Source organism: Trabulsiella odontotermitis (assembly GCF_001297775.1).
Classification (GTDB): Bacteria; Pseudomonadota; Gammaproteobacteria; order Enterobacterales; family Enterobacteriaceae; genus Trabulsiella; species Trabulsiella odontotermitis.
The window spans coordinates 1-57,671 of record NZ_LIFX01000006.1 but is presented as its reverse complement, the minus strand read 5'-3'; the positions used below and the strand labels follow the sequence as shown (position 1 = coordinate 57,671).

Below are 57,671 nucleotides of genomic sequence, written 5' to 3'. Positions count from 1 at the left end.
GCTACGCGCTCTATTTCTCCCGCGCCACCATTCCGTGGGATCGCGACCGGTTTGCGAAAAGCCGTGACGCTATTGGCGACACACTGCTGCGCCATATCGGCATTTACGGTTATCGCGCCGGTTTTATTCGCCGCTATGTCAGCTGGGTGCCGAGTCCGCTTGAGCAGATAGAGATGCTGGAACAGTTGCGCGTGCTCTGGTACGGCGAAAAAATCCATGTTGCCGTGGCGAAACAGGTGCCTGGCACTGGCGTGGATACCCCTGAAGATCTCGAACGCGTACGTGCCGAACTGCGCTAACTACTGTTGCCCCGAATCCCCCGGGGCAACCGATACCGCCTCGTTTTCCCTCACTTTTCTGCGTTGCTTTTGATCTTATCAGGGTGACATATTCCCTTGTGGCGCTCATTATAAAAGCAGTAGTCAATGTGAGGGTAATCAGATATGGAACAACTGCGCGCCGAACTGAGCCATCTGCTGGGTGAAAGATTAAGCCGGGTAGAATGCGTTAGCGAGAAACCAGACTCGGCACTGTGGTCGCTCTATGATTCTCAGGGAAATCCCTTACCACTGCTGGCAAGAAGTTTCTCCACTCCCGGTCTGGCGCGTCAGCTGGCGTATAAGGTGTCGATGCTGTCGCGCGGCGGCACGGTGCGCATGCCAGTGGTGTATGGCGTCCTGACGCACGAAGAGCATCCCGGTCCCGATGTCCTGCTGATCGAGCGTCTGCGCGGCGTGTCGGTTGAAGCGCCTGCCAGAACCCCGGAACGCTGGGAACAACTGAAAGACCAGATCGTCGAAGCGCTGCTCTCCTGGCATCGCCATGACAGCGGCGGGCGCGTCGGCCAGGTCGACAGTACCCAGGAAAACATCTGGCCGCACTGGTACCGCCAGCGGGTTGAGGTGTTATGGGGAACGCTGAACCTGTATCAGAACACCGGCCTCACCATGCAGGATAAGCGTATTCTGTTCCGCACCCGGGAATGCCTGCCAGCACTGTTCGACGGTTTTAATGACAATTGCGTGCTGATCCACGGTAATTTTACGCTGCGCAGTATGCTAAAAGATGCCCGCAGCGATCAGCTACTGGCGATGGTTGGCCCGGGGATCATGCTCTGGGCACCCCGGGAATATGAACTGTTCCGTCTCGCTGACAGCGATCTGGCGGAAGGGTTGCTGTGGCACTATCTGCAGCGCGCGCCGGTGGCCGAAGCGTTTATCTGGCGGCGCTGGCTCTACATGCTGTGGGATGAAGTTTCACTGCTGGTCAATACCGGGCGATTTAACCGCGCCAATTTTGACCTGGCCGCAAAATCACTCCTCCCCTGGCTCTCCTGACACACCTTTCAGCCACTGCCACGCACGACCGAGCGTTTCATAACCCACGCGATCGCTGTGCATCAGCCAGATCGGCGACGGAATGACCCGTTCCCATGGCTGCAACGGCGATGTAATGGCCAATTGATTCGCGGGAGCGGGAAGCGGGTTAAGCCCAATTTGCTGGAAGAAAATCATCGCGCGCGGCAGATGCGAGGCGGACGTCACCAGCAGGAAAGGGGCTGTGCCCACGGTCGCTTTGACCGCAGTGGCTTCTTCTTCGGTGTCTTTGGGGCTGTCCAGCACGATAATTTCACTGCGCGGCACCCCGAGGCTTTCGGCAACGCGGGCGCCTGCTTCCCCGGTGCTGACCGGGTTGGTTTGCGCGGCGGCGCCGGTGAAAACCAGTTTCGCGCCGGGGTTGGCCTGCCACAAACGGATGCCCTCCGCCAGACGCGGGAGGCTGTTGTTGATAAGGTTTGAACTCGGCGCCCATTCCGGGTTCCAGGTATAGCCTCCACCCAATACCACTACGTACTCTACGCGCTCGCTGCCGCGCCAGGTCGGGTATTTATCTTCAATGGGTTTGAGAAGTCCGTCGGCGACAGGTTGCAGGCTCAGCAGCAACAGGGCGAGCCAGCCGACAGCGATGAAACACTTACCGGTTTTCTGAAAACGGCTGAAAATGATCAGCAACAGTCCGAAGCCAATGAACAGCAGCAACAGCGGCAGGGGTAACATCATGCCGCCGATAAACTTTTTCAGCGTAAAAAGCATGCGGAATGGGTCCTTTTTTAACCATTTGACGGGTGGAATGCCGTGATATTACACCAGATGGCTCCATTCTCGTCGCGTCTGTGACAAAATACGCCTTTTGCCTGGATCGCGGAGTGGGCCATGCGGGATCGCAATTTTGATGACATAGCAGAGAAGTTTGCGCGCAACATCTACGGAACGACCAAAGGCCAGTTGCGTCAGGCGATCCTGTGGCAGGATCTCGACCGTCTTCTGGAATCTTTTGGCTCAACGCCGTTGCGCGTTCTGGATGCCGGTGGCGGAGAGGGTCAGACCGCGATTAAAATGGCGCAGCGCGGGCATCACGTCACTTTATGCGATATTTCTGGTGAGATGATTAGCCGGGCGACGCAAGTGGCAACAGAGAAAGGTGTGAGCGGCAACATGCATTTTGAACAATGCGCCGTTCAGGACATTACGCAGCATTTGGAAAGCCCGGTTGATCTGATATTGTTTCATGCTGTGCTGGAGTGGGTCGCTTCTCCGCAAGAGGTGTTACAGGCGCTGTGGTCGGTGTTGCGCCCCGGTGGGGCATTGTCGTTAATGTTCTACAATGCTAACGGCCTGTTGATGCATAACATGGTCGCCGGGAACTTTGATTACGTACAGGCAGGTATGCCGAAGAAGAAAAAGCGTACACTTTCGCCGGATTACCCGCGCGAACCGCAACAGGTTTATGGCTGGCTGGAAGAGACCGGCTGGCAAATCACCGGGAAAACCGGTGTGCGTGTGTTTCATGATTATCTGCGTGAAAAGCATCAGCAGCGCGATTGTTTCGATGCGTTGCTGGAACTGGAAACGCGTTATTGCCGCCAGGAGCCTTACATCAGCCTGGGCCGCTATATTCATGTCACCGCGATGAAGCCGCTGGTAGATACAAGGAAAAATGATGAGTGAATTTTCCCAGACAGTCCCCGAACTGGTTGCCTGGGCCAGAAAAAATGATTTCGCCATTTCGCTGCCGGTCGACAGACTCTCGTTTTTGCTGGCCGTCGCCACGCTAAACGGCGAGCGGCTGGAAGGGGAGATGACGGAAGGCGAACTGGTCGATGCGTTTCGTCATGTCAGTGATGCGTTTGAGCAAACCAGTGAAACCATCAGCGTTCGCGCCAACAACGCGATCAACGACATGGTCCGACAACGTCTGCTGAACCGCTTTACCAGCGAACTGACGGAAGGGAACGCGATTTATCGTCTGACGCCCCTTGGCATCGGCATTACCGACTATTACATTCGTCAGCGCGAATTTTCGACGCTGCGTCTGTCGATGCAGTTGTCTATCGTTGCGGGCGAACTCAAGCGCGCCGCCGATGCCGCAGACGAAAACGGTGACGAATTCCACTGGCACCGTAACGTCTATGCGCCGTTGAAATATTCCGTGGCGGAGATTTTCGACAGTATCGATCTCACCCAGCGTGTGATGGATGAACAGCAGCAGCAGGTGAAAGATGATATCGCTCAGTTGCTGAACAAAGACTGGCGGGCGGCGATCTCCAGCTGCGAAGTGTTGCTGTCCGAAACCTCCGGCACGCTGCGCGAACTGCAGGATACGCTGGATGCGGCGGGTGATAAGCTGCAGGCGAACCTGCTGCGCATTCAGGATGCCACCCTGGCCCATGACGATCTGCACTTTGTCGACCGGCTGGTGTTTGATCTGCAAAGCAAGCTTGACCGCATCGTCAGTTGGGGCCAACAGGCGATTGACCTGTGGATTGGCTACGACCGCCATGTGCACAAATTTATTCGTACCGCTATCGACATGGATAAAAACCGCGTGTTTGCCCAGCGTCTGCGCCAGTCGGTACAAAGCTACTTCGATGCGCCGTGGGCGTTGACCTACGCCAACGCCGATCGTCTGCTGGATATGCGTGATGAAGAGATGGCGCTGCGCGACGAAGAGGTCACCGGGGAACTTCCGCCGGATTTAGAGTACGAAGAGTTCAACGAGATCCGAGAACAGCTTGCGGCGATGATCGAACAACAACTGGTCATCTATAAAGATAAGTCGCTACCGCTGGATCTCGGTCTGGTGGTGCGCGAATACCTCGTACAATATCCGCGTGCGCGTCATTTCGACGTGGCGCGAATTGTCGTTGACCAGGCCGTGCGCCTGGGTGTTGCACAAGCAGATTTCACCGGATTGCCACCGAAGTGGCAGCCGATTAATGATTACGGAGCCAAGGTACAGGCGCATGTCATCGACAAATATTGAACAAGTGATGCCAGTTAAACTGGCGCAGGCGCTGGCCAACCCGTTATTTCCTGCCCTCGACAGCGCCCTGCGCGCGGGGCGTCATATAGGGCTTGATGAGCTGGATAATCACGCCTATCTGATGGACTTTCAGGAATATCTGGAAGAGTTTTATGCCCGCTACAACGTTGAGCTGATCCGCGCGCCGGAAGGGTTTTTCTACCTGCGTCCGCGCTCAACCACCATCATTCCGCGCTCGGTGCTTTCTGAGCTGGATATGATGGTCGGCAAAATTCTGTGCTACCTGTACCTCAGCCCGGAACGTCTGGCGAATGAAGGCATTTTCACGCAGCAGGAACTTTACGATGAACTGCTGACGCTAGCCGATGAACCCAAACTGCTGAAGCTGGTTAACAACCGTTCGACAGGCTCCGATCTCGATCGGCAAAAACTGCAGGAAAAAGTGCGCTCGTCGCTGAACCGTCTGCGCCGTCTCGGCATGGTGTGGTTTATGGGGCACGACAGCAGCAAATTCCGCATTACCGAATCGGTCTTCCGCTTCGGCGCTGACGTTCGCTCAGGTGATGATCCGCGTGAAGCGCAACTGCGTATGATCCGCGACGGCGAGGCGATGTCGATTGAAAACCATCTGCAACTCAATGATGAGACGGAAGAAGATAATCAGCCGGATAGCGGGGAGGAAGAGTAATGATTGAACGTGGTAAGTTTCGGTCGCTAACGCTGATTAACTGGAACGGCTTTTTTGCTCGTACCTTCGATCTCGATGAGCTGGTGACGACGCTGTCGGGCGGTAACGGGGCCGGTAAATCCACCACCATGGCGGCGTTCGTTACGGCGCTTATCCCTGACTTAACGCTGCTGCACTTCCGTAACACCACGGAAGCCGGGGCGACCAGCGGTTCGCGTGATAAAGGCCTGCACGGTAAACTGAGAGCGGGCGTCTGTTACTCGGTGCTGGATGTGATGAACTCCCGCCATCAGCGTGTGGTGGTCGGCGTGCGTCTGCAACAGATCGCCGGTCGCGACCGCAAAGTGGATATCAAACCGTTCGCCATCCAGGGGCTGCCGATGTCGGTGCAGCCGACGCAACTGCTGACCGAAACGCTTAACGAACGTCAGGCGCGCGTGCTCTCGCTTCAGGAGCTGAAAGACAAACTTGAAGCGATGGAAGGGGTACAGTTCAAACAGTTTAACTCCATCACCGACTATCACTCGCTGATGTTTGATCTCGGCATCGTCGCGCGTCGTCTGCGCTCGGCGTCGGATCGTAGTAAATTCTACCGTCTGATTGAAGCCTCGCTGTACGGCGGTATCTCCAGTGCCATCACCCGCTCGCTGCGCGATTACCTGCTGCCGGAAAACAGCGGCGTGCGTAAGGCCTTCCAGGACATGGAAGCCGCGCTGCGTGAGAACCGCATGACGCTGGAAGCTATCCGCGTTACCCAGTCTGACCGTGACCTGTTCAAACACCTGATTTCCGAAGCGACCGACTACGTGGCCGCTGACTATATGCGCCACGCCAACGAGCGCCGTATCCATCTTGATAAGGCTCTTGAATACCGCCGTGAACTGTTCACCTCCCGCCAGCAACTGGCGTCTGAGCAGTATAAACACGTGGACATGGCGCGTGAGTTGCAGGAGCACAGCGGTGCAGAAGGCGATCTGGAAGCCGATTACCAGGCCGCGAGCGATCACCTGAACCTGGTGCAAACCGCGCTGCGTCAGCAGGAAAAAATTGAACGCTATGAAGCTGACCTCGAAGAGTTGCAAATCCGTCTGGAAGAGCAGAACGAAGTGGTGGCGGAAGCGACGGAACAGCAGGAAGACAACGAAGCCCGCGCCGAAGCCGCCGAACTGGAAGTGGATGAGCTGAAAAACCAGCTTGCCGACTACCAGCAAGCGCTGGACGTCCAGCAGACCCGCGCGATTCAGTATACCCAGGCGTTGCAGGCGCTGACCCGCGCCAAAGAGTTATGCCATCTGCCGGACTTAACCCCGGACAGCGCGGACGAGTGGCTGGAAACCTTCCAGGCGAAAGAGCAGGAAGCCACAGAAAAACTGCTGTCGCTTGATCAGAAAATGAGCGTGGCGCAAACGGCGCACAGCCAGTTTGAACAGGCTTACCAGCTGGTGACGGCGATTAACGGCCCGGTCGCCCGCGACGAAGCGTGGGATGTGGCCCGCGAACTGTTACGCGACGGCGTCAACCAGCGCCATCTGGCGGAGCAGGCGAATGCCCTGCGCGGTCGTCTGAACGAACTGGAGCAGCGTCTGCGCGAACAGCAGGACGCTGAGCGCTTGCTGGCGGAATTCTGCAAGCGTCAGGGCAAACAGTATGATGCGGACGAACTGGAAACGCTGCATCAGGAACTGGAAGAGCGCATTGAATCGCTTTCCGAAAGCGTTTCAAACGCCAGCGAAAAACGCATGGAACTGCGTCAGGAGCTGGAACAGATTCAGGGGCGCGTTCAGGTACTGATGCAGCGTGCGCCGGTCTGGTTGCAGGCGCAAAGCAGCCTGGCGCAACTGTGCGAGCAGAGCGGCGAGCAGTTCGAATCCAGCCAGGACGTGACCGAATATTTGCAACAGTTGCTGGAGCGTGAACGCGAAGCGATTGTTGAACGTGATGAAGTCGGCGCGCGCAAGCGGGCGGTCGATGAAGAAATCGAACGTTTAAGCCAGCCTGGCGGTTCTGAAGATCAGCGTCTTAACGCGCTGGCCGAACGTTTTGGCGGCGTGTTGTTGTCAGAAATCTACGATGACGTCAGCCTCGACGATGCGCCGTACTTCTCTGCGCTGTATGGCCCGTCGCGTCACGCCATCGTGGTGCCTGATCTGTCGCAGATCGCCGAACAGCTGGAAGGTCTGGAAGACTGCCCGGAAGATCTCTATCTCATCGAGGGCGACCCGCAGTCCTTTGATGACAGCGTGTTCAGCGTTGATGAACTGGAAAAAGCGGTGGTGGTGAAAATCGCCGATCGCCAGTGGCGTTATTCCCGCTTCCCGTCGGTGCCGCTGTTTGGCCGCGCCGCGCGTGAGAACCGCATTGAAGCCTTGCATTCCGAGCGCGAAGATCTCTCTGAGCGTTTTGCGACGCTGTCCTTCGATGTGCAGAAAACGCAGCGTTTGCATCAGGCTTTCAGCCGCTTTATCGGCAGCCATCTGGCCGTCGCGTTTGATGATGACCCGGAAGCGGAAATCCGCAAGCTGAACAGCCGTCGCGGCGAGCTGGAACGCGCACTCAGCACGCATGAAAACGATAACCAGCAGAGCCGGACGCAGTTCGAACAGGCGAAAGAGGGCGTGACCCAACTGAACCGCCTGTTGCCGCGCCTGAACCTGCTGGCGGATGACACGCTGGCCGACCGTGTCGCTGAGATCCAGGAGCGTCTGGATGAAGCGCAGGAGGCCGCACGCTTTATTCAGCAGTTCGGCAATCAACTGGCGAAACTGGAGCCGATCGCGTCGGTACTGCAGAGCGACCCGGAACAGTTCGAACAACTGCGTGAAGATTACACTTACTCGCAACAGATGCAGCGCGAAGCGCGCCAGCAGGCATTCGCACTGACCGAAGTGGTGCAGCGTCACGCCCACTTCAGCTATTCAGATTCCGCCGAAATGCTGAGCGGCAACAGCGATCTCAACGAAAAACTGCGCCAGCGTCTGGAACAGGCCGAAGCGGAACGTACCCGCGCCCGTGAGGCGATGCGTACACACGCCGCACAGCTCAGCCAGTACAGTCAGGTGATGGCGTCGCTGAAGAGTTCGTACGACACCAAGAAAGAGCTGCTGAGTGATCTGCATCGCGAGCTGCAGGATATTGGCGTTCGTGCTGACAGCGGCGCAGAAGAGCGCGCCCGTCAGCGTCGTGATGAACTGCATACTCAGCTCAGCAACAACCGTGCGCGTCGTAATCAGCTGGAAAAAGCGCTGACTTTCTGTGAAGCGGAAATGGATAACCTGACCCGCAAACTGCGGAGTCTGGAGCGTAACTATCTCGAAATGCGCGAGCAGGTGGTGAGCGCGAAAGCGGGCTGGTGTGCGGTAATGCGTCTGGTGAAAGACAACAATGTCGAGCGCCGTCTGCATCGTCGCGAGCTGGCCTATCTCTCCGGCGATGAACTGCGTTCGATGTCGGATAAGGCGCTCGGTGCGTTGCGTCTGGCGGTGGCGGATAACGAACACCTGCGTGACGTGCTGCGCCTGTCGGAAGATCCGAAACGTCCGGAACGTAAAATTCAGTTCTTCGTCGCCGTTTATCAGCATCTGCGCGAACGTATTCGTCAGGATATTATCCGTACCGATGATCCGGTGGAAGCCATTGAACAAATGGAGATCGAACTGGGTCGTCTGACGGAAGAGCTGACGTCGCGCGAACAGAAGCTGGCAATCAGCTCCCGCAGCGTGTCGAACATCATTCGCAAAACCATCCAGCGCGAGCAGAACCGTATTCGGATGCTCAACCAGGGGTTGCAGAACGTCTCCTTCGGCCAGGTAAACAGCGTGCGTCTCAATGTGAACGTGCGTGAAACCCATGCCACGCTGCTGGAGGTGCTGTCTGAACAGCACGAACAGCATCAGGATCTGTTTAACAGCACCCGCCTGACCTTCTCTGAAGCGCTGGCGAAACTCTACCAGCGCCTGAACCCGCAAATCGACATGGGGCAGCGTACGCCGCAGACCATCGGTGAAGAGCTGCTGGATTACCGCAGCTATCTCGAAATGGAAGTGGAAGTTAACCGTGGCTCCGACGGCTGGTTGCGTGCAGAGTCCGGTGCGCTGTCGACCGGGGAAGCGATCGGTACCGGTATGTCTATCCTGGTGATGGTGGTACAGAGCTGGGAAGATGAAGCGCGTCGTCTGCGCGGTAAGGATATTTCACCGTGCCGCCTGCTGTTCCTCGATGAAGCCGCGCGTCTGGATGCCCGCTCGATCGCCACATTGTTCGAGCTGTGCGAGCGTCTGGAAATGCAGCTGATCATCGCGGCGCCGGAAAACATCAGTCCGGAAAAAGGCACCACTTATAAGCTGGTGCGTAAGGTCTTCCAGAACCACGAGCACGTGCATGTGGTTGGTCTGCGCGGCTTCGCGGCGCAGTTGCCGGAGACCCTGCCGGGAACGGCAGACGCTTCTTAGAAAGAGATTCTGAAAATGCAAGGGCGACACTCGTGTCGCCCTTTTTGTTATCGGGTTTGACTAAAGAATATAGTATTATCTTTAAACTTCTTTACGTTTGGTCAGGCAAAAGAATTTTTGTCTTTATATACTGAGAGTAAGGTCCGTTTGAGAGGCCTGCAATGCCAACAGGGGGCAAGGGATGTTGCTTAAGAATGCCGTATATCGTCGATTGTCAGCATTGAGTGTGTGTCTGGCTTTCGCATTTGCTCCACTGTTCAGCGTACAGGCTGATGAGCCTGAGCTGGTGCCGACGGACAGCTCGGCCACGATGGGCGAAAACGCCACGGCACAGGTGCAGCCGGCAACGGAATCTGACACGGTGGCGATGATGGCGGGGCTCAAACCGCTACCGGAAGGTGCAGCGGAAAAAGCGCGTAGCCAGATCCAGTCGCTACTGCCTGCGGACTACAAACCGGTCTATATGAACGCACTGACGGCGATGTATGCCGCGCGCGACATGAAACCGATGTGGGAGAATCGCGAGGCAGTGCAGGCCTTCCAGCAACAGCTGGCGGAAGTCGCTATTGCCGGGTTTCAGCCGCAATTTACGACCTGGGTTGGACTGCTGACCGATCCTGCCGTGAGCGGTGATGCGCGCGATATCGTGCTGTCAGATGCGATGATGGGCTACCTGCATTTCATCAGCAACATTCCTCTGCAGGGCAACCGCTGGTTATACAGTTCGAAACCGTACACGCTGGCGACACCGCCGTTGTCGGTCATCAATCAATGGCAGGTGGCGCTGGACAACGGCGCATTGCCGCAATTCCTGGCTGAACTCGCTCCGCAACACCCGCAATATGCCGCGATGCATCAGACGCTGCTGGCGCTGGTGGCAGATTCAGGTCCGTGGCCGGAACTGACTTCTACCGCCAAACTGAGCCCTGGTCAGCGGAGCAAAGATGTGCCTGCGCTGCGTGAAATCCTGCGCCGCACTGGCATGCTTGAAACCACGCCGGACATCGCACTGCCTGGCGATAACGCAGTGGTAAGCCCGTCAGCGCAACCCGCAGGCAAAGCCAAAACCGAATCTCAGGTTTACGATCGGGCGCTGGTCGATGCCGTGAAGCGCTTTCAGACCTGGCAGGGGCTGGGCGCTGATGGCGTGATCGGCCAGGCCACGCGTAGCTGGCTGAATGTCACGTCAGCGCAACGGGCAGGGGTGCTGGCGCTGAATATCCAGCGCTTACGCTTGCTGCCAGGTAAACTTTCTACCGGCATTATGGTGAACATTCCGGCGTTCTCGCTGGTGTATTACCAGAATGGTGATCAGGTGCTGGCGTCGCGCGTGATTGTCGGTCGCCCGGACCGCAAAACGCCGTTGATGAGCAGCGCGCTGAATAACGTTGTGGTGAACCCGCCGTGGAACGTGCCGCCGACACTGGCGCGCAAAGATATCTTGCCGAAGGTATGGAACGATCCAGGCTATCTTGAGCGTCACAACTATACCGTGCTGCGCGGCTGGAACAGCAAAGAAGCTATTGATCCGTGGATGGTGGACTGGTCGACGATCACGCCATCGAATCTGCCGTTCCGTTTCCAGCAGGCGCCGGGCGCAAGCAATTCACTGGGGCGCTATAAGTTTAATATGCCAAGCTCTGACGCCATTTATCTTCACGACACGCCTAACCACAACCTGTTCCAGAAAGACGTGCGTGCGTTGAGCTCAGGCTGTGTACGCGTGAATAAAGCCTCTGAGCTGGCGAACATGCTGCTGCAGGATGCAGGCTGGAACGACACGCGGATTTCAGATGCGCTGAAACAAGGCGATACGCGCTACGTCAACATCCGCGAGAATATCCCGGTCAATCTCTACTATCTGACCGCCTTTGTTGGTGCCGACGGGCGCACGCAATATCGTACAGATATTTACAATTATGACCTCACGGCGCGATCTGGCGCACAAATTCTGTCAAAAGCAGAACAATTAATCAGGTGAATGAAGTAGTTCAGGCTATTTCGGTGTCGTATAAAACAGGGAAAGCGGGCCAGGAAGTTAAAAAAGGGCCGTTTTTCCTGGGATAGGGTGCCTTGACGGCAGTGGTATTGCCAGGTAAGGTTCCCCTACGTGCGCCAGAAGTGCATAAATAACGATCACTTTACCTGTAGACCTGATTATCATGGACAAATTTGACGCTAATCGCCGCAAATTGCTGGCGTTAGGTGGCGTTGCCTTAGGCGCGGCGGCCATCTTACCCACACCCGCATTTGCGACCCTCTCGACACCCAGACCGCGAATTTTGACGCTGAGTAACCTGAATACCGGCGAGTCTATCAAAGCGGAGTTTTTCGATGGCAGAGGCTATATTCAGGAAGAATTAGCAAAACTTAATCATTTTTTCCGTGACTATCGCGCGAACAAAATGAGATCCATCGATCCTGCTCTCTTTGATCAACTCTACCGTCTCCAGGGCCTGCTGGGTACCCGTAAACCTGTTCAGCTGATTTCGGGTTACCGTTCACTGGATACCAACAACGAAATGCGTGCCCACAGCCGTGGTGTAGCGAAACAGAGCTATCACACCAAAGGCCAGGCCATGGATTTCCATATTGAAGGCACCTCTTTAAGCAATATTCGCAAAGCGGCGTTATCTCTGCGCGCAGGTGGTGTAGGATATTACCCACGAAGCAATTTTGTGCATATTGATACCGGTCCGGTTCGGCACTGGTAATAAAGCAGGAGCATCATGAACTATCGAATTATTCCGGTTACGGCGTTCTCCCAGAACTGTTCATTGATCTGGTGTGAACAAACGAAACTGGCCGCGCTGGTTGATCCCGGTGGCGATGCAGAACGAATCAAACAGGAAGTGGCTGCGGCAGGGGTGACGCTGATGCAAATTCTGCTGACGCACGGGCATCTCGATCACGTTGGCGCTGCGGGAGAACTGGCTCAGCATTACGGCATCCCGGTGATCGGTCCGGAAAAAGAAGATGAGTTCTGGCTTCAGGGCTTACCTGCCCAGAGCAAAATGTTCGGGCTGGGCGACTGCCCGGCGTTAACCCCTGATCGCTGGTTGAACGAGGGGGACACGGTCAGCGTTGGCAACGTCTCGCTGCAGGTGCTGCATTGTCCTGGTCATACGCCAGGGCATATTGTCTTCTTCGATGACGCTTCTCGTCTGTTAATTTCCGGCGATGTGCTTTTCAAAGGCGGTGTTGGTCGCAGTGATTTCCCGCGTGGCGATCACGGCCAGCTTATCGACGCGATCAAACGCAAATTATTGCCGCTGGGCGATGATGTGACGTTTATTCCCGGGCATGGCCCGCTGTCGACGCTTGGCGAGGAACGCCTGCACAACCCGTTCCTGCAGGATGAAATGCCTGTCTGGTAAAAAGCAAAAAGGCCGCAAAAGCGGCCTTTTTCATCATGGTGCGCTTACAGCACCGCGACAATCGCTTCACACAGCGGCGCCATGTTATCCGGCGTCATCCCGGCGACGTTAACACGCCCGGACGCAACCGCATACACGCCAAACTCTTCACGCAGACGCAGCACCTGCTCTTTGGTCAGGCCGCTGAAAGAGAACATGCCGTTCTGCTTAGTGATAAAACTGAAGTCACGGTCAGCGCCTTTTTCCTGCAGCGTATTCACGAACAGCAGACGCATGCGCTGAATGCGCTGGCGCATGTCTGTCAGTTCCTGTTCCCAGATGGCGCGCAGGGCGTCGTTGCTGAGAATGGTCGCGACCACCGAAGCCCCGTGAGCCGGTGGGTTGGAATAGTTGGCACGAATCACGGATTTCATCTGGCTGAAGGCGCGATCAACGGATTCGCTGTCGGCGGCGACAATCGTACAGGCACCCACACGCTCATTATACAGGCCAAAGTTTTTCGAGAAGGAGCTGGCCACAATCAGCTCTTTGTGCAGCGCAGCGAACGCGCGCAGGCCTTCGGCGTCTTCTTCCAGGCCACGGGCAAAGCCCTGATAGGCAAAGTCGAACAGCGGCAGCCAGCCTTTCTCTACAGACAGGGTTGCCAGCTGTTGCCACTGCGCCAGCGTCGGATCGATACCGGTTGGGTTATGGCAGCAGCCGTGGAACAGCACAATGTCACCCGCCTGGGCTTCGCTCAGACTGGAAAGCAGGCCGTCGAAATCAAGCGCATGGTTTGCCGCATCGTAGTAAGCGTATTCACGCACTTCCAGACCGGCGGCATTAAACACGCCTTTATGGTTTGGCCAGCTCGGATTGCTCACCCACACGCGTCTGGCGCTGGTGTTTTTCGCAATGAAATCTGCCGCAATACGCAGCGCACCGGTACCGCCCGGCGTCTGCGCTGTGCGCGCACGTTTGTCGCTAATCAGCGCGCTGCCTTTGCCGAACAGCAGTTCCTGGGTGCAGCGCCCGAATTCCGGAATACCGTCGATGCCGAGGTAGTTTTTGGTGGTTTCATTTTCCAGCAGATACTGTTCTGCTTTTTTTACGCTGGTAAGAACCGGGGTTTTTCCTGTTTCATCTTTATACACACCGATCCCAAGGTTAATTTTGGTCGGGCGGTCATCGGCACGAAACAAATCGGCCAGCCCCAGAATAGGGTCGGCAGGCGCAGCGGTAATGTTCTCAAACATGACGAGGTTCCATTGTGGTTACAGAAGGGAATTCCGATATCAGGTTAACGGGAGATTTCTAAATTGCCAACCGTTTGCGACGAAAAGCGAGCGACTTCGCAAAACTCGCCATTTTTTACTGCCGGACACAAAAAAACAGGGCCGAAGCCCTGTTTTTTAAGCATATAACAAAGTGGCGTACTGATTAGAACTGGTATGCAACACCCAGGACAACCTGGTCGTCTACACCAACCAGCGCTGTCGGAGCATCGTCTTCGTCCAGCAGGTTGATACGGTAGTCAGCATACACGTTGAAGTTCTTGTTGAAGTAGTAGTAAGAACCCACGGTGATGTATTTAGCCAGGTCGCGGTCGTAGTAAGAACCGTCATCAGCAACCAGGTCTTTACCTTTAGTCTGTACGTAAGATACGGACGGACGCAGACCGAAGTCGAACTGATACTGAGCTACAACTTCAAAGTTCTGGGTTTTGTTAGCGATATCGTAAGCGTCTGCGCCAGTAGCAGTCTGGTTACGGGTTTCAGAGTAGATCGCTGCCAGGTAGATGTTGTTCGCGTCGTATTTAGTACCGAACGCCCATGCTTCAGCTTTGTCGCCACGACCGTCAGCTTTCTGACCGCCATTTTCAGCAGTGGTACGGTTAGCATTGCTGTAAGCAGCAATCACGCCGAAGCCTTCGCCGAAGTCATAGCCCAGAGAGTAACCTACGCCGTCACCGTTTGACTGTTTCAGGTTCTCACGGTCGTTTTTGCCCTGATACTGAATACCGAAGTTCAGACCATCAACCAGACCGAAGAAATCGCTGTTACGATAGGTCAGCAGGCCAGTAGAACGGTTGTTCATGTAGTTGTCAGTGCTGCCCGCCCAGGTTTCGCCAGAGAAGGACGGCGCTACGTCGGTGAGCGCTTCTACGTCGTACACGATGCCGTAGTTACGGCCGTAGTCGATAGAACCGAAGTCAGCAATTTTCAGACCAGCGAAAGCCAGACGAGTTTTGTTAACCTGGGAACCTTCGGCTTCGTCAGCCAGCATACGATATTCGAACTGGCCGTAACCGGTCAGTTGATCGTTGATCTGGGTTTCGCCTTTAACACCGATCTGAGCGTAAGACTGGTCACCGTTAGTGGTGTTGTCACCAGAGGTAACAAAGCCGTGCTCACCTACTACTTTGCCGTACAGATCCAGCTTGTTGGCATTTTTGTTATAGATTTCTGCTGCGTTGGACGCACCAGCTACTAACAAGGCAGGGATAACCACTGCCAGGATATTGCGCTTCATCATTATTTATTACCCTCATTAGGTTTTTTTTATCAACACTCGCCACTGCCGCCAATAAATTCCGTCAATGAAAATTTACGGAACTATTGATGAGAGTTTGGTGTCTTTGTGTATCTAGGACGAATATTTCCATTCATGACAACGTTTCGCTAGCCTGAAAGTGCTACAAATCTCCTAAATAAGTTACAAAAAGAAATAATGTGTAAGAATTTGTGTAAATGAGGGAACTTTGTGAACCACCTCAAAGTTCCGGGAAGTGAGTTGTAAAGTTCTCCGACTCCTTATCTATCTATCTGAAAAACTTATATTAAAATCAGGAATCGCATTTAATAGTGCGAAAAAGATACGATTCCTGATTTTTCTTTTTCCGGCAAACAGCCATCTATACCGCTTTGGGTTTGGTTAAAATTTGTGCTATGGGATGCGTATAGTCTGATCGGCAAGTCAAAAAATGGTTATTTTTTGTTCGTAGATGTTACGCGACTTAACAGGTGGCGTTGAGAAGAGAAAAGGAGTGGGACAGAGGGACAAAAAAGCCAGCTTTGCAGCTGGCTTTCGGTTTGATGAACTCAGAAGCTCGCGTTACGCGGCGTGCGTGGGAACGGAATAACGTCACGGACGTTCTGCACACCAGTGACATAGGCAATGAGACGCTCAAAGCCCAGACCGAAACCGGAATGCGGAACGGTGCCGTAACGACGCAGATCGCGATACCACCAGTAGTCTTCTTTATTGAGCCCCATCTCGGCCATACGCGCATCCAGCACATCAAGACGTTCTTCACGCTGTGAGCCACCGATGATTTCACCGATGCCCGGTGCCAGCACGTCCATCGCGGCAACGGTTTTGTTGTCCTCGTTCAGACGCATATAGAACGCTTTGATCTCTTTCGGGTAGTTTTTCACCACCACCGGCGCTTTAAAGTGCTGCTCAGCAAGATAGCGTTCATGCTCAGACGACAGATCCACACCCCAGTAAACCGGGTTTTCGAACGACTGGCCGCAGTTTTCCAGAATGGTGACTGCATCGGTGTAATCCACCTGAGCAAAGTCAGCACTGATAAAACGTTCCAGACGTTCGATGGCGTCTTTATCCACGCGCTCAGCGAAGAACTGCATGTCGTCCATACGCTCTTCCAGCACTGCTTTGAAGACGTATTTCAGCATGGCTTCTGCGAGGCGGGCGTTGTCTTCCAGATCAGCAAACGCCACTTCCGGCTCCAGCATCCAGAATTCCGCCAGGTGGCGGCTGGTGTTGGAATTTTCAGCACGGAAGGTCGGGCCGAAGGTATACACCTTTGACAGCGCGCAGGCGTAGGTTTCGCCGTTCAACTGGCCGGAAACGGTCAGGAAGGATTCTTTGCCAAAGAAGTCTTTGTCGTAATCCACTTTGCCCTGAGCGTCGCGCGGCAGGTTTTCCAGATCCAGCGTGGACACGCGGAACATTTCACCGGCGCCTTCGGTATCAGAAGCAGTGATAAGCGGCGTAGACACCCAGAAGAAACCCTGCTCATCAAAGAAGCGATGCAGCGCCTGCGCCAGCGTATGGCGTACGCGTGCAACAGCGCCAATCAGGTTAGTGCGCGGGCGCAGGTGCGCGACTTCACGCAGATACTCGATGCTATGGCGCTTCGCCGCCATCGGGTAGGTATCCGGCTCGTCAACCCAGCCTGTGACCTCAATCTGGCTTGCCTGAATTTCAAAACTCTGGCCCTGGCCCTGAGACGCCACCACTTTGCCGGTGACGATCACCGAGCAACCGGTCGTCAGACGCAGCACTTCCTGATTGTAATTGGGCAGAGAATTATTGACGACGGCCTGTACAGGATCAAAGCAGGAACCGTCATAGACGGCAACGAAGGAGAAACCAGCTTTTGAATCTCGGCGGGTACGCACCCATCCGCGCACGGTGACTTCGCTGTCAACGGCTACGCGGCCCTGGAGTACGTCGGCAACAGGCACAACGCTCATAATAATCTCTCTGTAGTAGTCCAATAAAAATGTCATTTCTCCCCGAAAAGGGAGTTATCTATGTTACCTGTCATCCGCTATCAGACAAGTAGATTTCGCAGTTCAACAGAGAGAAAATGATAAATAAATAAAGAAGAAGGGAGCCTGCGGGCTCCCTTTTTGCCTTTAACTGGCTTTCTTCACCTGCGGCAGGTCGAAGGCTTCACGCAGCGCGCGGACAAACGCCTTATCGTGGCAGATGGTTTTCCCCGGACTGTCGGAGAGTTTCGCCACCGGCTTGCCGTTACATTCCACCAGTTTAATGACGATATTCAGCGGTTTCACCTGAGGAATATCGCAGGTCAACCGCGTACCGATACCGAAGCTCAGATTCACCCGCGAGGAGAAGTGGCGGTACAAATCGACGGCTTTGGCTAAATCGAGATTGTCAGAGAACACCAGCACCTTGCTGAGCGGATCGATGCCGAGTTTCTGGTAATGGGCGATGGCTTTTTCTCCCCATTCCACCGGGTCGCCGGAATCGTGACGCAGCCCCTGGTAACGGGTAGCGAATTCCGGCCCGAAATCGCGCAGGAAGGCATCCATGGTGATGCAGTCGGTGAGGGCGATCCCCAGTTGATTCGGGTATTCATCGAGCCAGGCGGCGAGCGCTGCACGCTGGCTGGTGGCCAGGTCAGGGCTGATTTGCTGATGTGCCTGGAACCATTCGTGCGCCTGGGTTCCCATCGGCGTAAGAGAAAGGCGGCGGGCAAGGTCATAGTTACTGGTGCCGATAAACCACGGCTCCTGTTGCAACCGCTGAACGATCGCCTGCTGAACGTCGCGGGAGAAGCGACGACGGGTGCCGAAATCCATCAGACGGAACGCGGACATATCAAGGTCCGCGGTCATGTGCGCAAAATCGACAAGTTTAGACTCAAGCGTTTCCAGCGCCTGAGAGACGCCCATTTCCGCAGAGCGATAACGGTGCACCAGCTCGCTTATCACCGCCAGCAGCGGCACTTCCCACATGATCACTTCACGCCACGGGCCGGACAGACGGATATTCAGCTTGCCGTTGTCATTGCTGACCGTCACCTGCCGCGGGTCGTAACGGAAGTCACGCAGCCAGTCCAGATAATCCTGTTTAAAGAAAGGCAGACCGGAGAGCCAGCGATATTCGTCGTCCTGCAACTTAAGCGTACGCATTGCGTCAACCTGCTCACGAATCGCATCGGCATAAATGCCCAGCAGGTCGTCACCACGGCAGCGGAATTCAGCCGCTACATGCACATCATAATAGTGGTGAAAAACAGCCTGCTGCATGTGCAGTTTGTAGGCATCTGTATCAAGCAGCGTGTGCAGAACAGGAGAAGCAAATTGTGTCATGGCGCGCAGTAGCATCCTCTCACGGGTGCGTTTCCATCAAAATCAGACAGATAAAAAACGCAGGAGTATAGCTTGTTAACCTGGCTATGTCCTGCAATGAACGCGGCATCGTCTGCGGCGGTCATGTCGGGGACATAGTTTAATATATTGAACATGGATCACACCACAAGCAGATGCTCTGGTCGAGAGCATTTCGTGCCTCAATGTTATGTGAATGTAGCAATTAGCGTGTTTAGCCCTGAAAAGATGAACATTCTGCGTAGCGAGATTGTCACAACAGGAATAGACTGGAGTCGATACTTTACAAAGATGCTAAAGGTTTTTTATGACACAACAGCCCCAAGCCAAATACCGCCACGACTACCGTGCGCCGGATTACCAGATTAGCGATATTGACTTGACCTTTGACCTGGATGCCGCCAGAACCGTGGTGACGGCAGAAAGCCAGGTATCCCGGCATGCTGCGTCTTCTGATGTGCCTCTGCGTCTTGATGGCGAAGATTTAACGCTGGTTTCCCTTCATGTGAATGACCAGCCGTGGACTGACTATAAAGAAGAGAATAACCAGCTGGTGATTTCCGGTTTGCCGGAACACTTTACGCTGCGCATCGTCAATGAAATCAGTCCGTCCGCCAATACTGCGCTGGAAGGGCTGTATCAGTCCGGCGAAGCGCTCTGCACCCAGTGTGAAGCGGAAGGTTTTCGCCATATTACCTGGTATCTTGACCGCCCCGACGTACTGGCGCGGTTCACGACCAAAGTTATCGCCGATAAGCACAAATATCCGTTCCTGCTCTCCAACGGTAACCGTATCGCGCAGGGCGATCTGGAGAATGGTCGTCACTGGGTACAGTGGCAGGATCCATTCCCGAAACCGTGCTATCTGTTTGCACTGGTCGCCGGAGATTTCGACGTACTGCGCGACACGTTCACCACCCGCTCCGGGCGTGACGTGGCGCTGGAGCTGTACGTCGACCGCGGCAACCTCGACCGCGCGTCGTGGGCGATGACCTCTCTGCAAAACTCCATGAAATGGGACGAAGAGCGTTTCGGCCTCGAATACGATCTCGACATCTATATGATTGTCGCCGTCGACTTCTTCAATATGGGGGCGATGGAAAACAAAGGGCTGAACATTTTTAACTCCAAATACGTGCTGGCCCGCACCGATACCGCCACTGACAAAGACTATCTCGATATCGAACGCGTCATCGGTCACGAATATTTCCATAACTGGACCGGTAACCGCGTCACCTGTCGCGACTGGTTCCAGCTCAGTCTGAAAGAGGGCCTGACCGTGTTCCGCGATCAGGAGTTCAGCTCTGATCTCGGTTCCCGCGCGGTCAACCGCATCAACAACGTGCGCACCATGCGCGGGATGCAGTTCGCCGAAGATGCCAGCCCGATGGCGCACCCGATTCGTCCGGACATGGTCATCGAAATGAACAACTTCTATACCCTGACGGTGTACGAAAAGGGCGCAGAAGTGATCCGCATGATGCACACCCTGCTCGGCGAAACGAATTTCCAGAAAGGCATGCAGCTCTATTTTGAGCGTCATGATGGCAGCGCCGCCACCTGTGACGATTTCGTGCAGGCGATGGAAGACGCGTCAAACGTCGATCTCTCCCATTTCCGCCGCTGGTACAGCCAGTCCGGTACGCCGGTGGTGACCGTGCATGACGACTACAACCCGGAAACCGAGCAGTACACGCTGACTGTCAAACAGCGCACGCCTGCCACGCCGGATCAACCGGAAAAACAGCCGCTGCATATTCCGTTTGATATCGAACTGTACGATAACGAAGGCAAAGTGATCCCGCTGCAGAAGGGCGGTCATCCGGTGCATCACGTATTGAATGTCACCCAGGCGGAACAGACTTTCGTGTTTGATAACGTCTATTTCCAGCCGGTGCCGTCGCTGCTGCGCGAATTCTCCGCGCCGGTGAAACTGGAATATAAATGGAGCGATCAACAACTGACGTTCCTGATGCGTCATGCGCGCAATGATTTCTCCCGCTGGGACGCGGCGCAAAGCCTGCTGGCGACTTACATTAAGCTGAATGTGGCCCGCCATCAGCAAGGGCAGCCGCTGTCGTTACCGGTGCATGTTGCTGACGCTTTCCGCGCGATCCTGCTTGACGAGAAGATCGATCCGGCGCTGGCGGCGGAAATCCTCACCCTGCCGTCAGCCAGTGAAATCGCCGAGCTGTTCGATATCATTGACCCGATTGCCATCGCGACTGTGCGTGAAGCGCTGACGAGAACGCTGGCCAACGAGCTGGCGGACGAATTCTTCGCGGTTTACTACGCCAGTGCGCTCGACGGCTATCGCGTGGAACATGCTGACATCGGTACGCGTTCACTGCGCAATACCTGCCTGCGTTATCTGGCATTTGGCGAAACGGAGCTGGCCGACAGGCTGGTGCGCGAGCAGTATCATCATGCCGATAACATGACCGATGCACTGGCGGCGCTGGCGTCAGCGGTTGCCGCGCAACTGCCGTGCCGTGATGCGCTGATGCAGGAGTACGACGACAAGTGGCATCAGGATGGTCTGGTGATGGACAAATGGTTTATTCTGCAGGCCACCAGCCCGGCCAGCAACGTGCTGGAAACCGTACGGCATCTGCTGAAGCACCGTTCGTTCAGCCTCAGCAATCCGAACCGCATTCGTTCGCTGATTGGCGCCTTTGCAGGCAGCAACCCGGCGGCGTTCCATGCGGAAGATGGCAGCGGCTATCAGTTCCTCGTGGAGATGCTTACCGATCTCAACAGCCGCAACCCGCAGGTGGCATCACGTCTGATTGAGCCGTTGATTCGCCTGAAGCGTTACGATGCGAAACGTCAGGAGAAGATGCGTGCCGCGCTGGAACAGCTGAAAGGGCTGGAGAATCTCTCCGGCGATCTGTTCGAGAAGATAACCAAGGCGCTGGCCTGATATAAAAAGCCCGGTAAGCGTAGTCGCGCCACCGGGCTTTGTTTTATCCATGTTTTCTGGCAGGCAATGCATCTGAACCGCGCTTCATTACCCGATCCAGCACTTCCGCTTCCAGCTCTGCCAGTCTGGCTACACCGACACGCCGCGGCCGTGGAATATCGACGGTCAGATCCAGACCGATCTTTCCCTCTTCAATAAGCAACACGCGATCGGCCATCGCGACCGCCTCGCTGACGTCGTGCGTCACCAGCAGCACGGTAAAACCCTGTTCCTGCCACAGCGATTCAATCAAGTCCTGCATCTCGATGCGAGTTAGCGCATCCAACGCACCGAGTGGTTCATCCAGCAACAACAGACCGGGGCGATGGATCAGCGCGCGGGCCAGCGCCACGCGCTGCTTTTGCCCGCCGGACAGCGCGGCGGGCCACTCATCAGCACGACTCGCCAGCCCGACCGAAGCCAGCGCCTGCCGCGCCGCGTCCCGCCAGTGGCCTTTCAGCCCCAGCCCCACGTTGTCGATAACGGTTTTCCACGGCAGCAGGCGGGCGTCCTGGAACATCAGCCGGGTGTCGTCCTGAATGTCGGCAAGCGGCGTATTTCCTGCCAGCAGCTCACCGCCGTTGGGGGCTTCCAGACCAGCGAGCAGACGCAACAGCGTACTTTTGCCGCCGCCACTGCGCCCGACGACAGCAACAAACTGCCCAGCGGGAATATGCAGATCGAGGGCATTAAGAATCGTATTTCCGCCGTAGCGTTTGGTCACGCCGTTCAGCAACAGCGGCGTCCCCTGATTTAAGCGAGCGGTGTTCATGCGTTTGCCTCCTTCGACGAATAGGCCGGATTCCAGCGCAGCCAGAGGCGCTCCAGCCCTTGCGCGCTGACGTCAGCAAGCTTACCCAGCAGGGCGTAAAGGATGATGGCGACCACCACCACATCGGTTTGTAAAAACTCGCGGGCGTTCATTGCCAGATAGCCGATCCCGGCATTGGCTGAAATGGTTTCCGCGACAATCAGCGTCAGCCACATCAGGCCGAGAGCAAAACGCACGCCAACCATAATCGAGGGCAGGGCGCCGGGCAGGATCACATGCCGGAACAGCGCAAAACCGGAGAGCCCGTAACTGCGCGCCATCTCCACCAGCCCGCGATCGATATTGCGGATCCCATGCCAGGTGTTGATGTAAATCGGGAACAGCGTTCCCAGCGCCACAAGGAAAATTTTGGCGCTCTCATCAATACCAAACCACAGGATCACCAGCGGGATCAGCGCCAGATGCGGGACGTTGCGCAGCATCTGGATGGAGGTGTCCAGCAGCCATTCTCCCCAGCGGGACAGCCCGCTGATGAGTCCCAGTGTCAGGCCAATCGATCCGCCAATGGAAAAACCAATCAGCGCGCGCCAGGAACTGATCGCTAGATGCTGCCACAGCTCGCCGCTGGCGGACAACGACCAGAACGCCTCCACCACGCCTTCCGGGGAAGGCAGAATGCGGGTGGAGAGCCAGCCGGTAGAAGATGCGATTTGCCAGACGATGACGATCCCGGCGGGAAGCAGCCAGGGAGCCACGCGTCGCAGCAGGGCGTGAGATGTCGTTGCCATCATGTGCTCCTCAGCTTTGCGCCACTTTGCGGGGAATAAAGGCGTTGGCGACAGCTTCACCCTGCTGTTGTAGCGTCCTGGATTGCGGCACCTCAGGGATGGCGACATCCAGATGCGGGAACAACAGCTCGCCCACCTTGTACGCCTCTTCCAGATGCGGATAGCCGGACAAAATAAAGCTGTCGATCCCTAATGCCGCATATTCGTTGATGCGTGCCGCGACCGTGGGACCATCACCCACCAGCGCGGTACCGGCGCCACCGCGCACCAGACCAACGCCAGCCCACAGGTTAGGGCTGATTTCCAGATTTTCGCGACGACCATTATGCAGCGCCGCCATGCGATGCTGACCCACCGAATCGGTCTGTGCGAAGGCGGCCTGCGCTTTCGCGATGATCTCATCGTCAAGGTGGGAGATCAGCCGGTCTGCCGCGCGCCAGGCTTCTTCATTCGTCTCCCGCACAATGACGTGCAGGCGAATGCCAAAACGAACCTGTCGCCCGTGGCGGGCTGCTTTTTCCCGCACCTGGGCAATTTTCTCTTTTACCTGCTCAGGCGGTTCACCCCACGTCAGGTAGAGATCAACCTGCTCAGCGGCCAGATCCTGCGCCACATCGGAAGAGCCGCCAAAATAGAGTGGCGGGCGCGGCTGTTGCACGGGCGGAAAGAGCAGTTTCGCGCCGCGCACGCGCTGGTATTTACCCTCGAAATCGACAGTTTCCCCTTCCAGCAGCCGACGCCAGATATGGGTAAATTCGGCAGAGGCTTCATAGCGCGCGGTATGATCGAGAAAGATACCGTCACCCGCCAGCTCCTGCGGATCACTGCCGGTGACCAGGTTAAACAGCGCACGGCCACTGGACAGACGATCCAGCGTGGCCGCCTGGCGTGCGGCGACGGTCGGGGAGATCACGCTCGGTCGCAGTGCGACGAGAAATTTCAGTCGCTGCGTCACCGGTATCATCGAGGCGGCGACCAGCCACGCGTCTTCGCAGGAGCGTCCGGTCGGGATCAGCACGCCGGTAAAGCCAATCCTGTCGGCGGCCTGCGCTATCTGTTGCAGATACGCGTGATCCACCGGGCGGGCGCCCTCGTCGCTGCCAAGATAGTGACCATCACCGTGCGTCGGTAAAAACCAGAACAGATTCAGGCTCATGATTTCGCTCCTTGTTGAGACGTGGGGTGCCAGATGCGGGTGCGGACGTCGATCTTCTTCGGCACCAGACGATTTGCGTAAAACAGATCGGCCGTTTGCTGCTGTAGCACGGCAACGGCTTCACTGACCGGGGCGATCACCGTCGGCGGGCGATGATCCAGATAGCTGGCGATCACCGGTTCAGGTAAGCCCATGGTTTTCGCCAGTAGCGTAATGCTCTGCTGACGATGGCTTTGGGTTAAGGCATCGGCCTGGCTGAAGGTTTCCAGCACGCCCTGAACAAACGCGCCATTTTTTTCGGCATACGGGCGTGCCGCGAGGTAGAAAGAGCCGGTCTGCTTGAGGGTGCTACCGTCTTTCAATACCCGAACGCCGCCCTGTAATAACGCGGCAGAATAGTAAGGATCCCAGATAGCCCAGGCATCGACGTTATTCTGCTGGAAGGCGGCGCGGGCATCGGCGGGCGTTAGGTAGACGGGCTGAATATCGGTGAACTTAAGCCCGGCCTGCTGGAGCGCGCGTAGCAGCAGGTTGTGCGAGCTGGAACCTTTCTGGAACGCCACTTTGTGACCTTTCAGATCGGCAACCGTTTTGATGGCGCTGTTTTCCGGCACCAGAATCACTTCCGCTTTTGGTTTTGCCGGTTCAACACCGACGTACACCAGATCCGCGCCCGCCGCCTGGGCGAAGATCGGCGGGATATCGCCGGTGCTGCCCAGATCGATGCTGCCGACATTCAGCGCCTCCAGCATCTGCGGTCCTGCCGGAAATTCCACCCATGAGATGCGGGTATCCGGATAGCGCTTTTCCAGAAACTGATGGCTTTTCGCCAGCACCATACTGACGCTGCCTTTTTGATAGCCAATGCGTAGCGCATCAGGCGCGGGCTCGGCGGCCTGACTCCAGGCGGAAAGGGTGAGCAGACCGGTCAGCGCCAGAGACGGTATCAGCCAGTTAAACACATTACGCATGGGCTACTCCCTGTTGTAGCGGCTGAAAAGTGGGTTCGCGGCGCTGCAGCGCCAGCCAGAACGTGTCCAGCGCGCTGTCGAGACGGTGTTGCAGATTCGGGGTAAACCGGGGCTGGTGTTGATAGTCGATAACCTGGCTGTCATCAGCAAAGACGCCGTGCAGGATCTCCTGCGCTTTCAGGGCGTTCAGCACCGGTTTCAGCGCATAATCGACCGCCAGCATATGAGCAATGGTGCCGCCAGTGGCGACAGGCAGGACGACTTTGCCTTCCAGCGCCCGTTCGGGCAGCAGATCCAGCAATGTTTTCAGCGCGCCAGAAAAAGAGGCTTTATAGACCGGCGTGGCGACGATCAATCCCTCCGCGCTGGCGAGTTGTTCGAGAAGCGTTTGCAGCGCCGGGCTGTCAAAGCGGGCGTAGAGCAAATCTTCCGGTTCAAAATTTTGCAGATGCCAGTGACAGACTTCGATGTCGGCGCGGGAGAGTTTTTCCCGCGCGTATTCCAGTAACGCACTGGAGCGTGACGGATAGCGCGGACTTCCCGCCAGCGTAATGACTCGACGCATAACCCCTCCTATATAACCAAATGTTCGCTTTTATCTAACATTGATAACATTTATCGCAGAGAGGGGAGGGATTGCTAAATGATTTATCCGGCACTGGTTTGCCGAAAAATCACTATCGAGAAAACGTTTGCGTTTTCATCGCGCTTTTTTGCCGCAGGTCAATTCCCTTTCGCCGCAGGATCGAACATAATACGCCCCCGGTTTGCACACCGGGAATCCAGGAGAGTTCATGTACTACCCTTTCGTTCGTAAAGCCCTGTTTCAGCTCGATCCTGAGCGCGCTCATGAATTAACATTCCAACAATTACGCCGTGTGACGGGAACGCCGCTGGAAGCGCTGGTGCGCCAGAAAGTGCCTGCGAAGCCGGTTACCTGTATGGGACTGACGTTTAAGAACCCGCTGGGTCTGGCCGCCGGTCTTGATAAGAATGGCGAATGCATTGATGCGCTGGGCGCTATGGGATTTGGTTCGATCGAGATTGGCACCGTGACGCCGCGTCCGCAGCCAGGCAATGACAAGCCGAGGATCTTCCGTCTGGTCGATGCCGAGGGTCTGATCAACCGGATGGGTTTTAATAATCTCGGCGTGGATAATCTGATCGAGAATGTCAAAAAAGCCCATTTCGATGGAATTCTCGGGATCAATATCGGCAAAAATAAAGATACACCGGTTGAACAAGGTAAAGATGACTATCTGATTTGCATGGAAAAAGTCTATGCCTATGCCGGATATATCGCGATTAATATCTCTTCGCCTAATACACCCGGCCTGCGTACGCTACAATATGGTGATGCCCTGGATGATCTTCTTTCTGGTATTAAAAATAAACAGAATGAACTGCAGGCGAAGCATCATAAATATGTTCCCGTCGCGGTGAAGATCGCCCCGGATCTTTCTCCTGAAGAATTGATCCAGGTGGCTGACAGTTTAGTTCGCCATAATATCGATGGTGTTATTGCGACAAACACCACGTTGGATCGATCCCTGGTCCAGGGAATGAAACATTGCGATGAAACCGGAGGCCTCAGTGGTCGTCCGTTGCAATTAAAGAGCACCGAAATTATTCGTCAGCTGTCAGCGGAATTAAATGGCCGCTTACCAATTATTGGCGTCGGTGGTATTGACTCGGTGATTGCGGCACGCGAGAAGATGGCAGCCGGAGCGACGCTGGTACAGATTTATTCGGGCTTTATTTTTAAAGGTCCGCCGCTGATTAAAGAAATCGTTACTCACATCTGATTTTTTATCCCTTTTCAGCTAATACTTTCTTCCGGGGCTTTATTTTAAGCCCTGGTTGTTTTATATTCCTTCATTGTTGCTTATTTAAACATTTTAGTCTTTCATTACATTGAGACAAATTAAGCGAAGCGGAAACGGAAAAGCAAGTTGGCAAAACAGGGATGCTAACGCGGATGGAGAAGAATATGCGAATTAAACCTGATGATAACTGGCGTTGGTATTTTGATGAAGAGCATGACCGAATGATGCTCGATTTAGCCAATGGTATGTTGTTTCGTTCGCGATTTGCCCGCCGGATGTTAACCCCGGATGCCTTTTGTCCTTCGGGCTTTTGCGTGGATGACGCGGCGCTTTATTTCTCCTTTGAAGAGAAATGCCGTCAGTTCGACCTTTCTAAAGAACACCGCGCCGAATTGATTTTAAATGCGCTGGTGGCGATTCGTTTTCTGAAACCGCAAATGCCGAAAAGCTGGCACTTTATCGCTTATAATTCGCACTGGCAGCCGACCCTTGGAGATGCCGCCTGCGTCTGGTTGAGCGACAGTGGTGAGCAGGTGACCTTGCTGGTGGTTGAGCCGGGTGAGAATGCCGCGCTTTGCCTGCTGGCCCAGCCGGGCTTAACGCTGGCCGGCCGCACGATGCAGCTTGGCGATGCCATCAAAGTGATGAATGACCGGTTACAGCCGCAACCGGTAATCACAGATTATACTCTCGTTCAGGCCGTTTAATTACCCAACCGCAGTGCGGTTCTGGGAACACAGCTACAGCACAGAATCGTGCCATCTTTTCCGACCGCGTTTTTCTTCAGCGGTGTGACTTCCCCGTCCAGCAGCGTTATCCGGCAGCTTCCGCAAATCCCCGCCCGGCAAGAGTAAGGAATACGAATTCCCTGTTGTTCCAGCTGTTCCAGCAAAATTTGCTGGTTGTTACCGGTGAACGTCTCTCCCTGCCATTCGATATCAAGCACCGCGTCTGCCTGTTTCTCTGGCGTTAGTGACTCGTCTGCCTGTCCGGCGCCATAAAGACGCGCCGGTTTGGTCGCCAGCACTTCGACGCTGTCACCCACGCGCACCACGCCGCTGTTACGGGCAATCAGGTTTTGACCAAAATCGACATCGCCGTTATCCAGCGCGGTACGGAAGGTCTGTAGCGTGCGTAACGGTTCCCCGCCCGGGTGCTTTTGCCCGCGCTCAGGGCTTACGGTAGTAAAAATACAGCGGCTACAGGGTTTCGCCACGTCGAAAACCACTTCGCCAATGCGGATCACTTTCCAGGTATCTTCTTCCCAGGCCGCCGTACCAGTGACCAGCAGATTCGGGCGAAATTGCTCAATGCTCACGCTGGCTGAACAACGCTGTTGTAAATCACGCAGTGAGGCTTCGGTGGCCAGCAGATACGGAAAACCATCGGCGAAAGAGAGCGGTACCGCATCGTGCTTTTTCACCCGGCGGGTCAGTTCCGGCCCGACCCAGCGTAGCTGGACGTCACGGTTGAAAAAACCGCTCAGCCACTGGTTAATCGCCGCCGGGGCGATGCGGGCGGTAAAATGATTCCCCCACACTTCCGTTGGCGCATCCTGAGGCGCAAAATCGGCAAAGCGAATGAGCGCGCTGCTGCCATCCGGCGCCGTCAGATGCAGACCGTCATGCAGCGGCGCGGGCGTGAATCTGACCATCTGCGGAAACTGGCGGGCGGTAATAAAGGTGCCGTCTGGCTCGGTCACCATAAAGATGCGATCGAAGGCCATGCCGCTGATGTCGGCGAAAGCATGGGTCAGGCCGATGCCGCGCATAGATTTGATTGGGTGAATAAAAAGTCGCGATAACGTCGCCATGACACGCTTCCTGAAGCCAAAATAAGCCTTTAACTTTATGACATAGGCCGCAGATTGGCTATAATGCGCAACAATTTTGTTTGATAAAAGTGACGATATGAAATCTCTGTTTGCCAGTACGGCCCGTGGGCTGGAAGAGCTGTTAAAAACTGAACTGGAAGGACTTGGCGCTGACAGTTGCCAGGTGGTTCAGGGTGGTGTCCATTTTCAGGGCGACACGCGGCTTCTGTACCAGAGCCTGATGTGGAGCCGTCTGGCGTCACGTATCATGATGCCGCTGGGCGAGTGCAAAGTGTATAGCGACCTCGACCTCTACCTCGGCGTGCAGGCAGTGAACTGGACAGAGATTTTCAGCCCTGGCGCGACCTTCGCGGTGAGCTTCAACGGTCTGAATGACGAGATTCGCAACAGCCAGTTTGGCGCTGTACGTGTGAAAGATGCGATTGTCGACAGCTTCACGCGCAAGGACCTGCCGCGCCCGAACGTCGATCGTGAAAACCCTGATTTACGCATTAACGTCCGTCTTAATAAAGAAACCGCCAGCATTTCCCTCGACCTGAGCGGCGAAGGTCTGCATCTGCGTGGCTACCGTGACGGCACTGGCCTTGCGCCCATTAAAGAAAACCTGGCGGCGGCGATTGTGATGCGTTCTGGCTGGCAGCCGGGAACGCCGCTTTTGGATCCGATGTGTGGTTCCGGGACGCTGCTGATTGAAGCGGCGATGTGGGCGACCGATCGCGCGCCAGGGCTGCATCGCGGTCACTGGGGTTTTGGTGGCTGGGCACAGCATGACGAGGCGGTGTGGCAGGCGGTGAAATCCGACGCCCAGACCCGCGCGCGGGTCGGGCTTGCCGCTTATGACTCCCGCTTCTATGGCTCGGATATCGATGGTCGCGTCATTGAGCGCGCGCGCAGCAACGCCCGCCGTGCCGGTGTTGGCGAACTGGTGACCTTTGAGGTCAAAGACGTCGCGCAGCTTTCTAATCCGCTGCCGAAAGGCCCTTACGGCACGGTCATCAGCAACCCGCCGTACGGCGAGCGTCTGGACAGCGAACCCGCGCTGATTGCGTTGCACAACCTGCTTGGCCGCACGCTGAAAAGCCAGTTTGGCGGCTGGAACCTGTCGATGTTCAGCGCTTCACCGGAGCTGTTAAGCTGCCTGCAACTGCGCGCTGATCGCCAGTTCAAAGCGAAAAACGGGCCGCTGGACTGCGTGCAGAAAAACTACCATCTGGCCGAAGTCACCGGCGATGCGCCAGTGAGCAGCATGGGTGATGATTTCGCCAACCGCCTGAAGAAAAACCTGAAAAAGCTCGACAAGTGGGCGCATCAGGAAGGGATCGAATGTTACCGCATCTATGACGCAGACCTGCCGGAATACAACGTGGCGGTGGATCGCTACGCCGACTGGGTGGTGGTGCAGGAATACGCGCCGCCGAAAACGGTGGATGCCAACAAAGCGCGCCAGCGTTTGTTTGACGTCATCGCCGCGACCATTTCCGTACTGGGGATTGCGCCGAACAAACTGGTGCTGAAAACCCGCGAACGGCAGAAAGGCAAAAACCAGTATCAGAAAATGGGTGAAAAGGGCGATTTCATGCAGGTCAGCGAGTTCAATGCGCGCCTGTGGGTCAACCTGACCGACTACCTGGATACCGGCCTGTTCCTTGATCACCGCATTGCCCGCCGCATGTTGGGGCAGATGAGTAAAGGCAAAGATTTCCTCAACCTCTTCTCCTATACCGGCAGCGCCAGCGTTCATGCCGGGCTTGGCGGCGCACGCAGCACAACGACGGTGGATATGTCCCGCACTTATCTTGAGTGGGCGGAACGCAACCTGCGCCTGAATGGCTTAACCGGTCGCGCGCATCGTCTGCTGCAGGCCGACGTGCTCGGCTGGCTGCGCGAGGCGGACGAACAGTTCGACCTGATCTTCATCGATCCGCCGACGTTCTCCAACTCGAAGCGTATGGAAGATACCTTCGACGTGCAGCGCGACCACTTACGGCTGATGACCGATCTCAAACGCCTGTTACGCAAGGGCGGCACCATTATGTTCTCAAACAACAAGCGCGGTTTCCGCATGGATCTCGATGGTCTGGCGAAGCTGGGGCTGAAAGCTCAGGATATTACGCAAAAAACGCAGTCTCAGGACTTTGCCCGCAATCGTCAGATCCACAACTGCTGGCTGATCACCGAAGCCTGAAGGAATTAAAGAATGTCATTGATTAGTATGCATGGCGCCTTGCTGTCGTTCAGCGATGCGCCGTTACTCGATAATGCCGAACTGCATATCGAAGATAACGAACGTGTCTGCCTGGTCGGGCGCAACGGCGCGGGCAAATCCACGCTGATGAAAATCCTCAACCGTGAACAAGCGCTCGACGATGGTCGCATCGTCTATGAACAGGATCTGGTGGTGTCGCGTCTGCAACAGGATCCGCCACGCAATGTCGAAGGCAGCGTCTACGATTTCGTTGCTGAAGGGATCGAAGAGCAGGCGGTCTACCTGAAGCGTTACCATGATATTTCCCGGCTGGTGATGACCGATGCCAGCGAAAAGAACCTTAACGAGATGGCGCGGATCCAGGAACAGCTCGATCACCATGGTTTGTGGCAACTGGAAAACCGGATCAACGAAGTGCTGGCGCAACTCGAACTGGATCCTAACGCGCAACTGGCATCGCTGTCCGGCGGGTGGTTGCGTAAAGCGGCGCTCGGACGTGCGCTGGTCAGTGGCCCGCGCGTGCTGCTGCTCGATGAACCGACCAACCATTTAGACATCGAAACCATCGACTGGCTGGAAGGGTTCCTGAAAACTTTCAAAGGCACCATCATCTTTATTTCGCATGACCGTTCATTCATTCGCAATATGGCGACCCGCATTGTCGATCTCGACCGCGGCAAGCTGGTGACGTATCCGGGCAATTACGACCAGTATCTGCTGGAGAAAGAAGAAGCGCTGCGCGTTGAAGAGCTGCAAAACGCCGAGTTTGATCGCAAGCTGGCACAGGAAGAAGTGTGGATCCGCCAGGGCATCAAGGCGCGTCGTACCCGTAATGAAGGCCGCGTTCGCGCGCTGAAAGCGATGCGCCGTGAGCGCAGCGAGCGCCGGGACGTGATGGGCAGCGCCAGGATGCAGGTGGAAGAAGCGACCCGTTCCGGCAAAATTGTGTTTGAGATGGAAAACGTGAATTACCAGATTGATGGCAAAGTGCTGGTGAAAAACTTCTCCGCTCAGGTGCAACGTGGCGACAAGATTGCGCTGATTGGCCCCAACGGCTGCGGTAAAACCACGCTGCTGAAACTGATGCTCGGTCAGTTGCAGGCTGACAGCGGCCGCATTCATGTGGGAACGAAGCTGGAAGCGGCGTATTTCGATCAGCACCGTGCGGAGCTGGATCCGGATAAAACGGTGATGGATAACCTGGCGGAAGGTAAACAGGAAGTGCAGGTTAACGGCAAACCGCGTCATGTGCTTGGCTATCTGCAGGACTTCCTTTTCCACCCGAAACGGGCGATGACGCCGGTACGTGCGCTGTCGGGCGGGGAACGCAACCGTCTGTTACTGGCGCGTCTGTTCCTGAAACCCAGCAATCTGTTGATTCTCGATGAACCGACCAACGATCTTGATGTGGAAACGCTGGAACTGCTCGAAGAGTTGATTGACGGTTATCAGGGCACCGTACTGCTGGTCAGCCACGATCGCCAGTTTGTCGATAATACGGTGACCGAATGCTGGATCTTCGAAGGTGAAGGGCGCATTGGTCAGTACGTCGGCGGTTACCATGATGCCCGCGGTCAGCAGACGCAGTCGCTGGCGCAGAAGTCGCCAGTGGAAAAGAAAGTGACGGAAGTCGCTGCGCCAAAAGCAGAAATTGTGAAACGCGGCGGGAACAAACTAAGCTATAACCTGCAGCGCGAACTTGAACAGCTACCGCAACGCCTTGAAGAACTGGAGGCGGATCTGGAATCGCTACAGGCCCAGGTCGCCGACGCCGCGTTTTTCAGTCAGCCCCATGACCATACGCAAAAGGTGCTGGCCGAACTGGCGCAGGCGGAGCAAACACTCGAAGAGGCCTTCGAACGCTGGGAATATCTGGAATCACTGAAAAACGGCGCGTAACTGAGGACTCTGCATGTGCGAACAACATCATGCTGCACGGCATATCTTGTGCCCGCAATGCGATCTGCTGGTGGAGTTGCCACCCCTTGAGCACCGGCATAAAGCCGCCTGCCCACGCTGCGGGACGACGTTAACAACCGCGTGGGACGCACCGCGTCAGCGTCCCACCGCCTATGCGTTGTCGGCGTTGTTTATGCTGCTGCTCGCCAATCTGTTCCCCTTTGTGAATATGAACGTGGCGGGCGTCAGCAGCGAAATTGAACTGCTGGAGATCCCGAACGTTCTGTTCGCCGAGAACTATGCCAGCCTCGGGACCTTCTTCATTTTGTTCGTGCAACTGGTTCCCGCGTTCTGCCTGGTCACCATTCTGTTGCTGGTGAACCGGGTACATATGCCGCTGAAGCTGCAAATCCACCTCGCCAACATTCTGTTTCGCCTCAAAAGCTGGGGCATGGCGGAAATATTTCTGGCGGGTGTGCTGGTGAGCTTCGTCAAGCTGATGGCCTATGGCGACATTGGCATCGGCAGCAGTTTTATTCCCTGGTGTCTGTTCTGCGTTTTGCAGTTGCGTGCGTTTCAGTGTGTGGATCGCCGCTGGCTTTGGGATGACATCGCCCCAATGCCATTGCTTTCAGCGCCAGTGAAAGTGGGCATTTCCGGGTTACGACAAGGGCTGCGTTCCTGCCCGTGCTGCACGGCCATCCTGCCCGCCGACCAGCTTGTGTGCACACGCTGCCACACAACCGCGCACCCCCGGCGCAAAAACAGTTTGCAATGGACCATGGCGCTGCTCATCACGTCCTTCATCCTTTATCTGCCAGCGAATCTGCTGCCGATCATGATTACCGATCTGCTCGGCGACAAAATGCCATCGACGATCATGGCGGGGGTGATTTTGCTGTGGAGTGAGGGATCATATCCGGTGGCGGGGGTGATCTTCATCGCCAGTATTATGGTGCCTACGCTGAAGATGATCTCCATTGCCTGGCTGTGCTGGGACGCCAACGGTCACGGTAAGCGCGACTGTGAACGCATGCACCTGATTTATGAAGTGGTCGAGTTTGTCGGCCGCTGGTCGATGATTGACGTGTTTGTCATCGCCGTGCTTTCCGCCCTGGTGAGAATGGGCGGCTTAATGAATATCTATCCGGACATCGGTGCGCTGATGTTTGCCCTGGTCGTGATAATGACCATGTTTTCGGCGATGACCTTCGATCCTCGCCTGACGTGGGATCGTGAGCCGGAACCCAGCCATGAGGAGTTGTATGAGCATGGAAACTAACCGCGGGGAAGCGAAAGTGCAAAAGGTAAAGAACTGGTCGCCTGTCTGGATCTTCCCCATCGTCACCGCCCTGATTGGCGCGTGGATCCTGTTTTATCACTACAGCCATCAGGGGCCGGAAGTGACGCTGATTACCACTAATGCGGAGGGGATTGAAGGCGGAAAAACCACCATCAAGAGCCGCAGCGTGGATGTCGGCGTGGTGGAAAGCGCGACCCTGACGGACGATTTAACGCATGTGGAAATTAAAGCGCGACTCAATTCAGGCATGGAAAAGCTGCTGCATCAGGACTCGGTCTTCTGGGTGGTGAAACCGCAGGTCGGGCGCGAAGGTATCAGCGGCCTCGGCACGCTGCTTTCGGGCGCTTACCTTGAGCTGCAACCGGGGAACAAGGGCGGAAAACAGGAACGCTACCAGTTGCTGGATGCGCCACCACTGGCGCCACCGGATGCGAAAGGGATCCGTGTGATTCTCGACAGTAAAAAAGCCGGGCAACTCAGCCCTGGTGATCCGGTCCTGTTCCGCGGCTATCGGGTGGGATCGGTCGAGACCAGTAACTTTGATCCGCAAAAACGGACGATCAGCTATCAGCTGTTTATCACCGCGCCAAACGATCGTCTGGTTACCAGCAACGTGCGTTTCTGGAAGGACAGCGGTATTGCCGTGGATCTGACCTCGGCAGGGATGCGCGTTGAGATGGGATCGCTGTCGACCCTGTTCGGCGGCGGTGTCAGCTTTGACGTGCCGGAGGGCATTGACCTCGGCCAGCCGGTGGGTGAAAAAACCGAATTTCGTCTGTATGACGATCAGCGAAGCATTCAGGATTCGCTGTATACCGATCACATCGATTATCTGATGTTCTTCAAAGACTCGATTCGCGGCCTGCAACCGGGAGCGCCGGTGGAATTCCGCGGCATTCGCCTCGGTACCGTGGGTCAGGTTCCGTTCTTCGTGCCAGGGTTGCGACAGGCGCTTGATGATGACTACCGCATTCCGGTGCTGATCCGCATCGAGCCTGAGCGTTTGAGCAGCCAGCTCGGCGAGAATCCTGACATTGGCGCACACATCAACGAGTTGATTCATCGCGGCCTGCGCGGCTCGCTGAAGACCGGTAACATTGTTACTGGCGCGCTGTATGTGGACATGGATTTCTATCCGAAAGCGCCTGCGGTGACCGGCATGCGTGAGTTTGGCGGTTATAAGGTTGTGCCGACGGTGAGCGGCGGTCTGGCGCAGATCCAGCAGAAACTGGTCGATACGCTCGATAAGATCAATAACCTGCCGCTCAATCCGATGCTCGAACAGGCGACAAATACCTTGTCGGAAAGCCAGCGCACCATGCGTCGGTTGCAGACCACACTGGATAACCTCAACAAGCTGACTGCCAGCCAGTCGATGCAACAACTGCCGCAGGATATGCAGCAGACCCTGCGTGAGCTGAACCGCAGTATGCAGGGCTTCCAGCCAGGTTCGGCGGCCTATAACAAGATGGTGGCTGACATGCAGCGCCTTGACCAGGTATTGCGCGAACTGCAGCCGGTACTGAAAACACTGAACGAGAAGAGCAACTCGCTGGTATTTGAAGCGAAGGACAAAAAAGATCCAGAGCCGAAGAGGGCGAAAGAATGAAAAAGTGGCTAATGGTCTTGCTGACCTGCGCGTTAACCGCCTGCAGCAGCAGTAGTGAAAACAAAACCTACTATCAGCTACCAGTAACCCAGAGCGGCGCGCAAAGCGCCACGACGCAGGGGAACCGCCTGCTGTGGGTTGAGCAGGTCTCCATCCCGGATTATCTGGCCGGAAACGGCGTGGTCTATCAGACCAGCGACGTGCAGTACGTGATTGCCAGTAACAATCTGTGGGCGAGCCCGCTCGATCAACAGCTCCGTTCGACGCTGGTGGCAAACCTGAGCAGCCAGTTACCAGGGTGGGTCGTGGCGTCGCAACCGCTGGGGAATAATCAGGACACGCTGAATGTCTCGGTGACCGGGTTTCATGGTCGCTACGACGGGCGAGTGATCGTCAGCGGTGAGTGGCTGCTCAATCATCAGGGGCAGCTGATTAAGCGACCGTTCCATATTGAACTGAAGCAGCAACAGGATGGCTACGATGAAATGGTGAAAATGCTGGCGCAAGCCTGGCGCCAGGAAGCCGGGGTTATCGCACAGGCAATAAGCCAGGTACCATAAGTAAATTTCATCGTAAAAAAGGCCGCAACCGGTGCCGTATCAGTTGCGGCCTTTTTGTTTTTATCATCAGTGGATTACTTGTGCTGGCTCACATTTTTTGTACAAATGAACTTCTGAGTAGCTCACAAATATGACATTGGTGTGAATTTTGCGCATTGACGATGCAGCTGATTCGGGGTATTCGTTAAGCGTGGTCGCATATTTTGTAACCACTGTTTTCTTTTCCACCAGATCACAAGAATGAGGGAAACGAGGCATGAAGAGACAAAAACGAGATCGCCTGGAACGAGCACATCAACGCGGGTACCAGGCTGGCATCGCTGGCAAATCGAAGGAAATCTGTCCGTACCAGACCTTAAATCAAAGGTCGCATTGGCTGGGAGGCTGGCGAGAAGCCATGGAGGACAGGGCCGTAATTGCCTGATGCTGTCTCTTTAGACCAGAAGCCACCGCAAGCGGTGGCTTCGCCGTTTTTATACTTCTGCGGCATTCGCGAATGGGGATTCGCTAAGAGGATTAGAACGCAGAGGTATCCTGGAACAAACCCACTTTCAGGTCCGCGGCCGTGTAGATCAGGCGGCCATCAACCAGCACTTCGCCATCGGCCAGACCCATGATCAGGCGGCGGTTAACGATGCGTTTGAAGTGAATGCGGTAGGTGACTTTCTTCGCGCTCGGCAGAACCTGGCCGGTGAATTTCACTTCACCCACGCCCAGTGCGCGCCCTTTACCTTCGCCACCGAGCCAGCCGAGGTAAAAACCCACCAACTGCCACATGGCATCAAGACCCAGACAACCCGGCATCACCGGATCGCCAATGAAGTGACACCCGAAGAACCACAGGTCAGGATTGATGTCGAGTTCGGCTTCCACATAGCCTTTATCAAAATTGCCGCCGGCTTCGGTCATCTTGACGACACGATCCATCATCAGCATATTCGGCGCCGGTAACTGCGGGCCTTTCGCGCCGAACAGTTCACCGCGACCAGAGGCAAGAAGGTCTTCTTTTGTATAGGATTCGCGTTTATCTACCATGTTTTCAGTAAACCTTATTTTGAGTTCGGGACGCAGGATAGCTAACACGTGTACGCTGAACAAGTCCGATCAGTTAGAATTAAACCAGCCCAGCCAGCGTAACGGCCACGGAAAGCGATGACGGGCATCCTGCTGTGACGCCTGTGCGATACGCTCCTGAATAATCTGCAACAACGTGGTCTGGCCTTCGCCGTCCCACGACAGGTGCGTCAGTAGCGGCAGTGCATCGGTAACATCATCAACCGCCCAGATAAAGAATTGCTCCTCTTCAACCGCTTGTCGAACTTCCTGAGACAAACTCAGGTGGCGCACATTAGCTGACGGAATAATCACGCCCTGTTTGCCGGTCAGTTCGCGGTGTTTGCAGATAGCAAAGAACCCTTCGATTTTCTCATTCAGACCGCCAACAGGCTGCGCACGACCGAACTGATCAACAGAACCGGTAATCGCAATACTCTGATTAACCGGCGCACCAGACAGGGCGCTTATCAGCGCACACAGTTCAGCCATCGAGGCACTGTCACCATCAACTTCACTGTAGGACTGCTCGAAGGTGATCGACGCCGAGAACGGGATCTGTTGTTCAAGACCCAGCTCCGCCATCAGGAAGGACTGCATGATCAGCATCCCTTTGGCGTGGATGTTGCCACCCAGTTCCGCTTTGCGCTCGATATCGGTAAATTCGCCGTCACCGACGTGTACGACGCAACTGATACGCGACGGTTCACCAAATGCGCGCGGGTGGCCAGGAAATTCGATGACCGACAGGGCATTAATCTGCCCGACGCGCTCGCCTTCCGTTTCGATCAGGATCTGCTCAAGTAAAATCTCATCCTGCATCCGCTCGGCGAGGAAACCTTCACGCCACTGACGCTGCTCAAGCATCGTGGTGAGCTGTTCGGCGCTGAACTCAGTACCTTCGGTAAAGGCGGCGGCCTCACGCAACTGGCGACCCAGCCAGAGAGGGCAGAGCGGCAACGTTTCCTGATCGCCGGTGTAACGGGTGGCTTCCTGAATGAGCACCGGCCACGCATCGGCAGCAGGGCCGGGAAGTTCGGCATCGCGCGCGACCTGCCACACCCACTGACACCACTGGCGCAGCGAGTCTTCATCAATGATCTGCAGGTTTTCTTCAAATTCGGTGTAGATAGCGTTGGCGCTAAATTCCGGCTCCATCTCCTGGAATTCCGCCAGCGACTCTCGCTCGCCAACCAGCATCACTTTAAGTGACAGCGGCATCGACGGTACGTGTACCGGCAGCGGGCGCGCATCGTCGAAACTCAGCCAGTCAAAACGCTGACGGGTAACGATGTTTTTCAGGCGCATCCACAGTAACGGTTGCGCCAGCAGCGCACGCAGGGCGATCACCAGCACGCCGCCGTTCGCTTGATGCACCAGGCCCGGTTGCAGGGTAACGTCGCCATTGAACTGGCGCACACAGCCAAAGAGCTGCTCGGCCTCGACCCAGTCGGCATAAATCACCGGACGGGTACTGGCAAAGTTATCATCAGCTGATTCGGCAGGACGCTGTGTGACGATACCTTTGTTGATATCGTAATGGACACCACAAAGTGGCTGTGCAGGCGCTTGCAGACTCTCGGTCAGCCGGGTAAGTAGCTTAAGATACTCAGGCTCCTCGGGCGCTTTCACCAGCACCACAGGCGAGATAGCTTGCGGATAGAGGAACTGCTCCAGCGCATAATGCAAACGGGCCTGCGTATCGCGGAGTAACGAATCGGGTGGTAAGGTCAGCTCGGTCTGGGCGAACAATGCCTGATAGTCGGTGGTATCAGGAGCCAGCTCACGTCCGGAAAGTTTATTGATGGTCAATGTCGATGTTTTTTAGTCAGATGTAAAAGGCGGGATTATACCTTATGCTGCGCAGTAGCACACGGAGAATGCAGTTGTCGGGTATGAAGGAACACACTTCTGTTCACGAATGTCGATTTATTCTCAGTACATCGGGGAAAAACTGATATTCTGAAATGAGTTACACGGTCACCTTGGGATCGCGATGAAATATCAACAACTGGAAAACCTTGAAAGCGGGTGGAAGTGGAAGTACCTGGTGAAAAAACACCGGGAAGGCGAGCTTATCACGCGTTACATCGAAACCAGCGCCGCACAAGAGGCGGTGGAGATGTTGCTGACGCTGGAAAACGAACCCGTACTGGTCAATGAGTGGATCACCACGCATATGAATCCGACGCTGGCGAATCGGATGAAACAGACGATCCGCGCCCGACGCAAGCGCCATTTCAATGCTGAGCATCAGCACACGCGAAAGAAATCGATCGATCTGGAATTCATCGTCTGGCAGCGACTGGCCGGGCTGGCGCAGCGGCGTGGAAAAACGCTGTCTGAAACCATCGTTCAGTTGATTGAAGATGCCGAGAATAAAGAGAAGTACGCCAGTAAGATGTCCAGCCTGAAACAGGATCTGCAGGCGCTGCTTGGCAAAGAAGAATAGTGCTGTTGTGGCGTAATGCGCATCACAAGTGCTGATTTTCAGGCAATAAAAAACCCCGCATCAATGGCGGGGTTTTTTGTAGACGTAAACTTAAGCCTGCGGCTGAGTTACAACGTCTTTGATGCCTTTAACTTCGATCTCTACGCGACGATCCGGAGCCAGGCAATCGATCAGTGCAGCGCGAGCTTTCACGTTGTCACAGGTAGTACCGGTAACCGGGTTGGATTCGCCCATACCACGTGCGGAGATCTTGTTAGCCGGGATACCTTTAGATACCAGGTAATCAACAACAGACTGTGCACGTTTCTCGGACAGACCCTGGTTGTAAGCGTCAGAACCGATACGGTCGGTGAAGCCCAGAACCACTACGGAACCGTCTTTCGGATCCAGGTTGCTCAGCTGAGAGTACAGCTGATCCAGTGCCTGCTGACCTTCCGGTTTCAGGGTAGCTTTGTTGAAGTTGAACAGAACGTCAGACTTCAGGGTGAAGTGCTTGGTCTGTACTTCCGGAGCCGGAGCCGGTGCCGGAGCAACTACCGGAGCTGCTTCCTGCTGGCCGAAACGGTAGGAAACACCTACGCTCAGCATGCCGTTGTCCGGACGAACGCCAACAGTACCACCGTCACCGATGTTGTTAACCCACTGGTATTCCAGACGGGTAGCGATGTCACGGGTCATTGCCCACTCAACGCCGCCAGCGAAGACCGGAGAAACGCCGGTGTCGTGGTTGTCGCCGATTTCACTGTTGCTGGAGTCAGCGCGCCATACCATGCCGCCCAGACGGGTGTATACGTCCAGATCGTCAGTGATTGGGTAACCCAGTTTAGCAGTCAGCTGAACGCCCTGAGCTTTGAAGGCACCATTGACGGTGTCGCCTTTGTACGGCATACGACCCAGCCAGTCATAACCCATTTCGAAACCAACGTACGGGTTAACCTGGTAACCACCGAACGCGCCTGCACCCAGTTGACTTTCGTGAGTCGGGCCGTCGTTGTTCAGGGAGCTGTCATACCAGCCAGTGTCGTGGAACTGGGACCAACCCAGCTTACCACCTGCATACCAGGTGTTATCTTTCGGAGCGGCCTGCGCTACGGTAGCGAAGCCAGCCAGTGCCACTGCAATCGCGATAGCTGTCTTTTTCATTTTTTGCGCCTCGTTATCATCCAAAAATCGCCATGAAGATACTCAAGAAATTCACGGTTAAATCCTTCACCGGGAGCGTGACTTGTTAATAACTATGCCGTTACTTGCGGCTTAAGCCGGTCACCCCTGGCGATGTAAAGTCTACAACGTAGTTGGAAACTTACAAGTGTGAACTCTGTCAGGCATATGAAAAAAAAAGAGTTGTATACAGAATATTTAACAATTTTGCCGAAATATTCGACAGCATAAAATAGCGCAAACCGCGCCAGACAAGCACTCTCACCGTTTTTGCTGAAAATTGAGACGGTGCTTTTAAAAGCGAAAAAAAATTCCAGGATTAATCTTAAACTGACTCAATGATAGAAATTTGAATGAATTTTTAGCCCGTTTAGCTGTCTCGTGGCTGTAGAGGTTGCACGAACCGGACGCATAAGGAAGCCAATCGCCTGTCCTTCTTCGGCTGCAGCCACCAGTCTCGCGTGTTCATCTTCTGTTAGCTCATCACTTAACCAACCGATAACCACACTATAATTGCCGGTGCGCAGCGCACGAATCATCGATTCCAGTGTATTGCAGGGCGACATCTGGCTTATCTGCATCACTTTTGTCAATGGTAAACCGGAAGCCTGAACCCATTCGCGGCTCAGTTTTTGCTGTGGCGTTAACCACAATTGCCAGCGCGATTGCTGACCCAACTGTTGTAACAGGGGCAGCAACAAAAGTTGCGTCATCATGGGCTGGTCTTCATGGTAGACCACTTCGCTAATCAGCCCGGAAGAGGCCTGCGTTGACGCGACGCGTGAATGACGACCTGAGGTTGCGGAAGCCATTGTTGAGTGATTTGCATAACCAGAAGTATACATAGTTTATCCAGCCCTGTGGGTTACTGTATGAATATACAGTACAGCCACTGTGTATAAAGATCAACCCCATTTTCTGAAAGCGTCTCGCAAAAATTCACTGAAGTCGTACAGATGATAAAAATCATCTTGCCGCCTGCCCGGAAGTTGCCTATTTTCCTGCTTAACGGATCCGTTAATCGAAAAAATCACATCTAACGGCATGATTAACAAAGGAATAATCATGAAAAATGATTCCTATAAAAGGATATATCAGTCGCAGGAATATCTGTCTCCGCTGGGGAGAATTAAATACCGTGCGCTGTTTGGCGGATATAGTCTGGCCATTGAAGAGACCGTTTTTGCGATGGTGGCAGAAGGGGAACTTTATCTGCGCGTATGCGAGCAAAGCGCGCCTTATCGCGTCAATCACCCGACGCCGCTGCTCACGCTGCGTAAACGCGGTCGGCCTGTGCCGCTCAATTATTACCATGTCGATGATGCGCTGTGGGACGATCGCCGCACGCTGTTAACGCTCTCTTCACATTCACTTGAGGAGGCGAAGCGGGAAAAGGATCAGCGGTATGACAGGCGAAGGCTTAAAAACCTGCCCAATATTACGTTTCATATGGAGCTAATGCTGCTGGAAGCCGGAATACGCGATCACCACATGTTATGCATGCTGGGGGCTGAACTGGGCTGGCTGAAGCTGCGAGAGAAAAGAAAGGGGATTAGCGTGAGTGTGCTTCTGGCGCTGGAAGGGGCAATTGCTGGCGTTCATGCGGCGGCGCTCCCGGCGCAACGACGCCAGGAGCTTATGGAGTGGGTCAGTAGCCTTCCGGGACTTCCTCTTTCACTACAGGAGAAACTTGCCGCTGAAGACGACTTATCTCCGGGAGAAGCGTAACAAGCAGACCAATTTGCTGTAGCACCAGCGGCTCTTTGCTCTCTGCCCGTGGCTCCAGTTGATGGATCCGTTGCATCAGGCCCGCCAGCGCCTGATGCACGCGAGGCTCATCTTTCGGCATATGGTGGAATGCATCGTCGACGTAACAGACCGCGTCATCCAGCAGCGCGAGGATATCGGGGTTTGTCAGTTGTTCACGGTGAGCGCCCAGCGCAGAGATATAACTGGTAAATGTGTGGTTGAGACACAACAGACGAAACGCCGTCTCTTTCATCTCTACCGTCACTTTTGGCTCTGTCGACATGTTTGAGATAACAGAGGCCAATTCAGCGTCGCTGTTCCACGCTTCACGGCGCGCAATACGGTAGGCCAGGCGGTTATCGCGCCCCTGGTGATACTGCTCGAGGATCGCATCCAGATACCGGCAGTTGGCGTCGACCGCGCGCTGCAGAACGCGGGGCAGATTACGAAACCGCCAGTCCGGCCAGATAAAACTGACCGCCGCCCAGGCGATGGCGCAACCGATGAGCGTATCGAAAATACGCGGCAGCGCTATTTCGAAACCTTCGCCCAGCAGGTTAAAGCACAGCAGCACCAGCAGCGTGATAAACATAGTGGCGTTGGCGTACTGCACGGTGCGAAAGGCGAAAAAGAGCACGCCAGTGACCACAATGAGCGCCAGTTGTCCTTCAACGGAGGGAACGAGCAGCAGAACGGGTAAACCGATGGCGACGCCCACCAGTGTGCCAAAGATACGTAAGGCCAGACGGTGGCGGGTGGCATTGTAGTTCGGCTGGCAGACGAACAGGCTGGTCAGCAGGATCCAGTACCCGTGATGCAATCCGGTTAGCTGGATAAACGCATACCCGGCGCACAGCACCAGCGACATACGAATGGCATGGCGAAACAGCGCCGACTCCGGCGACATATTGCGGCTCAGCCGGGCGCGGATATCACTTAACCCGTGCAGCCGGTCATCTGCCAGCAGGTTTTCGGTATCGTTTCGCGGCTGGTTTTGTACCTGCTCAGACTCAATCGTCGCCAGTTGGGCATCAATGGCGCGCAGGTTGTTGAGCAGAAAGCCCAGCGCTTTGATCTGATCCATCGGCACACCGCTGGCACGCACGCGATCCAGCGCGGCATCCAGGTGGGTAAAGACCCGTTCAAAGCGCGGGTCGTGCTGATAAGGCGTACGCAGCAGAATGGATCGCGACAGTTGCTGGCAGGCCTGCGACTGCATCGACATCAGACGCTGAAAACGGAACATCACATCGCTGTAGCGAAAGTTGTCGCGCAGCGTCTGATACTGAATATGCGCCGAGCTGGCACGTTCATGAATGTCCTGCGCCACGAAGTAGTAATGCAGCGTCCGGCGTGTGTTGCGTTGACCACGGTCGCCGCGCAGACGTGTCAATAAAGAGGCTTTTGTCTGGTTGAGCATGGCCACCAGTTGACTGTTGGCAAGTACCAGCTCATAGACTGGCGCCTGGCTTTCCTCTTCGATGTCCGGGTCAAACAAGCGGGACTTCAGTTCGAGATAATGGGCAAGCTGTTCATAACTGCGGGCCAGGCTGTCCTGCAACGGGCGAACGGGAAAAAGCAGATGCCCGGTCAGCGTCAGCAGGTTATACCAGACGGCGCCCGCCAGCAGGAAAAGGGGTTGTTGATACCAGTGCTCATACAGTGACTCGCCGAGCATGGTGTAGATGGCGATAAGCAGCGCACCGAAAGCAATGGTGGCATAGCGCTGCCCCAGACCACCGAGCAGAATAAAACCGCTGGTCGAGAGGGTCAGCCCGAGGGCGAACAGCCACGGCCACGGAAACAGCAGTTCCACGGAGGCAGAGGCGATAAAAAAACAGACCAGCGTTATCAGCAGATTACGCAGACGACCCGTCAGCCGATCATCCAGATCGGTCAGTGCCGCCGCGACCACTCCGAGCGTTAACGGAATGGTGAGCTTAACATCGCCCAGCCACCAGGGCAGGGCGGTCGTGCCGCAAAGGGCGATAAAAATTCTGACGTTGTACAGCCAGGAACTGTTCCATGTATAGCGGCGAAGCAACGGACTTAGCATAGTGATAATCGGTCCGGATTATTGATAACGACGGCGGGCATTGGCTTCACGCGCGGCACGGGCGGTTTCCACGCTCACGACGCGACGGCCCACGGGCCAGAGGGCAATCGCAGCGATTTTAAAGTTGGCGATCCCGACGGGAATACCAATCAGCGTGATGCACTGCGCAATCCCGGCAAAAATGTGCGTCAGGCATAGCCACCAGCCGAAGAGAATAAACCACAGAATATTGAGGAAAGTACCGCCAGCGTTCATCACTGTGCTTTTGCTGTCCGGGTCGAGTTCGTCCACATGCACCGCTTCGTTGCCGTAGGGCAGTAAAGACAGTTTTGTGATTTCCCAGCAGGAGCGGCTCAGCGGTAGCGTGACAATCAAAAGAATGCTGACCAGCGTCGCCAGCAGCCAGCCCAACGTGGTGGCGAAACCACCCAGTACAAAATTCAAAATATTCAAAACAGTACGCATAAATCCTCTGTCCATTGCGGAAATGTCGTCGACCTCGTAATTGTAACGTTTTTTTGCGCTGGAGCACCTGGTATCTGGCGGTTAAACTGTGAAGTAATAAAACGTGGCGGGATTTGGCATGACATGGAACTAAAAGCAACAACGCTTGGCAAGCGCATGGCGCAGCACCCTTATGATCGAGTAGAAATCCTTAACGCCGGAGTGAAAGTCTCCGGCGATCGTCATGAATATCTCATTCCTTTTAACCAGTTGCTGGACATTCAGTGCAAGCGCGGGCTGGTGTGGGGCGAGCTGGAATTTATTCTGCCGGAAAACAAAGTGGTGCGCCTTCACGGGACCGAGTGGGGCGAAACGCAGCGCTTTCATCATCATCTGAACGCGCTCTGGGAGCAGTGGGGCAATGAAATGAGCGACATCGCCGCGCGCCTGCTCACGGAACAACTGGCGGAAATTTCGCGTTTCAGCGCTGAAGGCAAATGGCTGACCCGCCAGGCCACGCTCGACGTACAACAAAAAATCCTGCGCGCGCTGGATGCGTTGCCGATCCCCGTCGCGCGCCTGGAGACTTTCGATAACTGCCGTGAGCTCTGGCGGCAATGTCAGGGCTGGCTGAAAGACATCGACAGCAGCCGTCTGCAGCATAACCAGGCGTATACCGAAGCCATGCTCAGCCAGTATGCCGGTTTCTTTGAAAAAATAGAGGCGTCGCCGCTGAATCCGGCGCAGGCGCGGGCCGTGGTTAATGGCGAGCAGTCGTTGCTGGTGCTGGCGGGGGCGGGCAGCGGTAAAACGTCCGTGCTGGTGGCCCGCGCGGGCTGGCTGTTGATGCGCGGGGAAGCCTCTGCCGAACAGATCCTGCTGCTGGCGTTTGGCCGTCAGGCGGCGAAAGAGATGGACGAACGGATCCGCGAGCGGCTGAACACAGACGCGATTAGCGCCCGCACCTTTCATGCTCTCGCACTGCATATCATTCAGCAGGGCAGTAAGAAAGTGCCCGCCATCAGCAAACTGGAAAACGACAGCAAGGCGCGGCAGGCGCTGTTGATCAAAACCTGGCAGCAACAGTGCAACGAGAAAAAAGCGCAGGCGAAAGGCTGGCGACAGTGGCTGGACGACGAGATGGGCTGGTCGGTGCCGGAGGGTAACTACTGGCAGGATGAAAAGCTGGTGCGCCGGATGGGCGGTCGGCTCGATCGTTGGGTCGGGCTGATGCGCATGCATGGCGGTTCGCAGGCAGAGATGATTGACGCGGCGCCGGAAGAGGTCAGAGAGCTTTTCGGTAAGCGCATCAAACTGATGGCGCCGCTGCTCAAGGCGTGGAAAGCCGCGTTGAAAGCGGAGGATGCGGTGGATTTCTCCGGGCTTATCCATCAGGCCATTAACGTGCTGGAGAAAGGGCGCTTTGTCAGTCCGTGGAAGCACATTCTGGTGGATGAATTTCAGGATATTTCCCCGCAGCGGGCGGCGCTGCTGGCGGCGTTAAGAAAACAGAATTCCCGCACCTGCCTGTATGCCGTGGGCGACGACTGGCAGGCTATCTACCGCTTCAGCGGCGCGCAACTGACGCTGACCACCGCTTTTACGCATTACTTTGGCGAAGGCGACAACTGCGCGCTGGATACCACTTACCGCTTTAACAGCCGCATTGGTGAAGTGGCGAATGCGTTTATTCAGCAGAACCCGTATCAACTGAACAAGCCGCTGAACAGCCTGAAAGCGGGTGATAAAAAAGCGGTTACCCTGCTGGCGGATGATCAACTCGATGCGTTGCTCGACAAGCTCAGCGGTTATGCCAGACCGGACGAACGGATCCTGGTGCTGGCGCGTTACCACCACCTGAAACCCGCCAGTCTGGAGAAAGCGGCCACCCGCTGGCCGAAGCTGGCGATCGATTTCATGACCATTCATGCCAGTAAAGGGCAGCAGGCCGATTATGTGATCGTCATGGGGTTGCAGGACGGGCAGGACGCGTTTCCGGCACCGGCCAGAGAATCCATCATGGAGCAGGCGTTGCTGCCACAACCGGAGGATTTCCCGGATGCCGAAGAACGGCGGTTACTGTACGTGGCGTTAACCCGCGCCCGCCAGCGCGTGTGGCTGTTGTTCAACAAAGAACAACCGTCGGTGTTCGTCGAGAGTCTGAAGGCGCTTTCCGTGCCGGTAGCGCGCAAACCGTAACCGCAGGCTGGCGCTCTGCGCCAGCCCGGGCACTTACTTCAGGCGATCCGCCAGATAACGCGGATAATCGGGGATCAGGATATCCACTTCATCACTGAAGTTCGGCGCCTGAATAATGAAATCAGCGGTAGAAAGATTGGTGGCGACCGGAATATTCCACACCGTCGCCAGACGCAGCAGCGCTTTAACGTCGGGGTCGTGCGGCACGGCGTTGAGCGGATCCCAAAAGAAAATCAGCACGTCGATCTTCCCTTCTGAAATCTGCGCGCCCACCTGCTGGTCGCCGCCCAACGGGCCGCTCAGCATGGCGTTAACGGTAAGTCCCGTGGCGCGCTGGATCAGATTCCCCGTGGTGCCCGTAGCTGACAGCGTGTGGCGCTCCAGCAGCGTACGGTGGCGATCCACCCATTTCATCAGCATGTCTTTACAGTGATCGTGCGCAACCAGCGCAATATGCTTGCGCGCCGGGAGCGTGCGTGTTGTGAGTTCCATAGTGCCCTTCCGCATTTTGAGATGCAGACAGATTACTGGAAGCGATTCAGGCTGCAAACCGTGAGGGCGAAAAAATGATAAATCCGTTCAGAAATGCAGGGTTATGACGAGGGTTGCTGACGCGCCCATTGCAAAAAACGGTTGCGGGTGTCTGAGTCTGCCTGCTGGAACCAGTATTTGAGCCGTTGCTCGGCAACGGTTTGCGACTGCAGTGACGGGAAATCCAGCTCGGTTTTTTTCGACAGCAGCGTGCTGTCATCCGGCAGTGGGGCGCTCAACGGCGATCGGGCAGCCAGGGTTCGGTTGTGGTTATAGACTGCCGCAGCCTGTTCATAGTCGATGCCGGAGGCGGTTTTTGTCACCGCGAGAATCTCCAGCTTCACCGGAATGGGCGCAGAATTGCCATCCAGCAAGGTGATTTCGGGGGCGGTGCTGAAGGTTTGCGTCTCCTGCTGTGTCTCCAGTCGCGGCAGGTTAACATTCACCAGGCTGATTAAACGGGTATCAAAACTGGCAATCAGCGGCGGGGAAACGTAGCGCTGATAACTTCTGTCAGGCAACTGAATGATTTTTTCTACCTGAAACACCACCTGATGCGGGCCGTTATCCAGCTCAATGCCGTCGGCGCCGCGAAGCAACGAACTGGACACCTTTTTGCCATCCAGCACCAGCAGATCGATATCGCCCGCAAGGCGTAGCGTTGTGGCCGGGACCATGGCCGGGATCAGGAGCGTCGTGCAGAGAAGCAGTGTTCCAGCTTTCATTAGTATCTCCTGAAAAGAGTTGGCCCAGAGAGTGTATCAAAATTTTACTAATCACGATTTTATTAACATATAGACACGGGCGGCGCGTTTGCCCTCATACTTCAGTATGGGATGCATGGTTGGCTGGTGTGGAATGTCGTACACTTTGATGAGTTGCCCGGAGGATAATGATGAAAGAAAACGAGATTGCAGACATTTTGACATCCACCCGTACCATCGCGCTGGTGGGGGCGAGCGACAAACCTGAACGCCCGAGCTATCGGGTGATGAAGTATCTGCTCGATCAGGGGTATCACGTGATCCCGGTTTCTCCGAAAGTGGCGGGAACCACGCTGCTGGGGCAGAAAGGGTACGCGACGCTTGCCGATGTGCCGGAAAAAGTGGACATGGTCGACGTGTTCCGCAATTCAGAAGCCGCGTGGGGTGTGGCGCAGGAAGCCATCGCTATTGGCGCGAAAACGCTGTGGATGCAACTGGGCGTGATTAACGATCAGGCCGCCGTGCTCGCCCGCAATGCGGGGCTGAACGTGGTGATGGACCGCTGCCCGGCGATTGAAATCCCGCGGTTAGGACTGGCGAAATAACAAAAACCCCGGCTTGCCGGGGTTTTTACTAATTGCGCAGTCGTGGCGCCTGTAGCTGGCGGCGAATGGTTTGCGCCAGTTCATCCATCGACGGCTGCTCGGGATGTTCATCGTTCATCTCGCCGCTCAACTGCGCTTCAGCAAGATACGTATGCACGGGCTGACCGTCATCATCTTCCATCACCACATGATACCAGGGGGCGGCCCGCAGTTCGGCATTCACTGCCATTTCATCTTCAGCCGGTTCATCAAGAGAGTATTCTGGATCGATATCAACAATCACGCCCAGATAGCCCAACAGGGAGTGGCGGACCTGCTGGCCGATACCGAATTTGCTGGCAATCATAGTCACCTCCCGGGAAACATTACCTGCAGTCGATATGCGGGCAAATGCTCCACTTTTCAAGTTACATGACGCGACAGGCAAACCCTTTCAGATACAACCCTTCCGGATAGGTAGCGATCACCGGGTGATCGGCGGCCTGACGGAACTGCTCTATAAATTGTACATCACGACCAGCATCAATTGCGGCATCAGCGATGATTTTCTGAAATAAATCGGTGGTCATCAGCCCTGAACAGGAAAATGTCAGCAGCACGCCGCCGGGGTTCAGCAACTGGATCGCCAGCATGTTGATGTCTTTGTAACCACGGCAGGCGCCCTGCAACTGGCTTTTGTTTTCGACGAATTTCGGCGGATCCATGACGATCACATCAAACATCTCGCCCTGGTCGCGATATTTGCGCAACAGTTTGAACACGTCATCACGCACAAACTCCGCTTTGCTGAGATCCAGCTTGTTCAGCGCCACGTTCTGCTTCGCCACATCAAGCGCTTCCTGCGAGGTATCTACGCTCACCACCTGACGGCAGCCGCCCATCAGCGCGGAAACCGCAAAGCCGCCGGTGTAGGAGAAGCAGTTCAGGACGCGCTTGTCGGCAACGTAGCGGCGAGTCGCCAGGCGGCTGTCGCGCTGATCAAGGTAATAACCGGTTTTATGACCACCCTGAATATCGACCAGCAGTTTCATGCCATGCTCTTCAATGGGCAGCAGGGCAGGCGGCAGCTCACCCGTCACCGGGCCTTGCGTCAGTTCCATCCCCTCTTTTTTACGCACCGCCACGTCGCTACGGTCGTAAATCGCGCATTCGGGATAAAGCGTCTGCAACGCGCTAATCAACGCGGCACGCTGATATTCGGCGCCTGCGCTGAGCAACTGCAACACCAGGAAATTGCCGAAGCGGTCAATCGTCACGCCCGGCAGACCGTCGGATTCACCGGCGATCAGGCGGTAGCTGTCGAGTCCGTCCTGCTGCGCCAGCCAGGTGCGCCACTGTTGCGCCTGTTGCAGACGGCGGACGAAGAAATCGACATCAATGGATTCGCTGGCGTCAAACGTCCAGACGCGGGCGCGAATTTGCGACGCTGGTGAGTATGCACCACGCGCCAGCCATTTCCCCTGATGGTCAACAATATCGATGGTTTCACCGAGGCTGGCTTTTCCTTCCATCCGGGCGACCGCGCCGGAGAAGATCCAGGGATGGCGGCGCAGTAAAGATTTCTCGCGCCCTTTGGCTAACACTAAACGGGAAAACCTTGTTAAATCTGTTTTTTGACTTTCGTGTGCTGTCTTCATTAGGTACTCCCATGGAAAACGCGAACTGTATGGTTATAAACGGCGCGTAGGGTAGCACATCAGCACGGGGGAGAGCTTGTTGAAATCGCCTCCTTTAAATTCCCTGTCTCAACAGGGATAATACCCACACAAACAGTGGATCCGGAATCACGATGAAATACTCTCTGCCTTACCGCAAGCTACGCAAACGACCGATGAAACTCGGCACGACGGTGATATTAATGGTCAGCGCCGTTTTGTTTTCTGTGTTGCTGGTGGTTCACCTGATCTATTTCTTTCAGATAAGCCACATGACGAGTGATGCGCTGGCCAACAAAGCGCTGGCGGTGGCCAGGACACTGGCGGATTCCCCGGAGATCCGCCAGGGGCTGATGAAAAAACCGCAGGACAGCGGCATTCAGGCGATTGCCGAAGCGGTGCGTAAGCGTAACGATATGCTGTTTATTGTTGTGACGGATATGAAAACCCTGCGCTATTCGCACCCGGAAGCGCAACGCATCGGGCAACCGTTCAAAGGCGACGACATTTTGCTGGCGCTCGAGGGTAAAGAGAATGTTGCCATCAACCGGGGTTTTCTCGCCCAGGCGCTACGCGTTTTTACCCCCATTTATGATGACAATCACCGGCAGATAGGTGTGGTGGCGATAGGTCAGGAGCTGAGTCGGGTGACCGGGCAGATCAACGACAGTCGCGGCAGCATTATCTGGTCCGTCTTATTTGGTGTGTTGGTTGGCCTGCTGGGGACCTGGGTACTGGTGAAAGTGCTGAAACGGATTTTGTTCGGGCTGGAGCCGTATGAAATTTCCACTCTGTTTGAGCAGCGTCAGGCGATGCTGCAGTCCATCAAAGAAGGGGTGATTGCCGTGGACGACAGCGGCGAAATAACGCTCATTAACGAGGCGGCGCAGGAGTTGCTGGATTATCGCCGATCGCCGGACGATGCGCAGCTTTCAACGCTCAGCAATAAATGGTCGCAGGTGGTGGATTTAAGCGAAGTCCTGCGTGATGGCACCGCGCACCAGAATGAAGAGATCAATATCAGAGATCGGTTGCTGCTCATTAATACCGTTCCGGTACGCAGCAACGGCAAAATTATTGGCGCCATCTCCACCTTCAGGGATAAAACAGAAGTTCGTCAGTTGATGCAACGACTCGATGGTATGGTGAACTATGCCGACTCACTCCGTGAACGATCCCACGAATTCATGAATAAATTACATGTGATTCTGGGATTGCTCCATCTGAAGAGTTATAAGCAACTTGAAGACTATATTATCAAGATGGCCAACAACTATCAGGAGGAGATCGGCTCACTGTTGGATAAAATAAGATCACCCGTCATTGCGGGATTTTTGCTAAGTAAGATTAATCGCGCGTTCGATGCAGGGCACAAACTGGTGATTAGCCATGACAGCCAGTTACCGGACAGCAGTGATGAAAATCAGGTTACCGCATTGATTACCGTACTCGGAAATTTGATTGAAAACGCGCTCGACGCGTTAGGTAATCAGCCTGGAGGTGAAATTAGCGTTTCATTACACTACCGCAATGGCTGGTTGCATTGTGAAGTCAACGATGACGGCCCCGGAATAGAGGCTGACCGTATTAACCATATTTTTGTGAAAGGCGTTTCGACGAAAGGCGCCGACCGTGGTGTCGGTCTGGCGCTGGTTAAACAGCAGGTCGAAGGGCTGAGCGGCAATATTTCTGTGGAATCCGAACCTGGTGTTTTCACGCAATTTTTCGTACAAATACCCTGGGATGAAGCGAGGGCCAGCACATGATCTCTGTCTTTATTATCGATGATGATGCGATGGTCGCGGACTTAAACCGCCGCTATGTCGCCCTGATCCCCGGTTTCGAGTGCTGTGGTATCGCCTCTACGCTGGAGAAAGCCAAAGAAGTCATTTTTCACAGCGATACCCATATTGATCTGATTTTGCTGGATATTTATCTGCAAAAAGAGAACGGACTCGACCTGCTTCCTCTGCTGCATGCGGCCGGATGCAAAAGTGATGTCATCGTCATCTCGTCGGCTGCCGATGTCACCACTATCAAGGACTCACTGCACTTCGGCGTCGTTGATTATTTAATCAAACCGTTCCAGGCGTCGCGTTTTGAAGAGGCGCTCACCAACTGGCTGCAAAAGAAAAGAGAGATGGACAAGCACCAGTATTATGAGCAGTCAGAGCTTGATCAACTGATTCACGGCAGCGCACCCACTGAACAGGATCCCCGCCGCCTGCCGAAAGGGCTAACCCCACAAACGCTATGCACGTTGTGCCAGTGGATTGACGCCCATCAGGATTCTGAGTTTTCTACCGATGAGCTGGCGAATGCGGTAAATATCTCTCGTGTTTCCTGCCGCAAATACCTTATCTGGTTAGTTAACTGTCATATTCTCTCTACCAGTATCCATTATGGCGTGACGGGAAGGCCCGTCTATCGTTATCGTATTAAGGCGGAACATTATTCTTTACTTAAGCAATACTGCCAGTAGAGAATAGAACAACGTCGGAGATTATTGCGTTATTTATTTGTGATAATTATTATACTAATGAAAAATTAAAACACGTAAAGTTACTGCGCGAGAATTCGTAAATTGTGCCAGATCAATATCATTGAAATATGATGTTCTTTCAACGGTTTATTATGGTCAGATGTCACATTGTTTTTAATTTCAAAAACGGTAACAAAAGTTAATAAAGTATCCTCTGCTGCATGGAATGTGTATTTTTAATCCTAATGGAGTAGTCCGTAAATAACGACGGACAAATAAAAACTAAAACAGTAGCAACGGACACATGCTACATCTTAGGGATAAGCACATTCTGTGAGCTGAAAATATGTTTAGATTATTCATAAAGATACTACAACGACCACTGAATCTGCCTCTGCTCACCTTTTTCAAAACTGCCCATCGCCGGGGAAGCTTGCTTCCTGAAAACACCACAACAGTCGATAAGAACGATCATGGATGTCATGAGAAGTCCTTATTCCATATTTACAAATTAATCACGCTTTCAGACGGAATGAATATTGGCCAGGGGCTGTACTTAATTCACAAAAAACAGAACGTGGCTGTGATCTATTTATCAAAATTGGATAGTTTTATCGCGAGGGTAAATAAATGCTATTTAGTATACAACTTCTCATAATATTAATATGTTTGTTTTATGGCGCCAGGAAGGGCGGTATCGCACTGGGTTTGTTAGGCGGTATCGGCCTGGTTATCCTGGTATTCGTTTTCCATCTCGAACCAGGTAAACCGCCTGTTGATGTCATGCTGGTGATCATCGCCGTGGTCGCCGCGTCGGCAACCTTGCAGGCGTCAGGGGGTCTGGATGTGATGTTGCAGATCGCCGAAAGACTGCTGCGTCGCAACCCGAAATACGTTTCCATCGTCGCGCCGTTCGTGACCTGTACCCTGACTATCCTCTGCGGTACCGGACACGTGGTCTATACCATTCTGCCGATCATTTACGATGTGGCGATCAAAAACAACATTCGCCCGGAACGCCCAATGGCCGCCAGTTCCATCGGCGCGCAGATGGGGATTATCGCCAGCCCGGTCTCCGTTGCGGTGGTTTCTCTGGTCGCCATGCTGGGTAACGTGACGTTTGAAGGCAAGCATCTTGAGTTCCTTGACCTGCTGGCTATCACCATCCCGTCCACGCTGCTGGGTATCCTGGCCATCGGTGTTTTCAGCTGGTTCCGTGGTAAGGATCTGGATAAAGACGAAGATTTCCAGAAGTTCATCTCTGTGCCGGAAAACCATCACTATGTGTATGGTGACACCGCAACGCTGCTGGACAAAAAACTGCCGAAAAGCAACTGGCTGGCAATGTGGATCTTCCTCGGCGCCATTGCGGTCGTTTCTGTCCTGGGTGCGTTCTCTGAACTGCGTCCTTCTTTTGGCGGCAAATCGCTGTCCATGGTGCTGGTCATCCAGATGTTCATGCTGTTGACCGGGGCGCTGATTATCATCCTGACGAAAACCAATCCGGCTTCTATCTCTAAAAACGAAGTTTTCCGTTCAGGGATGATCGCGATTGTAGCGGTGTACGGTATCGCCTGGATGGCAGAAACCATGTTTGGTGCGCACATGAAAGAAATCCAGGGCGTACTGGGCGAAATGGTGAAAGAGTATCCGTGGGCCTACGCGATTGTTCTGCTGTTAGTGTCCAAGTTTGTTAACTCTCAGGCGGCAGCACTGGCGGCGATTGTTCCGGTCGCACTGGCTATCGGTGTTGATCCGGCGTACATCGTGGCCTCTGCCCCGGCGTGCTACGGCTACTACATTCTGCCGACCTACCCAAGCGATCTGGCGGCGATTCAGTTCGACCGTTCCGGAACCACCCGCATTGGGCGCTTCGTGATTAACCATAGCTTCATTCTGCCAGGTCTGATTGGCGTCAGCGTATCCTGCGTCTTTGGCTGGATCTTTGCCGCCATGTACGGATTCCTGTAAGGGATTTGAGTTATGCAACCGGGGCTGATTGCCGTGACAAAAGTCGTGGTGGTCAGCTCCGGTGAAGACGTTAAAGCGATAAAAATAAAAACAATAAGTACCCGGTAATTTTTGCTTCTTATTGCACCTGTCATGAAGGTGTCAGATTTCTACGGTGTGGTTTTCAATGCCTGCGTTTCTGCCCGCAGGAAAATATCAGGGAAACTTATATGGGAAACATGCAAGAAAATACCGGTACTGCTGGTGAGAAAAATGTTGAAAAACAGGATGCTCAGTTTTTGCTGGACACCTTTATGCGCAAACATGCTGCCTACAAGCAGTACCGGCATCCACTCTCACCCCGAAAAAAAGCCGGGGACGAATCATAAATAACCACAATGATCAGTGAGAAAACAATGTCGAATAAACCCTTTCATTATCAGGATCCTTTCCCCCTGGCAAAGGATGACACCGAATACTATCTCCTCAGCCCCGATTATGTCTCTGTCGCAGAATTTGAAGGGCAGGAGATCCTCAAAGTAGACCCGCAGGCGCTGACGCTCCTCGCGCAACACGCTTTCCACGATGCCTCTTTTATGTTGCGTCCGGCGCATCAGCAGCAGGTCGCCGATATCCTGAACGACCCGGATGCCAGCGAGAACGACAAATACGTCGCGCTGCAGTTCCTGCGTAACTCGGAAATCGCCGCGAAGGGCATTCTGCCGACCTGTCAGGACACCGGCACCGCCATCATCACCGGTAAAAAAGGCCAGCGCGTCTGGACCGGCGGCGGCGATGAAGCGGCGCTGGCCCGCGGGGTGTACAACACCTATATCGAAGACAATCTGCGTTACTCGCAGAACGCCGCGCTGGACATGTATAAAGAGGTTAACACCGGCACCAACCTGCCGGCGCAGATTGACCTCTACAGCGTGGACGGCGACGAGTACAAATTCCTCTGCATCGCCAAAGGTGGTGGCTCGGCCAACAAAACCTATCTGTATCAGGAAACCAAAGCGCTGCTGACGCCGGGTAAACTGAAAAACTATCTGGTTGAGAAGATGCGCACGCTGGGGACCGCGGCCTGCCCGCCGTACCATATTGCGTTTGTCATTGGCGGCACCTCGGCGGAAGCCACGCTGAAAACCGTCAAACTCGCCTCGACCAAATACTATGACGGTCTGCCGCTGGAAGGTAACGAGCACGGCCAGGCGTTCCGCGACGTACAACTGGAAAAAGAGTTGCTGGAAGAGGCGCAGAACCTCGGCCTCGGCGCGCAGTTTGGCGGTAAATATTTCGCGCATGATATCCGCGTGATCCGTCTGCCGCGCCACGGCGCCTCCTGCCCGGTCGGCATGGGCGTTTCCTGTTCGGCGGACCGCAACATCAAGGCGAAGATTAACCGTCACGGTATCTGGCTGGAAAAACTGGAAGACAATCCGGGCAAATACATCCCGGAAGCGCTGCGTAAGGCGGGCGAGGGTGAAGCAGTACGTGTGGATCTGAACCGCCCGATGAATGAAATCCTCAAACAACTGTCGCAGTACCCGGTATCCACGCGCCTGTCGCTGACCGGCACCATTATCGTCGGGCGCGATATCGCCCACGCGAAGCTGAAAGAGCGGATGGATAAAGGCGAAGGGCTGCCGCAGTACATCAAGGATCACCCTATCTACTACGCCGGTCCGGCCAAAACCCCGGCAGGGTATGCTTCCGGCTCGCTGGGGCCAACCACCGCAGGGCGGATGGATTCCTACGTGAATCAGCTTCAGTCGGAAGGCGGCAGCATGATCATGCTGGCGAAAGGCAACCGCAGCCAGCAGGTGACCGACGCGTGCCATAAGCACGGCGGTTTCTATCTTGGCAGCATCGGTGGTCCGGCAGCGGTACTGGCGCAGGGCAGCATTAAGAGCCTGGAGTGTGTGGAGTACCCGGAACTGGGGATGGAAGCTATCTGGAAAATCGAGGTGGAAGATTTCCCGGCGTTCATCCTGGTGGATGATAAAGGCAACGACTTCTTCCAGCAGATCCAGTCATCGCA

The 57,671-nt window shown here is 55.0% G+C and carries 48 protein-coding genes (1 of these 48 running past the window's edge); 27 read left to right on the top strand and 21 right to left on the bottom strand.

What is annotated here, in order from left to right; all coding sequences use genetic code 11:
• Together kdsB and AOY23_RS09265 are read left to right on the top strand one after the other, a co-directional pair.
• Positions 1–299: the 3' end of a 3-deoxy-manno-octulosonate cytidylyltransferase gene (gene kdsB / locus AOY23_RS09270; RefSeq protein ID WP_054179133.1), read on the top strand. 448 nt of this gene lie to the left of the window's left edge; only the last 299 of its 747 coding nucleotides appear in the window; the start codon falls outside the window, past its left edge; it ends in the stop codon at positions 297–299.
• Between the two features lie 144 nt (positions 300–443).
• Complete coding sequence (locus AOY23_RS09265) at positions 444–1,337, top strand: YcbJ family phosphotransferase (protein ID WP_054179132.1); 894 nt, start codon at positions 444–446, stop codon at positions 1,335–1,337.
• Here AOY23_RS09265 and elyC read toward each other — a convergent pair.
• A complete protein-coding gene (elyC, locus tag AOY23_RS09260) occupies positions 1,314–2,093 on the bottom strand; it encodes an envelope biogenesis factor ElyC (RefSeq protein WP_054179131.1) in 780 nt (259 codons plus the stop codon). The two genes, AOY23_RS09265 and elyC, sit on opposite strands and share 24 nt — an antisense overlap.
• A 120-nt stretch (positions 2,094–2,213) precedes the next feature.
• Between elyC and cmoM the strand changes: the two genes are divergently transcribed.
• The 7 genes from cmoM (at position 2,214) to AOY23_RS09225 (ending at position 12,836) form a co-directional block, all read left to right on the top strand.
• Complete coding sequence (gene cmoM / locus AOY23_RS09255) at positions 2,214–3,008, top strand: tRNA uridine 5-oxyacetic acid(34) methyltransferase CmoM (RefSeq protein ID WP_054179130.1); 795 nt, start codon at positions 2,214–2,216, stop codon at positions 3,006–3,008.
• On the top strand, positions 3,001–4,323 hold the full coding sequence (gene mukF, locus AOY23_RS09250) for a chromosome partition protein MukF (RefSeq protein WP_054179129.1): 1,323 nt from the start codon (positions 3,001–3,003) through the stop codon (positions 4,321–4,323). Before cmoM ends, mukF begins: the two co-directional genes overlap by 8 nt.
• Positions 4,304–5,011: a chromosome partition protein MukE gene (gene mukE / locus AOY23_RS09245; RefSeq protein ID WP_038154673.1), complete on the top strand. Its 708-nt coding sequence runs from the start codon at positions 4,304–4,306 to the stop codon at positions 5,009–5,011. Before mukF ends, mukE begins: the two co-directional genes overlap by 20 nt.
• Entirely contained in the window at positions 5,011–9,459 is a 4,449-nt protein-coding gene (gene mukB / locus AOY23_RS09240; protein WP_054179128.1) for a chromosome partition protein MukB, read from the top strand. The genes mukE and mukB overlap by 1 nt, the downstream gene beginning before the upstream one ends.
• 181 nt (positions 9,460–9,640) lie before the next feature.
• Positions 9,641–11,440, top strand: coding sequence for a L,D-transpeptidase (ldtD, locus tag AOY23_RS09235; RefSeq protein ID WP_054179127.1), 1,800 nt, complete (start codon positions 9,641–9,643; stop codon positions 11,438–11,440).
• A gap of 181 nt (positions 11,441–11,621) precedes the next feature.
• The gene (gene mepK / locus AOY23_RS09230) at positions 11,622–12,173 is read left to right on the top strand and encodes a peptidoglycan L,D-endopeptidase MepK (protein ID WP_038154669.1); all 552 of its coding nucleotides are present in this window, start codon (positions 11,622–11,624) and stop codon (positions 12,171–12,173) included.
• A 15-nt stretch (positions 12,174–12,188) separates the two neighbouring features.
• Positions 12,189–12,836, top strand: a complete 648-nt coding sequence (locus AOY23_RS09225) for an MBL fold metallo-hydrolase (RefSeq protein WP_054179126.1) — start codon at positions 12,189–12,191, stop codon at positions 12,834–12,836.
• Positions 12,837–12,880: 44 nt separating this feature from the next.
• Here AOY23_RS09225 and AOY23_RS09220 read toward each other — a convergent pair whose 3' ends face one another.
• From AOY23_RS09220 to pncB, 4 genes are all read right to left on the bottom strand, one after another.
• A complete protein-coding gene (locus tag AOY23_RS09220) occupies positions 12,881–14,071 on the bottom strand; it encodes an amino acid aminotransferase (RefSeq protein WP_054179125.1) in 1,191 nt (396 codons plus the stop codon).
• A 184-nt stretch (positions 14,072–14,255) separates the two neighbouring features.
• Positions 14,256–15,350, bottom strand: a complete 1,095-nt coding sequence (locus AOY23_RS09215; RefSeq protein ID WP_054179124.1) for a porin — start codon at positions 15,348–15,350, stop codon at positions 14,256–14,258.
• A 566-nt stretch (positions 15,351–15,916) separates the two neighbouring features.
• Positions 15,917–17,317: an asparagine--tRNA ligase gene (gene asnS, locus AOY23_RS09210; protein WP_054179123.1), complete on the bottom strand. Its 1,401-nt coding sequence runs from the start codon at positions 17,315–17,317 to the stop codon at positions 15,917–15,919.
• 165 nt (positions 17,318–17,482) lie between these two features.
• Positions 17,483–18,685 carry a nicotinate phosphoribosyltransferase gene (gene pncB / locus AOY23_RS09205; protein WP_054179350.1) on the bottom strand — a complete coding sequence of 401 codons (1,203 nt, stop codon included), beginning with the start codon at positions 18,683–18,685 and terminating at the stop codon, positions 17,483–17,485.
• Between the two features lie 325 nt (positions 18,686–19,010).
• Between pncB and pepN the strand changes: the two genes are divergently transcribed.
• On the top strand, positions 19,011–21,626 hold the full coding sequence (gene pepN, locus AOY23_RS09200; protein WP_054179122.1) for an aminopeptidase N: 2,616 nt from the start codon (positions 19,011–19,013) through the stop codon (positions 21,624–21,626).
• Positions 21,627–21,669: 43 nt separating this feature from the next.
• Here pepN and ssuB read toward each other — a convergent pair whose 3' ends face one another.
• Genes ssuB through ssuE form a run of 5 tightly spaced genes read right to left on the bottom strand, consistent with a single transcriptional unit; the run spans position 21,670 to position 25,917 of the window.
• The gene (gene ssuB, locus AOY23_RS09195; RefSeq protein ID WP_054179121.1) at positions 21,670–22,437 is read right to left on the bottom strand and encodes an aliphatic sulfonates ABC transporter ATP-binding protein; all 768 of its coding nucleotides are present in this window, start codon (positions 22,435–22,437) and stop codon (positions 21,670–21,672) included.
• Positions 22,434–23,225 (bottom strand): aliphatic sulfonate ABC transporter permease SsuC, encoded by a 792-nt coding sequence (ssuC, locus tag AOY23_RS09190; RefSeq protein WP_054179120.1) that lies wholly within the window; start codon positions 23,223–23,225, stop codon positions 22,434–22,436. The genes ssuB and ssuC overlap by 4 nt, the downstream gene beginning before the upstream one ends.
• Positions 23,226–23,235: 10 nt before the next feature.
• The gene (gene ssuD / locus AOY23_RS09185; RefSeq protein WP_054179119.1) at positions 23,236–24,381 is read right to left on the bottom strand and encodes an FMNH2-dependent alkanesulfonate monooxygenase; all 1,146 of its coding nucleotides are present in this window, start codon (positions 24,379–24,381) and stop codon (positions 23,236–23,238) included.
• Positions 24,378–25,352, bottom strand: coding sequence for a sulfonate ABC transporter substrate-binding protein (locus AOY23_RS09180; RefSeq protein ID WP_054179118.1), 975 nt, complete (start codon positions 25,350–25,352; stop codon positions 24,378–24,380). The genes ssuD and AOY23_RS09180 overlap by 4 nt, the downstream gene beginning before the upstream one ends.
• A complete protein-coding gene (ssuE, locus tag AOY23_RS09175; protein WP_054179117.1) occupies positions 25,345–25,917 on the bottom strand; it encodes an NADPH-dependent FMN reductase in 573 nt (190 codons plus the stop codon). The genes AOY23_RS09180 and ssuE overlap by 8 nt, the downstream gene beginning before the upstream one ends.
• Before the next feature lie 229 nt (positions 25,918–26,146).
• Here ssuE and pyrD point away from each other — a divergent pair, with 229 nt between their 5' ends.
• Positions 26,147–27,157: a quinone-dependent dihydroorotate dehydrogenase gene (gene pyrD, locus AOY23_RS09170; protein ID WP_054179116.1), complete on the top strand. Its 1,011-nt coding sequence runs from the start codon at positions 26,147–26,149 to the stop codon at positions 27,155–27,157.
• Positions 27,158–27,342: 185 nt separating this feature from the next.
• Positions 27,343–27,885, top strand: a complete 543-nt coding sequence (gene zapC, locus AOY23_RS09165) for a cell division protein ZapC (RefSeq protein WP_054179115.1) — start codon at positions 27,343–27,345, stop codon at positions 27,883–27,885.
• Here zapC and AOY23_RS09160 read toward each other — a convergent pair.
• On the bottom strand, positions 27,882–28,991 hold the full coding sequence (locus AOY23_RS09160) for a YcbX family protein (protein ID WP_054179114.1): 1,110 nt from the start codon (positions 28,989–28,991) through the stop codon (positions 27,882–27,884). The genes zapC and AOY23_RS09160 overlap by 4 nt on opposite strands.
• Before the next feature lie 97 nt (positions 28,992–29,088).
• Here AOY23_RS09160 and rlmKL point away from each other — a divergent pair, with 97 nt between their 5' ends.
• The 6 genes from rlmKL to rmf all read left to right on the top strand — a co-directional run bounded on the left by rlmKL (position 29,089) and on the right by rmf (position 37,013).
• Positions 29,089–31,197 (top strand): bifunctional 23S rRNA (guanine(2069)-N(7))-methyltransferase RlmK/23S rRNA (guanine(2445)-N(2))-methyltransferase RlmL, encoded by a 2,109-nt coding sequence (rlmKL, locus tag AOY23_RS09155; RefSeq protein WP_054179349.1) that lies wholly within the window; start codon positions 29,089–29,091, stop codon positions 31,195–31,197.
• A gap of 12 nt (positions 31,198–31,209) precedes the next feature.
• Positions 31,210–33,117: an ABC transporter ATP-binding protein gene (locus AOY23_RS09150; protein WP_054179113.1), complete on the top strand. Its 1,908-nt coding sequence runs from the start codon at positions 31,210–31,212 to the stop codon at positions 33,115–33,117.
• A 13-nt stretch (positions 33,118–33,130) separates the two neighbouring features.
• Entirely contained in the window at positions 33,131–34,399 is a 1,269-nt protein-coding gene (pqiA, locus tag AOY23_RS09145) for a membrane integrity-associated transporter subunit PqiA (protein ID WP_054179112.1), read from the top strand.
• A complete protein-coding gene (pqiB, locus tag AOY23_RS09140; protein ID WP_054179348.1) occupies positions 34,389–36,029 on the top strand; it encodes an intermembrane transport protein PqiB in 1,641 nt (546 codons plus the stop codon). The genes pqiA and pqiB overlap by 11 nt, the downstream gene beginning before the upstream one ends.
• Positions 36,026–36,589, top strand: coding sequence for a membrane integrity-associated transporter subunit PqiC (gene pqiC / locus AOY23_RS09135; RefSeq protein ID WP_054179111.1), 564 nt, complete (start codon positions 36,026–36,028; stop codon positions 36,587–36,589). Before pqiB ends, pqiC begins: the two co-directional genes overlap by 4 nt.
• 256 nt (positions 36,590–36,845) lie before the next feature.
• On the top strand, positions 36,846–37,013 hold the full coding sequence (rmf, locus tag AOY23_RS21710) for a ribosome modulation factor (protein WP_054179110.1): 168 nt from the start codon (positions 36,846–36,848) through the stop codon (positions 37,011–37,013).
• Positions 37,014–37,105: 92 nt separating this feature from the next.
• Here the strand turns inward: rmf and fabA are convergent, their stop codons facing one another.
• A complete protein-coding gene (gene fabA / locus AOY23_RS09130; RefSeq protein ID WP_054179109.1) occupies positions 37,106–37,624 on the bottom strand; it encodes a bifunctional 3-hydroxydecanoyl-ACP dehydratase/trans-2-decenoyl-ACP isomerase in 519 nt (172 codons plus the stop codon).
• 69 nt (positions 37,625–37,693) lie between these two features.
• Positions 37,694–39,454 (bottom strand): AAA family ATPase, encoded by a 1,761-nt coding sequence (locus AOY23_RS09125; RefSeq protein WP_054179108.1) that lies wholly within the window; start codon positions 39,452–39,454, stop codon positions 37,694–37,696.
• 184 nt (positions 39,455–39,638) lie between these two features.
• Between AOY23_RS09125 and matP the strand changes: the two genes are divergently transcribed.
• A complete protein-coding gene (matP, locus tag AOY23_RS09120; protein ID WP_054179107.1) occupies positions 39,639–40,094 on the top strand; it encodes a macrodomain Ter protein MatP in 456 nt (151 codons plus the stop codon).
• A 90-nt stretch (positions 40,095–40,184) separates the two neighbouring features.
• Here matP and ompA read toward each other — a convergent pair whose 3' ends face one another.
• Both ompA and sulA read right to left on the bottom strand, forming a co-directional pair.
• Positions 40,185–41,237, bottom strand: a complete 1,053-nt coding sequence (gene ompA, locus AOY23_RS09115; RefSeq protein ID WP_152958502.1) for a porin OmpA — start codon at positions 41,235–41,237, stop codon at positions 40,185–40,187.
• A 353-nt stretch (positions 41,238–41,590) separates the two neighbouring features.
• Complete coding sequence (gene sulA, locus AOY23_RS09110) at positions 41,591–42,100, bottom strand: SOS-induced cell division inhibitor SulA (protein ID WP_054179105.1); 510 nt, start codon at positions 42,098–42,100, stop codon at positions 41,591–41,593.
• Between the two features lie 220 nt (positions 42,101–42,320).
• Here sulA and AOY23_RS21705 point away from each other — a divergent pair, with 220 nt between their 5' ends.
• Entirely contained in the window at positions 42,321–42,983 is a 663-nt protein-coding gene (locus tag AOY23_RS21705; RefSeq protein WP_072170972.1) for a TfoX/Sxy family DNA transformation protein, read from the top strand.
• Here the strand turns inward: AOY23_RS21705 and yccS are convergent.
• On the bottom strand, positions 42,904–45,060 hold the full coding sequence (gene yccS / locus AOY23_RS09100; protein WP_054179103.1) for a YccS family putative transporter: 2,157 nt from the start codon (positions 45,058–45,060) through the stop codon (positions 42,904–42,906). The two genes, AOY23_RS21705 and yccS, sit on opposite strands and share 80 nt — an antisense overlap.
• Before the next feature lie 18 nt (positions 45,061–45,078).
• The gene (locus AOY23_RS09095; protein ID WP_054179102.1) at positions 45,079–45,525 is read right to left on the bottom strand and encodes a YccF domain-containing protein; all 447 of its coding nucleotides are present in this window, start codon (positions 45,523–45,525) and stop codon (positions 45,079–45,081) included.
• 123 nt (positions 45,526–45,648) lie between these two features.
• On the opposite strand from AOY23_RS09095, the gene helD reads away from it, so the two are divergent.
• Positions 45,649–47,703, top strand: coding sequence for a DNA helicase IV (gene helD / locus AOY23_RS09090; RefSeq protein ID WP_054179101.1), 2,055 nt, complete (start codon positions 45,649–45,651; stop codon positions 47,701–47,703).
• Positions 47,704–47,736: 33 nt separating this feature from the next.
• Here helD and mgsA read toward each other — a convergent pair whose 3' ends face one another.
• Both mgsA and csgI read right to left on the bottom strand, forming a co-directional pair.
• Positions 47,737–48,195: a methylglyoxal synthase gene (gene mgsA / locus AOY23_RS09085; RefSeq protein WP_054179100.1), complete on the bottom strand. Its 459-nt coding sequence runs from the start codon at positions 48,193–48,195 to the stop codon at positions 47,737–47,739.
• A gap of 101 nt (positions 48,196–48,296) precedes the next feature.
• The gene (csgI, locus tag AOY23_RS09080) at positions 48,297–48,959 is read right to left on the bottom strand and encodes a curli synthesis inhibitor (protein ID WP_054179099.1); all 663 of its coding nucleotides are present in this window, start codon (positions 48,957–48,959) and stop codon (positions 48,297–48,299) included.
• Positions 48,960–49,129: 170 nt separating this feature from the next.
• Between csgI and AOY23_RS09075 the strand changes: the two genes are divergently transcribed.
• The gene (locus tag AOY23_RS09075; protein ID WP_161804020.1) at positions 49,130–49,543 is read left to right on the top strand and encodes a CoA-binding protein; all 414 of its coding nucleotides are present in this window, start codon (positions 49,130–49,132) and stop codon (positions 49,541–49,543) included.
• Positions 49,544–49,571: 28 nt separating this feature from the next.
• On the opposite strand, the gene hspQ is transcribed toward AOY23_RS09075, so the two are convergent.
• Positions 49,572–49,889 carry a heat shock protein HspQ gene (hspQ, locus tag AOY23_RS09070; protein ID WP_054179097.1) on the bottom strand — a complete coding sequence of 106 codons (318 nt, stop codon included), beginning with the start codon at positions 49,887–49,889 and terminating at the stop codon, positions 49,572–49,574.
• A gap of 61 nt (positions 49,890–49,950) precedes the next feature.
• Positions 49,951–51,126, bottom strand: a complete 1,176-nt coding sequence (gene rlmI / locus AOY23_RS09065) for a 23S rRNA (cytosine(1962)-C(5))-methyltransferase RlmI (RefSeq protein ID WP_054179096.1) — start codon at positions 51,124–51,126, stop codon at positions 49,951–49,953.
• Positions 51,127–51,332: 206 nt separating this feature from the next.
• Between rlmI and AOY23_RS09060 the strand changes: the two genes are divergently transcribed.
• The 5 genes from AOY23_RS09060 to fumA all read left to right on the top strand — a co-directional run.
• A complete protein-coding gene (locus tag AOY23_RS09060) occupies positions 51,333–52,964 on the top strand; it encodes a sensor histidine kinase (RefSeq protein ID WP_054179095.1) in 1,632 nt (543 codons plus the stop codon).
• The gene (dcuR, locus tag AOY23_RS09055; protein WP_054179094.1) at positions 52,961–53,680 is read left to right on the top strand and encodes a two-component system response regulator DcuR; all 720 of its coding nucleotides are present in this window, start codon (positions 52,961–52,963) and stop codon (positions 53,678–53,680) included. Before AOY23_RS09060 ends, dcuR begins: the two co-directional genes overlap by 4 nt.
• Before the next feature lie 630 nt (positions 53,681–54,310).
• On the top strand, positions 54,311–55,651 hold the full coding sequence (gene dcuB, locus AOY23_RS09050) for an anaerobic C4-dicarboxylate transporter DcuB (RefSeq protein ID WP_054179093.1): 1,341 nt from the start codon (positions 54,311–54,313) through the stop codon (positions 55,649–55,651).
• A gap of 209 nt (positions 55,652–55,860) precedes the next feature.
• A complete protein-coding gene (locus AOY23_RS22805; protein ID WP_160316734.1) occupies positions 55,861–56,019 on the top strand; it encodes a hypothetical protein in 159 nt (52 codons plus the stop codon).
• A gap of 27 nt (positions 56,020–56,046) precedes the next feature.
• The coding region (fumA, locus tag AOY23_RS09040) for a class I fumarate hydratase FumA (protein ID WP_054181317.1) at positions 56,047–57,671 on the top strand (1,625 nt) is incomplete at its 3' end.

What these genes read in the sequence shown, in the direction of transcription:
- AOY23_RS09265 (WP_054179132.1), top strand. Translation starts at nt 444, where the DNA reads ATGGAACAACTGCGCGCCGAACTGAGCCATCTGCTGGGTGAAAGATTA.
- elyC (WP_054179131.1), bottom strand. Translation starts at nt 2,093, where the DNA reads ATGCTTTTTACGCTGAAAAAGTTTATCGGCGGCATGATGTTACCCCTG.
- cmoM (WP_054179130.1), top strand. Translation starts at nt 2,214, where the DNA reads ATGCGGGATCGCAATTTTGATGACATAGCAGAGAAGTTTGCGCGCAAC.
- mukF (WP_054179129.1), top strand. Translation starts at nt 3,001, where the DNA reads ATGAGTGAATTTTCCCAGACAGTCCCCGAACTGGTTGCCTGGGCCAGA.
- mukE (WP_038154673.1), top strand. Translation starts at nt 4,304, where the DNA reads ATGTCATCGACAAATATTGAACAAGTGATGCCAGTTAAACTGGCGCAG.
- mukB (WP_054179128.1), top strand. Translation starts at nt 5,011, where the DNA reads ATGATTGAACGTGGTAAGTTTCGGTCGCTAACGCTGATTAACTGGAAC.
- ldtD (WP_054179127.1), top strand. Translation starts at nt 9,641, where the DNA reads ATGTTGCTTAAGAATGCCGTATATCGTCGATTGTCAGCATTGAGTGTG.
- mepK (WP_038154669.1), top strand. Translation starts at nt 11,622, where the DNA reads ATGGACAAATTTGACGCTAATCGCCGCAAATTGCTGGCGTTAGGTGGC.
- AOY23_RS09225 (WP_054179126.1), top strand. Translation starts at nt 12,189, where the DNA reads ATGAACTATCGAATTATTCCGGTTACGGCGTTCTCCCAGAACTGTTCA.
- AOY23_RS09220 (WP_054179125.1), bottom strand. Translation starts at nt 14,071, where the DNA reads ATGTTTGAGAACATTACCGCTGCGCCTGCCGACCCTATTCTGGGGCTG.
- AOY23_RS09215 (WP_054179124.1), bottom strand. Translation starts at nt 15,350, where the DNA reads ATGATGAAGCGCAATATCCTGGCAGTGGTTATCCCTGCCTTGTTAGTA.
- asnS (WP_054179123.1), bottom strand. Translation starts at nt 17,317, where the DNA reads ATGAGCGTTGTGCCTGTTGCCGACGTACTCCAGGGCCGCGTAGCCGTT.
- pncB (WP_054179350.1), bottom strand. Translation starts at nt 18,685, where the DNA reads ATGACACAATTTGCTTCTCCTGTTCTGCACACGCTGCTTGATACAGAT.
- pepN (WP_054179122.1), top strand. Translation starts at nt 19,011, where the DNA reads ATGACACAACAGCCCCAAGCCAAATACCGCCACGACTACCGTGCGCCG.
- ssuB (WP_054179121.1), bottom strand. Translation starts at nt 22,437, where the DNA reads ATGAACACCGCTCGCTTAAATCAGGGGACGCCGCTGTTGCTGAACGGC.
- ssuC (WP_054179120.1), bottom strand. Translation starts at nt 23,225, where the DNA reads ATGGCAACGACATCTCACGCCCTGCTGCGACGCGTGGCTCCCTGGCTG.
- ssuD (WP_054179119.1), bottom strand. Translation starts at nt 24,381, where the DNA reads ATGAGCCTGAATCTGTTCTGGTTTTTACCGACGCACGGTGATGGTCAC.
- AOY23_RS09180 (WP_054179118.1), bottom strand. Translation starts at nt 25,352, where the DNA reads ATGCGTAATGTGTTTAACTGGCTGATACCGTCTCTGGCGCTGACCGGT.
- ssuE (WP_054179117.1), bottom strand. Translation starts at nt 25,917, where the DNA reads ATGCGTCGAGTCATTACGCTGGCGGGAAGTCCGCGCTATCCGTCACGC.
- pyrD (WP_054179116.1), top strand. Translation starts at nt 26,147, where the DNA reads ATGTACTACCCTTTCGTTCGTAAAGCCCTGTTTCAGCTCGATCCTGAG.
- zapC (WP_054179115.1), top strand. Translation starts at nt 27,343, where the DNA reads ATGCGAATTAAACCTGATGATAACTGGCGTTGGTATTTTGATGAAGAG.
- AOY23_RS09160 (WP_054179114.1), bottom strand. Translation starts at nt 28,991, where the DNA reads ATGGCGACGTTATCGCGACTTTTTATTCACCCAATCAAATCTATGCGC.
- rlmKL (WP_054179349.1), top strand. Translation starts at nt 29,089, where the DNA reads ATGAAATCTCTGTTTGCCAGTACGGCCCGTGGGCTGGAAGAGCTGTTA.
- AOY23_RS09150 (WP_054179113.1), top strand. Translation starts at nt 31,210, where the DNA reads ATGTCATTGATTAGTATGCATGGCGCCTTGCTGTCGTTCAGCGATGCG.
- pqiA (WP_054179112.1), top strand. Translation starts at nt 33,131, where the DNA reads ATGTGCGAACAACATCATGCTGCACGGCATATCTTGTGCCCGCAATGC.
- pqiB (WP_054179348.1), top strand. Translation starts at nt 34,389, where the DNA reads ATGGAAACTAACCGCGGGGAAGCGAAAGTGCAAAAGGTAAAGAACTGG.
- pqiC (WP_054179111.1), top strand. Translation starts at nt 36,026, where the DNA reads ATGAAAAAGTGGCTAATGGTCTTGCTGACCTGCGCGTTAACCGCCTGC.
- rmf (WP_054179110.1), top strand. Translation starts at nt 36,846, where the DNA reads ATGAAGAGACAAAAACGAGATCGCCTGGAACGAGCACATCAACGCGGG.
- fabA (WP_054179109.1), bottom strand. Translation starts at nt 37,624, where the DNA reads ATGGTAGATAAACGCGAATCCTATACAAAAGAAGACCTTCTTGCCTCT.
- matP (WP_054179107.1), top strand. Translation starts at nt 39,639, where the DNA reads ATGAAATATCAACAACTGGAAAACCTTGAAAGCGGGTGGAAGTGGAAG.
- ompA (WP_152958502.1), bottom strand. Translation starts at nt 41,237, where the DNA reads ATGAAAAAGACAGCTATCGCGATTGCAGTGGCACTGGCTGGCTTCGCT.
- sulA (WP_054179105.1), bottom strand. Translation starts at nt 42,100, where the DNA reads ATGTATACTTCTGGTTATGCAAATCACTCAACAATGGCTTCCGCAACC.
- AOY23_RS21705 (WP_072170972.1), top strand. Translation starts at nt 42,321, where the DNA reads ATGAAAAATGATTCCTATAAAAGGATATATCAGTCGCAGGAATATCTG.
- yccS (WP_054179103.1), bottom strand. Translation starts at nt 45,060, where the DNA reads ATGCTAAGTCCGTTGCTTCGCCGCTATACATGGAACAGTTCCTGGCTG.
- AOY23_RS09095 (WP_054179102.1), bottom strand. Translation starts at nt 45,525, where the DNA reads ATGCGTACTGTTTTGAATATTTTGAATTTTGTACTGGGTGGTTTCGCC.
- helD (WP_054179101.1), top strand. Translation starts at nt 45,649, where the DNA reads ATGGAACTAAAAGCAACAACGCTTGGCAAGCGCATGGCGCAGCACCCT.
- mgsA (WP_054179100.1), bottom strand. Translation starts at nt 48,195, where the DNA reads ATGGAACTCACAACACGCACGCTCCCGGCGCGCAAGCATATTGCGCTG.
- csgI (WP_054179099.1), bottom strand. Translation starts at nt 48,959, where the DNA reads ATGAAAGCTGGAACACTGCTTCTCTGCACGACGCTCCTGATCCCGGCC.
- AOY23_RS09075 (WP_161804020.1), top strand. Translation starts at nt 49,130, where the DNA reads ATGAAAGAAAACGAGATTGCAGACATTTTGACATCCACCCGTACCATC.
- hspQ (WP_054179097.1), bottom strand. Translation starts at nt 49,889, where the DNA reads ATGATTGCCAGCAAATTCGGTATCGGCCAGCAGGTCCGCCACTCCCTG.
- AOY23_RS09060 (WP_054179095.1), top strand. Translation starts at nt 51,333, where the DNA reads ATGAAATACTCTCTGCCTTACCGCAAGCTACGCAAACGACCGATGAAA.
- dcuR (WP_054179094.1), top strand. Translation starts at nt 52,961, where the DNA reads ATGATCTCTGTCTTTATTATCGATGATGATGCGATGGTCGCGGACTTA.
- dcuB (WP_054179093.1), top strand. Translation starts at nt 54,311, where the DNA reads ATGCTATTTAGTATACAACTTCTCATAATATTAATATGTTTGTTTTAT.
- AOY23_RS22805 (WP_160316734.1), top strand. Translation starts at nt 55,861, where the DNA reads ATGGGAAACATGCAAGAAAATACCGGTACTGCTGGTGAGAAAAATGTT.